This window comes from Nocardia sp. CC227C, assembly GCF_030767025.1.
Classification (GTDB): domain Bacteria; phylum Actinomycetota; class Actinomycetes; order Mycobacteriales; family Mycobacteriaceae; genus Nocardia.
Map to the genome: position 1 here is coordinate 57672 of NZ_JASITE010000020.1, position 57215 is coordinate 114886.

At 69.6% G+C, this 57215-nt stretch carries 53 protein-coding genes and 2 tRNA genes (2 of these 55 cut by a window edge); 30 read left to right on the forward strand and 25 right to left on the reverse strand.

The genetic code is table 11. From position 1 onward, the window contains the following. The 6 genes from QMO76_RS30550 to QMO76_RS30575 form a co-directional block, all read left to right on the forward strand. Positions 1-363 carry the 3' portion of an STAS domain-containing protein gene (locus QMO76_RS30550; protein ID WP_306364819.1) on the forward strand. It extends 534 nt beyond the left edge of the window, so 363 of the gene's 897 nt are visible here — the last part of the coding sequence; its start codon lies beyond the left edge, outside the window; its stop codon occupies positions 361-363. A gap of 13 nt (positions 364-376) precedes the next feature. Then, complete coding sequence (locus QMO76_RS30555; protein WP_029923541.1) at positions 377-766, forward strand: STAS domain-containing protein; 390 nt, start codon at positions 377-379, stop codon at positions 764-766. Then, on the forward strand, positions 756-1169 hold the full coding sequence (locus QMO76_RS30560; RefSeq protein WP_306364820.1) for an anti-sigma regulatory factor: 414 nt from the start codon (positions 756-758) through the stop codon (positions 1167-1169). The genes QMO76_RS30555 and QMO76_RS30560 overlap by 11 nt, the downstream gene beginning before the upstream one ends. Further along, a complete protein-coding gene (locus QMO76_RS30565) occupies positions 1162-1794 on the forward strand; it encodes a SpoIIE family protein phosphatase (RefSeq protein ID WP_306364821.1) in 633 nt (210 codons plus the stop codon). Before QMO76_RS30560 ends, QMO76_RS30565 begins: the two co-directional genes overlap by 8 nt. Beyond that, on the forward strand, positions 1791-4025 hold the full coding sequence (locus QMO76_RS30570; protein WP_306364822.1) for a SpoIIE family protein phosphatase: 2235 nt from the start codon (positions 1791-1793) through the stop codon (positions 4023-4025). The genes QMO76_RS30565 and QMO76_RS30570 overlap by 4 nt, the downstream gene beginning before the upstream one ends. Before the next feature lie 188 nt (positions 4026-4213). Further along, positions 4214-4549 (forward strand): STAS domain-containing protein, encoded by a 336-nt coding sequence (locus QMO76_RS30575; RefSeq protein ID WP_306364823.1) that lies wholly within the window; start codon positions 4214-4216, stop codon positions 4547-4549. 250 nt (positions 4550-4799) lie between these two features. Here the strand turns inward: QMO76_RS30575 and QMO76_RS30580 are convergent, their stop codons facing one another. Next, positions 4800-5837: an LLM class F420-dependent oxidoreductase gene (locus tag QMO76_RS30580; protein WP_306364824.1), complete on the reverse strand. Its 1038-nt coding sequence runs from the start codon at positions 5835-5837 to the stop codon at positions 4800-4802. 382 nt (positions 5838-6219) lie between these two features. Here QMO76_RS30580 and QMO76_RS30585 point away from each other — a divergent pair, with 382 nt between their 5' ends. Beyond that, positions 6220-6525 carry a hypothetical protein gene (locus QMO76_RS30585; RefSeq protein ID WP_306364825.1) on the forward strand — a complete coding sequence of 102 codons (306 nt, stop codon included), beginning with the start codon at positions 6220-6222 and terminating at the stop codon, positions 6523-6525. A 65-nt stretch (positions 6526-6590) separates the two neighbouring features. Here the strand turns inward: QMO76_RS30585 and QMO76_RS30590 are convergent, their stop codons facing one another. Beyond that, a complete protein-coding gene (locus QMO76_RS30590; RefSeq protein ID WP_306364826.1) occupies positions 6591-6989 on the reverse strand; it encodes a hypothetical protein in 399 nt (132 codons plus the stop codon). Positions 6990-7097: 108 nt separating this feature from the next. Here QMO76_RS30590 and QMO76_RS30595 point away from each other — a divergent pair, with 108 nt between their 5' ends. Continuing rightward, positions 7098-7412: a putative quinol monooxygenase gene (locus tag QMO76_RS30595; protein WP_306364827.1), complete on the forward strand. Its 315-nt coding sequence runs from the start codon at positions 7098-7100 to the stop codon at positions 7410-7412. Here QMO76_RS30595 and QMO76_RS30600 read toward each other — a convergent pair. Beyond that, on the reverse strand, positions 7405-8601 hold the full coding sequence (locus QMO76_RS30600; protein ID WP_306364873.1) for a helix-turn-helix domain-containing protein: 1197 nt from the start codon (positions 8599-8601) through the stop codon (positions 7405-7407). The genes QMO76_RS30595 and QMO76_RS30600 overlap by 8 nt on opposite strands. Before the next feature lie 414 nt (positions 8602-9015). On the opposite strand from QMO76_RS30600, the gene QMO76_RS30605 reads away from it, so the two are divergent. From QMO76_RS30605 to galE, 5 genes are all read left to right on the forward strand, one after another. Continuing rightward, positions 9016-9216: a hypothetical protein gene (locus tag QMO76_RS30605; protein ID WP_306364828.1), complete on the forward strand. Its 201-nt coding sequence runs from the start codon at positions 9016-9018 to the stop codon at positions 9214-9216. Between the two features lie 454 nt (positions 9217-9670). After that, complete coding sequence (locus QMO76_RS30610; RefSeq protein ID WP_306364829.1) at positions 9671-9913, forward strand: Clp protease N-terminal domain-containing protein; 243 nt, start codon at positions 9671-9673, stop codon at positions 9911-9913. A 37-nt stretch (positions 9914-9950) separates the two neighbouring features. Continuing rightward, entirely contained in the window at positions 9951-11237 is a 1287-nt protein-coding gene (locus QMO76_RS30615) for a phosphomethylpyrimidine synthase ThiC (RefSeq protein WP_306364830.1), read from the forward strand. Beyond that, the gene (locus QMO76_RS30620; protein ID WP_306364831.1) at positions 11221-12252 is read left to right on the forward strand and encodes a hypothetical protein; all 1032 of its coding nucleotides are present in this window, start codon (positions 11221-11223) and stop codon (positions 12250-12252) included. Before QMO76_RS30615 ends, QMO76_RS30620 begins: the two co-directional genes overlap by 17 nt. After that, complete coding sequence (gene galE, locus QMO76_RS30625; protein WP_306364832.1) at positions 12249-13235, forward strand: UDP-glucose 4-epimerase GalE; 987 nt, start codon at positions 12249-12251, stop codon at positions 13233-13235. Before QMO76_RS30620 ends, galE begins: the two co-directional genes overlap by 4 nt. Positions 13236-13478: 243 nt before the next feature. Here galE and QMO76_RS30630 read toward each other — a convergent pair whose 3' ends face one another. After that, positions 13479-14354, reverse strand: a complete 876-nt coding sequence (locus QMO76_RS30630; protein WP_306364833.1) for a glycosyltransferase family 2 protein — start codon at positions 14352-14354, stop codon at positions 13479-13481. A 433-nt stretch (positions 14355-14787) separates the two neighbouring features. Here QMO76_RS30630 and QMO76_RS30635 point away from each other — a divergent pair. Both QMO76_RS30635 and QMO76_RS30640 read left to right on the forward strand, forming a co-directional pair. Next, positions 14788-14863 (forward strand) — tRNA-Glu (locus QMO76_RS30635). Positions 14864-14868: 5 nt separating this feature from the next. Further along, positions 14869-14941, forward strand: a tRNA-Glu gene (locus QMO76_RS30640). 68 nt (positions 14942-15009) lie between these two features. Here the strand turns inward: QMO76_RS30640 and QMO76_RS30645 are convergent. The 3 genes from QMO76_RS30645 to QMO76_RS30655 form a co-directional block, all read right to left on the reverse strand. Next, positions 15010-15291 carry a Fic family protein gene (locus QMO76_RS30645; RefSeq protein ID WP_306364834.1) on the reverse strand — a complete coding sequence of 94 codons (282 nt, stop codon included), beginning with the start codon at positions 15289-15291 and terminating at the stop codon, positions 15010-15012. Positions 15292-15610: 319 nt separating this feature from the next. Beyond that, entirely contained in the window at positions 15611-15826 is a 216-nt protein-coding gene (locus tag QMO76_RS30650; RefSeq protein WP_306364835.1) for a hypothetical protein, read from the reverse strand. Positions 15827-15886: 60 nt separating this feature from the next. Next, positions 15887-16759 carry a LysR family transcriptional regulator gene (locus tag QMO76_RS30655; RefSeq protein ID WP_306364836.1) on the reverse strand — a complete coding sequence of 291 codons (873 nt, stop codon included), beginning with the start codon at positions 16757-16759 and terminating at the stop codon, positions 15887-15889. A 137-nt stretch (positions 16760-16896) separates the two neighbouring features. On the opposite strand from QMO76_RS30655, the gene QMO76_RS30660 reads away from it, so the two are divergent. The 3 genes from QMO76_RS30660 to QMO76_RS30670 all read left to right on the forward strand — a co-directional run bounded on the left by QMO76_RS30660 (position 16897) and on the right by QMO76_RS30670 (position 19334). Continuing rightward, entirely contained in the window at positions 16897-17571 is a 675-nt protein-coding gene (locus tag QMO76_RS30660; protein ID WP_306364837.1) for a type 1 glutamine amidotransferase domain-containing protein, read from the forward strand. Between the two features lie 156 nt (positions 17572-17727). Next, positions 17728-18378, forward strand: a complete 651-nt coding sequence (locus tag QMO76_RS30665) for a cyclodeaminase/cyclohydrolase family protein (RefSeq protein ID WP_306364838.1) — start codon at positions 17728-17730, stop codon at positions 18376-18378. Between the two features lie 206 nt (positions 18379-18584). After that, positions 18585-19334: a L,D-transpeptidase gene (locus tag QMO76_RS30670; RefSeq protein ID WP_306364839.1), complete on the forward strand. Its 750-nt coding sequence runs from the start codon at positions 18585-18587 to the stop codon at positions 19332-19334. Positions 19335-19403: 69 nt separating this feature from the next. Here the strand turns inward: QMO76_RS30670 and QMO76_RS30675 are convergent, their stop codons facing one another. Beyond that, the gene (locus QMO76_RS30675) at positions 19404-20252 is read right to left on the reverse strand and encodes a bifunctional 5,10-methylenetetrahydrofolate dehydrogenase/5,10-methenyltetrahydrofolate cyclohydrolase (protein WP_306364840.1); all 849 of its coding nucleotides are present in this window, start codon (positions 20250-20252) and stop codon (positions 19404-19406) included. 218 nt (positions 20253-20470) lie between these two features. On the opposite strand from QMO76_RS30675, the gene QMO76_RS30680 reads away from it, so the two are divergent. The 3 genes from QMO76_RS30680 to QMO76_RS30690 all read left to right on the forward strand — a co-directional run bounded on the left by QMO76_RS30680 (position 20471) and on the right by QMO76_RS30690 (position 23173). After that, positions 20471-21298, forward strand: a complete 828-nt coding sequence (locus QMO76_RS30680) for a YdcF family protein (RefSeq protein ID WP_306364841.1) — start codon at positions 20471-20473, stop codon at positions 21296-21298. 172 nt (positions 21299-21470) lie between these two features. Then, positions 21471-22487 carry a methyltransferase gene (locus QMO76_RS30685; protein ID WP_306364842.1) on the forward strand — a complete coding sequence of 339 codons (1017 nt, stop codon included), beginning with the start codon at positions 21471-21473 and terminating at the stop codon, positions 22485-22487. After that, on the forward strand, positions 22484-23173 hold the full coding sequence (locus QMO76_RS30690) for an HAD family hydrolase (protein ID WP_306364843.1): 690 nt from the start codon (positions 22484-22486) through the stop codon (positions 23171-23173). Before QMO76_RS30685 ends, QMO76_RS30690 begins: the two co-directional genes overlap by 4 nt. Before the next feature lie 219 nt (positions 23174-23392). Here the strand turns inward: QMO76_RS30690 and QMO76_RS30695 are convergent, their stop codons facing one another. Beyond that, on the reverse strand, positions 23393-24220 hold the full coding sequence (locus tag QMO76_RS30695; RefSeq protein WP_306364844.1) for an SDR family NAD(P)-dependent oxidoreductase: 828 nt from the start codon (positions 24218-24220) through the stop codon (positions 23393-23395). 31 nt (positions 24221-24251) lie between these two features. Then, on the reverse strand, positions 24252-25823 hold the full coding sequence (locus tag QMO76_RS30700; protein WP_306364845.1) for a succinic semialdehyde dehydrogenase: 1572 nt from the start codon (positions 25821-25823) through the stop codon (positions 24252-24254). Between the two features lie 129 nt (positions 25824-25952). On the opposite strand from QMO76_RS30700, the gene QMO76_RS30705 reads away from it, so the two are divergent. Beyond that, positions 25953-26633 (forward strand): TetR/AcrR family transcriptional regulator, encoded by a 681-nt coding sequence (locus tag QMO76_RS30705; RefSeq protein ID WP_306364846.1) that lies wholly within the window; start codon positions 25953-25955, stop codon positions 26631-26633. On the opposite strand, the gene QMO76_RS30710 is transcribed toward QMO76_RS30705, so the two are convergent. Next, positions 26630-28114 carry an NAD(P)/FAD-dependent oxidoreductase gene (locus tag QMO76_RS30710; protein WP_306364847.1) on the reverse strand — a complete coding sequence of 495 codons (1485 nt, stop codon included), beginning with the start codon at positions 28112-28114 and terminating at the stop codon, positions 26630-26632. The two genes, QMO76_RS30705 and QMO76_RS30710, sit on opposite strands and share 4 nt — an antisense overlap. 35 nt (positions 28115-28149) lie before the next feature. Next, a complete protein-coding gene (locus QMO76_RS30715) occupies positions 28150-28860 on the reverse strand; it encodes a TetR/AcrR family transcriptional regulator (protein ID WP_306364848.1) in 711 nt (236 codons plus the stop codon). Positions 28861-28950: 90 nt separating this feature from the next. On the opposite strand from QMO76_RS30715, the gene QMO76_RS30720 reads away from it, so the two are divergent. Next, a complete protein-coding gene (locus QMO76_RS30720; RefSeq protein WP_306364849.1) occupies positions 28951-30366 on the forward strand; it encodes an MFS transporter in 1416 nt (471 codons plus the stop codon). Between the two features lie 151 nt (positions 30367-30517). On the opposite strand, the gene QMO76_RS30725 is transcribed toward QMO76_RS30720, so the two are convergent. From QMO76_RS30725 to recC, 4 genes are all read right to left on the reverse strand, one after another. After that, positions 30518-31360 carry an alpha/beta fold hydrolase gene (locus QMO76_RS30725; RefSeq protein ID WP_306364850.1) on the reverse strand — a complete coding sequence of 281 codons (843 nt, stop codon included), beginning with the start codon at positions 31358-31360 and terminating at the stop codon, positions 30518-30520. 36 nt (positions 31361-31396) lie between these two features. Then, the gene (gene recD, locus QMO76_RS30730) at positions 31397-33274 is read right to left on the reverse strand and encodes an exodeoxyribonuclease V subunit alpha (RefSeq protein ID WP_306364851.1); all 1878 of its coding nucleotides are present in this window, start codon (positions 33272-33274) and stop codon (positions 31397-31399) included. Positions 33275-33400: 126 nt separating this feature from the next. Continuing rightward, positions 33401-36685, reverse strand: a complete 3285-nt coding sequence (locus tag QMO76_RS30735) for a UvrD-helicase domain-containing protein (RefSeq protein ID WP_306364874.1) — start codon at positions 36683-36685, stop codon at positions 33401-33403. 907 nt (positions 36686-37592) lie between these two features. Beyond that, positions 37593-41120: an exodeoxyribonuclease V subunit gamma gene (gene recC / locus QMO76_RS30740; RefSeq protein ID WP_306364852.1), complete on the reverse strand. Its 3528-nt coding sequence runs from the start codon at positions 41118-41120 to the stop codon at positions 37593-37595. Positions 41121-41320: 200 nt separating this feature from the next. Here recC and QMO76_RS30745 point away from each other — a divergent pair, with 200 nt between their 5' ends. Beyond that, positions 41321-41527 (forward strand): hypothetical protein, encoded by a 207-nt coding sequence (locus tag QMO76_RS30745; RefSeq protein WP_306364853.1) that lies wholly within the window; start codon positions 41321-41323, stop codon positions 41525-41527. Positions 41528-41625: 98 nt separating this feature from the next. Then, positions 41626-42531 (forward strand): tat pathway signal sequence, encoded by a 906-nt coding sequence (locus QMO76_RS30750; protein WP_372342123.1) that lies wholly within the window; start codon positions 41626-41628, stop codon positions 42529-42531. Between the two features lie 27 nt (positions 42532-42558). On the opposite strand, the gene QMO76_RS30755 is transcribed toward QMO76_RS30750, so the two are convergent. Next, a complete protein-coding gene (locus tag QMO76_RS30755) occupies positions 42559-44037 on the reverse strand; it encodes a cytochrome P450 (protein ID WP_306364854.1) in 1479 nt (492 codons plus the stop codon). Between the two features lie 160 nt (positions 44038-44197). Between QMO76_RS30755 and QMO76_RS30760 the strand changes: the two genes are divergently transcribed. The 3 genes from QMO76_RS30760 (at position 44198) to QMO76_RS30770 (ending at position 47685) form a co-directional block, all read left to right on the forward strand. Beyond that, complete coding sequence (locus QMO76_RS30760) at positions 44198-45640, forward strand: NAD(P)/FAD-dependent oxidoreductase (RefSeq protein ID WP_306364855.1); 1443 nt, start codon at positions 44198-44200, stop codon at positions 45638-45640. Between the two features lie 228 nt (positions 45641-45868). After that, the gene (locus tag QMO76_RS30765) at positions 45869-46723 is read left to right on the forward strand and encodes a hypothetical protein (protein WP_306364856.1); all 855 of its coding nucleotides are present in this window, start codon (positions 45869-45871) and stop codon (positions 46721-46723) included. A gap of 185 nt (positions 46724-46908) precedes the next feature. Further along, positions 46909-47685, forward strand: a complete 777-nt coding sequence (locus QMO76_RS30770) for a hypothetical protein (RefSeq protein WP_306364857.1) — start codon at positions 46909-46911, stop codon at positions 47683-47685. Positions 47686-48068: 383 nt separating this feature from the next. Here QMO76_RS30770 and QMO76_RS30775 read toward each other — a convergent pair whose 3' ends face one another. The 5 genes from QMO76_RS30775 to QMO76_RS30795 form a co-directional block, all read right to left on the reverse strand. Then, positions 48069-48776: an urease accessory protein UreD gene (locus tag QMO76_RS30775; protein WP_306364858.1), complete on the reverse strand. Its 708-nt coding sequence runs from the start codon at positions 48774-48776 to the stop codon at positions 48069-48071. Positions 48777-48907: 131 nt separating this feature from the next. Beyond that, complete coding sequence (gene ureG / locus QMO76_RS30780; RefSeq protein WP_306364859.1) at positions 48908-49621, reverse strand: urease accessory protein UreG; 714 nt, start codon at positions 49619-49621, stop codon at positions 48908-48910. A 43-nt stretch (positions 49622-49664) separates the two neighbouring features. Then, positions 49665-50297 (reverse strand): urease accessory protein UreF, encoded by a 633-nt coding sequence (locus QMO76_RS30785; protein WP_306364860.1) that lies wholly within the window; start codon positions 50295-50297, stop codon positions 49665-49667. Positions 50298-50365: 68 nt separating this feature from the next. Beyond that, entirely contained in the window at positions 50366-51238 is an 873-nt protein-coding gene (locus tag QMO76_RS30790; protein ID WP_306364861.1) for an SDR family NAD(P)-dependent oxidoreductase, read from the reverse strand. 153 nt (positions 51239-51391) lie between these two features. Next, the gene (locus tag QMO76_RS30795; RefSeq protein ID WP_306364862.1) at positions 51392-52897 is read right to left on the reverse strand and encodes an MFS transporter; all 1506 of its coding nucleotides are present in this window, start codon (positions 52895-52897) and stop codon (positions 51392-51394) included. 118 nt (positions 52898-53015) lie between these two features. On the opposite strand from QMO76_RS30795, the gene QMO76_RS30800 reads away from it, so the two are divergent. Both QMO76_RS30800 and QMO76_RS30805 read left to right on the forward strand, forming a co-directional pair. Further along, on the forward strand, positions 53016-53681 hold the full coding sequence (locus QMO76_RS30800; RefSeq protein WP_306364863.1) for a TetR/AcrR family transcriptional regulator: 666 nt from the start codon (positions 53016-53018) through the stop codon (positions 53679-53681). Between the two features lie 452 nt (positions 53682-54133). After that, positions 54134-54544, forward strand: a complete 411-nt coding sequence (locus tag QMO76_RS30805) for a YchJ family protein (RefSeq protein WP_306364864.1) — start codon at positions 54134-54136, stop codon at positions 54542-54544. A gap of 4 nt (positions 54545-54548) precedes the next feature. Here the strand turns inward: QMO76_RS30805 and QMO76_RS30810 are convergent, their stop codons facing one another. The 3 genes in view from QMO76_RS30810 to QMO76_RS30820 are tightly spaced (at most 46 nt apart) and all read right to left on the reverse strand, a layout consistent with a single transcriptional unit that may run on beyond the window. Beyond that, positions 54549-55217 carry an O-methyltransferase gene (locus QMO76_RS30810; protein ID WP_306364865.1) on the reverse strand — a complete coding sequence of 223 codons (669 nt, stop codon included), beginning with the start codon at positions 55215-55217 and terminating at the stop codon, positions 54549-54551. Between the two features lie 46 nt (positions 55218-55263). Further along, positions 55264-57003 (reverse strand): urease subunit alpha, encoded by a 1740-nt coding sequence (locus QMO76_RS30815; protein ID WP_306364866.1) that lies wholly within the window; start codon positions 57001-57003, stop codon positions 55264-55266. Then, positions 57000-57215, reverse strand: the 3' portion of a protein-coding gene (locus QMO76_RS30820; protein WP_306364876.1) for an urease subunit beta. 96 nt of this gene lie beyond the right edge of the window; the window shows 216 of its 312 coding nt (coding positions 97-312); the start codon falls outside the window, past its right edge; its stop codon occupies positions 57000-57002. The genes QMO76_RS30815 and QMO76_RS30820 overlap by 4 nt, the downstream gene beginning before the upstream one ends.

A 57215-nucleotide genomic window follows, 5' to 3' on the forward strand; every position in this document is an offset into this window, starting at 1 on the left:
CTGCTCATCCTCCCGATCATCGGCGTGCTGGACTCGCAGCGCGCCCGGCAGCTGACCGAACAGCTATTGCGGGCGATACGCGCCAATCGCGCCAAGGTGGTCGTCATCGACATCACCGGTGTGCCCGCGATCGACTCGACCGTGGCCAACCATTTGGTGCAGACCGTCGACGCCTCGGGCCTGATGGGTGCCAATGTCATCATCACCGGCCTGTCCTCGGAGATCGCCCTGACCCTCGTCACCATCGGCCTGGATCTGTCCAAGATGAACGCCGTCGGCGACCTGCAGGGTGGTATCGAGGAAGCGGAGCGGCTGCTCGGCTACGAGGTGTCGCGCGTCACCGCCGACCGCGACGGAAGGTAGACCGGGCCCGCTCATGCCGGTACCCATTCTGAAACAGGGGACCTACCTCATCGCGTCGGTGCAGTCCGCCCTCACCGACGCCGACACCGAGCGCTTGCAGGACGACCTGATGAAGTACGTCAGCAAGTACCGAGCGCAGGGAATCATCGTCGATGTCACGGCAATCGACGTGATGGACTCCTTCGCGGCCAGATCGCTGCGTACCATCGCCCACATGACCAAGCTGCGGGGTGCGGAGACGGTCATCGTCGGTTTGCAGCCCGAAGTCGCGTTCGCCATGGTTCAGCTCGGACTCACCTTCGAGGACATGCACACCGCCCTCGATCTGGAGGAGGGTTTGGCCTGGTTGAACATCAAACTCGATACCCGCCGCCAGCGAGACGGTCGTGATCGTGGCCGCTGACTACGTGGTGATCGCGGTGAAAGAGTCCAACGACATCGTCACCGCACGGCAGGCCGGGCGGGAACTCGCGCTGGAGCACGGGTTCTCGCTCACCGACATCACCATGATCTCCACCGCCATCTCGGAGGTAGCCCGCAATATCACGAGTTACGCAGGCAGCGGGGAGATCCGGCTGTCGGTGACCGACAAGGAAGGCCGCCGGGCACTGGTGGTACAGGCACAGGATCAAGGCCCGGGCATCCTCGACATCCCGCGGGCCCTGGAGGACGGCTACTCCACCGGCCGCGGCCTCGGGCTCGGATTGCCGGGCGCACGACGACTCATGGACAAGCTGATCATCGAGTCCACCCCCGGCCACGGCACGCTCGTGGAGATGTGGAAGTGGGTGCCCACCGGTGCATGACGACGGATTCATCGGTGCGGTGGAATGGGCGGTCGCCGGACGGGCGCTACCCGGGCAGCGAGTCTCCGGCGATCGGTCGGTGATACTCGACGCGGGCGGCGATTCGGTGCTGTTCGCGGTGATGGACGGACTCGGGCACGGCGCGGCCGCGGCCGACGCGGCCGACCGGGCGGCCCAGGTGCTGTCGGAGAATCGGGCCGAACCCCTGGACGTGCTGATGCTGCTGTGTCATCGCGCCATGGCCGACACCCGCGGCGCGGCGGTCTCGCTGGCGCTGCTCGACTCCGGTGAGAAGGTGCAGTGGCTCGGGGTCGGCAATGTCGAATCCCGCATTGTCGCCGCGGCTCCCGGCAAACCGGCGGTGCGGGCGGCGGCGCTGCTGGTCGGCGGGATCGTCGGCTATCTGCTGCCGCCGAATCTGCAGGCGCAGACGGTGGCCGTGCGGCCCGGTGACCTGCTGCTCATGTCCACCGACGGCATCGTGCCCGATTACGCCGACGGCATCGACCTGGCCAAGCCGACCGCCGAGATCACCGCGGAGATTCTGGCCGAGCACGCCAAGGACACCGACGACGCGCTCGTTCTCGCCGCGCGGCACCGCGGGCACACGGGGCCGACGCCGTGAGTGCGGTGCTGGCCGCCTTCCGCGCGGCGTACACCGGCGCGCTCCGCCAGCACCTGCGCGCACCCAATCAGACCACCCTCAACGAGGGCTACGAATTGGGCCGGCGCGCCCTGGTGGAGGGTGTCAGCATCCTCGACCTCACCGAACATCACTTCCGCATCCTGGAGGACGAGGGGCTGCTGCCCGCCGCGCACGACGAACGTGCCGACGCCGCACTGGAATTCCTGCTCCAGACCATGGCGGCGCTGGATGTGGCCACCCGCGGCTTCCTGGACGGGGCGCGCCGCTACGAGGCGGAACGTTCCCGCGCCGAGGATCTCGCCGGTCGCGACGCCTTCCGCACCGCCCTGGTGGAGTCGCTCCAGGACGGCTTCTTCGTGGTGGACTCGAATGGCACGCTGGTGGAGGTGAATTCGGCCTTCGGCGCGCTGACCGGTTACGGCCCCGACGGCGCACCGTATCCGCTGCCGCATCCGTGGTCGGTGCCGGACGGGCCGCGCTATCCGGACCTGGGCACCGACGCGGCCCGGTTCGTCATGCCGGTGCGACATCGCGACGGGCGGCGGCTGTGGCTGGCGGTGAGCACCTCGTCACTGGTCAAACCCGAAGACGGGGAACGGATCTTCGTCGGCACCATTCGCGATGTCACCGCCGAGCACGATGCGCAGGCCCGCGATCAGGCGGTGTCGCGGCTGGCCACCGCGGTGGGCGCGGCCACCAGTGTGGTGGAGGTACTCACGGTCGGGCTGGAGGAGCTGCGGCATACCGTCGGCGCGGAGTCGGCGGTGGTGTCGGTGTGGCCGTACCGCCATACCGGGCCGGAACTGTATGTCTCCGAGGACAATCCGCGCACCGGCGAATCCCGTCAGGTATTGGACGCACGGGCGCGGGCGCTGCTGGACCGGGCCCGGCTGCGGCCGGGGCGCAGCATGTTCGCGATTCCGGAGGGCGCGTCCAGCTCCGAGGGGATCGTCGCGCCGCTGGGTGAGACCGGGGATTCGGCGCTGTGGCTGCGCTTCGCCGCACCGCGTGCCATCAGCCCGGGTGACTGGGCGCTGTTCTCGCTGCTGGTCGGGCATCTGAGTCTGGCGGTGCAGCGGGCGCGCAACTTCGATCAGGCGCGTTCCACCTCGCTGACGCTACAACGGGCCATGCTCGGCCCCATCGAGCTGCCGCCGCGCTTCTCCGTGCACTACGAACCGGCGTTGCCGCCCTTGGAGATCGGCGGCGACTGGTACGACGTCGTGCGCCTCGAGGACGGCACCATGGGCGTGGTGGTCGGCGACTGTGTCGGGCGTGGGCTCTCGGCGGCCGTGGTGATGGGTCAATTGCGCACCGCCGCACGGGCATTGCTGCTGCGCGGGGCCGGACCGGCGCAACTGCTGGCCGAACTGGACACCGTGGCCGCGCGTATTCCGGGGGCCATGTGCACCACGGTGTGCGCGGCCATCCTGGATCCGGTGCGCGGCCTGGTGCGCTACTCCAGTGCCGGACATATGCCGCCGGTGCTCGCCGAACCGGGCAGTCGAGGCCGCCTACTGGAAGGCGGCCGGTCGGTACCGTTGGCCACCTTCGATCCGCCGCGCCGACCCGAGGCCACCACGCCGATGGCCCCGGGATCCACCCTGGTGCTGTTCACCGACGGGCTGGTCGAACAGCGCGGCGTCGATATCGACGAACGGTTCGTGGAACTGGCCGACGAACTGTCCGGGGTTGCCGGGCAGATGCCGCGCGAAGTGGCCGATTCGGTGCTGTCACGATTGCGCCCCGCCGGGGGGTACGACGACGACGTCGCCATGGTGGTCTACCGGCAGCCACCGGCGCCGCTGCGCCTGGATTTCCCCGCCGCTCCCGGTGAACTGGCCGCGATGCGGCGTAGGCTCGAGGCGTGGCTGGATTCGGCGGCGGTTCCACAGGAGATCGCCACCGACATCATCGCCGCCGCCAACGAGGCGTGCAGCAACAGCATCGAACACGCCTACCTGGGTGGGCGCCCGGCACGGGTGGAACTGCTCGCCGAATCGGGGATGGACACCGTCACCATCGATGTCTGCGACACCGGCGTGTGGCGGCCGCTGCCCGCCGATCCCGGACACCGCGGGCGCGGTATCGCCATGATGCAGGCGCTCACCGACAAACTCGATATCGACCACGGCGGGCCGGGTACCCGGGTCCGGATGGTGGTGCGGCTGCCCGCGGTGTCGTTCTCCGCGGCGGCGAGTCGCCTATGAGCGGCACGATTGCGCCACCACACCGCGGTGTATCCGCCGAAATGCCGCGGTAGCTGGGTATTTCCCCACGAGCCCGGCTACCGATCCGATACCGATGTGGCCGACGATGCAGCGGGAAAGGACCGTTCATGGCAGATTGTTCTGATGTGACCAACACTTCCGGAGACGCGTATCCCCTCGCCGACACGATGACCACCACGGTCTCGGTGCGCGACGAAGCGACCGTGCTCACCGTGGCCGGCGAGGTCGATCTGGCTACCGCCCCCGCGCTCGAGAACGCCATCGATGCGACGCTGGGCGGCAAACCCGCGGCGCTCGTGATCGATCTGACCGAGGTCAGCTTCCTCGCCTCGGCGGGGATGGCGGCCCTGGTGGCCGCCCATCAGCGCGCCGGTGAAACCCGGATCGCCGTCGTGGCCGACGGTCCCGCCACCGGCCGCCAGCTCAAGATGACCAACCTGGACCAGGTCTTCGCCCTGTTCCCCACGCTCGACGAAGCCCTGGCTTCGCTCCGACCCAACTGACCGGACGGGTCCGCCGGGCCGCACCGCCCCCGGATGCCCCCGTCGGCACCGCGGTCCACTCGTCCCGGCGGGCGGAGGTACCACCGATCGCCCGCCCTTCCCGGGAACGACGCCCCGTCATGCCGACGACCGCGCGGCACACGCGAATCGGTGGCCGCTGGCGACGACAACGACCGGTGTCAGCTCGTGAAACGACCGTGCGCCCGCCAACTGGCGGGCGCACGGTCGTTATTCGTCGGGCGTGCGGCGCTCAGACCAGATCGCGCAGCTGTTCGATGAGCTTCACCCGCTCGGCGGGCGTACCCGCCATGGGGACCACATTGAGCACGGTGACGCCCGCCTCGCGGAAGGCCGCGATCCGCTCCTTCACGAATCCGGCCGACCCGATCAGGCTCACATCGCGCACCAGGTCGTCGGGGACCACCTTGACGGCCTCTTCCTTCTTCCCCGCGAGGTAGAGCTCCTGGATGCGGTCGGCTTCCGCGCCGTACCCGTACTTGGTGGCGAGGCTGTGGTAGAAGTTCTTCCCCTTCGCGCCCATACCGCCGATGTAGAGCGCCAGATGCGGCTTCACCCATTCCCGCAGCGGCTCCACGTCGTCACCGATGGCCAGCGCCGGACCGGCGTACACATCCAGCTTGCCCAGCTCCGGATCCCGTTTGGCGAGACCGGCTTTCACCGCGTCGCCCCACACCGCGTCGGCCTTCTCGGGCAGGAAGAAGATCGGCTGCCACCCCTCCGCCATTTCCGCGGCCAGCTCCACGTTCTTCGGCCCGAGCGCCGCCAGCAGCACCGGAATGCGTTCGCGCACCGGATGATTGATCAGCTTCAGCGGCTTGCCCAGCCCGGTCCCCCGCCCCTCGGGCAGCGGAACCGTGTAGTACTTCCCCTGGTACTCCAGCCGCTCCCGCCGCCACACCTTCCGGCAGATCTCGAGCACCTCCCGCGTCCGCCCGATCGGCGCGTCATAGGGCACCCCGTGGAATCCCTCGATCACCTGCGGCCCCGAAGCCCCCAACCCGAGCACATACCGCCCGTCCGACACATAGTCGAGCCCCGCCGCCGTCATAGCCGTCAACGTGGGCGTCCGGGTGTACAGCTGCAGAATCCCCGACGCCAACTGCACCCGCTCGGTCTTCGCCGCCAGATACCCCAGCGCGCTCACGGCGTCGAACGAGTACGCCTCCGGCACGAAGACCACATCGAGCCCGGCCCGCTCCAGATCAGCGACCTCAGCCGCCACCTCCTTGAAACCGTCGGTGTAATTGATCGACAGTCCGATACGCATGTATCGGACGATACCGATCCGGCTACCCGCCTCGCGCGGCGGCTCGCTGTAGGCGCCTGCGACCGCCACCGGCTCGGCACCGGGAGATGGGTCGCAGACCTCGCAACTGGTAACACCGAATACACCGGCGGAACGAAACGAGCAGGTCACCACTTTCCAACGCTTCCCCGCAGAGCGCCGCGCCGACGTCAAGCGAACCCGCCCACCCGCAAGCACATCGGTGCTCGCCACGCCGACGCACCGTTGATTTCCATCCGGAGATCTGAGAACGCCTGCTCGACGACCGCTATGCGACAGCATCGGATGTCGACGGATCGAAGATCGGGATACACTTACCGACGATTTCGCCACGATGGCGGCGCAGCCGAGAGAGGTGTTCGTAGTGCGTGACAGCGAGCGCATCGTCGGTGAGCTGCGAACGCGAGCTCAGCGAGGAGATACTCCAGCCGAAGTCGGCACCTGGTTGTTAGAAGAGCTCGGGTCGATCCCGAACATCCAGCTCGCCAGCTATCTGTTCCATGCCTTCGAAATCTCCCTGATGTCGCTCAAAGAGTCGTCCAACTGGGTGGGCCTCGGACACGGCGGAACGATGACAGATGGCGAACTGAACCAGCTGATAGGTCCTCTGGTTCCTCGTTCCGCCGACCGTGAACTGACGCAAAACCCGGACGGCTCCTGGAGTGTGTGACGGTCGGTCGATCGCGCTGGGCACGCCCTCTATCCAACGGCGAGTCGAGGAGGTAACACCCCGACTTAACCGCTGCGCGTCATGGGATTCGACCCGGTCGATCTCCTGACACGCCTGGTGGGCACTATCCGCACCGAGAGCACCGAGTAGCCGCGATGAACAGCGCCTCCATCACGCGAGCACGCACCGCCGGTCCCCGCACAGTCGTTGTCATCGGACAAGGCTTCGTGGCCCTGCCGGCGGCGATCTTCGGCGTACCGGTATTCGGGGTCCATCCGGCCGCTGCGGCGCATCAACCGCATGCGTGTGGTGATCGGCAGCCCGTGGAAGTCGGCGTCGCACCATGCGTGTGGGCATTTCGCCTGGTTCACGCTGAAGTCGTAGCCAGACGGTTCTTTCGTCAACTGCCAGTCGACGAGCGCGTCGATTTCGTCGACTATGTCGCGGCTGCCGGATTCACTCACACATTGATTGTCTCGCGCTGGTCAAAGACGAAATACGCCTACAACCCCTTCAGAAGATCGCGCACGAGAAATCGGACCTACTAGCCAATCAGGCGGTACCCTCGGCGAATGTTCGCTCTTGTTGTCAGGTTCAATCTGCACGCTGAGGCGACTGCCGCCTTCGATGAGCTCGTCGCCGAAACGGTCAAGGGCATCATCGAACACGAACCCGGAACCCTTGTCTACGCGACCCACACGGTCGAGGGCGAGCCCTTGGCACGAGTCTTCTACGAGGTCTACGCGGACCGCGCCGCCTTCGAAGAGCATGAACGTCAGCCACACACCAAGCACTTCCTCAGCAAGCGTGAGGAGTTCGTCGACTCGTTCCGCGTCGAGTTCCTCTCCCCCGCCTCGGACAAAGGACTCCCGCGCTCGGCTAGCTGATCCCGCACCATGCCGCGAACCCGCGCAGCGTCTCGGTACTTCTCGCATCGGCCAATCCGAGAACTCGCAGAGTTTCGTGAACCATGGGGTGGTAGCGAGTCTGCGACGGCGCAATCCTGCGGGCCGTCTGGAGGGAATCGAACGCCGCCCGGCGGTCGCCGTGCAGTAGCCACGCTCGGGCCATGTCGATGTGGTGGTGCCCTGACCTCTCACGCGGCGTCGTCGGCGGAATGGTGACTCCGCGCGCCCGAGTCAATGCCTCTGTGCCGTCCATCATCTCGACAGCCAGGGCAACATTCCAGATCCCCACGTTGGTTGGTCCGAACGACAGGATCGGATCGCTGTCCGTGCCGATCCGGTAGGCGGTTTCACGCGCCTCGGACAAATGTGAGTCGGCCAGATCTCGCGCGCCCGAGCGGGCCGCAGCAAGACCAGACTGCAAGTGCAGCCCTCCCCAGGCCACCAAATCGTGATTCACACCAGCACCCAGGCGCGGTTCGATGTCGGTGCGGCACCGCTCCAGGAACACTAGCGCTGCGTTCCAATCGCCAGCGGCGGTGAGCAATGCGGCACGGTGGAACTGACTCGTCGCCGTCCATAATGGACTACCGCACTCCCGTGCAGCCCAAGTCATCCGATCGATCGCGATGGCAGCCAGATCCGTATAGCCGAGCTTGTGGGCAAGGCTATGGGAGCCGTAATACAGCTCGCACAGCAGACTCAGCGCGTTGTCGCGTTCCGTTCCGGACGATCGGTGAACAGCTGCGCGCAACTCTGTCAGCAATGCAGGCAGTACGACTGCCAACTTCGGGGCGGCAGCAGCACGCCGGAACCCTCGAACCTCCCGCACCCGGTCGGATAGTGCCGCTAGCGGGCGCACCTCTATGTTCGGAGCATCGATGTCATAGGCGGCAAGCTCGCTACGAACCAGCGCAACCGCGGCATGGATTTCCCGATCTACATGCGTCTTCGCCGGTAAAGGCTGTCCGCACAGTTCCGCGCTGCTAGTACCCAGAGCCTTCGCACACGAAGCGATCACCGCCGACGTTGCCCCGCGCCTACCCTGTTCCACCTTCGAGATGAGCGATTCGGACACATCGGCCCGACGCGCCAACTCACCCTGGCTCCAGCCACGCAACTTCCGTGCCTGCGCTACGCGCTCCCCTATGCCGGTCGGCTCGTTCGCCATCACCCCTCGATTCCATCGCATCCCCCAACTCCAGACTGGCACAAAGTGTGCCAGTTCCGGTGCCAGATCCATCGCACGCTTAGCGCAGCCCCGGTGCCGGGATGGCGACAACCCATCGCAATACCAGCAGCCGCCCCGAAGAGGCGTCAAGTCCCCGGCACCGGGTGCTATCCACCAGTGCTGCGTGCTGAGGAGACGGAGAAGGCCAGTGGAAGTAACCGACATCCCACGGGATGCTAACGCTGTCACAGTCCGGCAGATGCTCAGTTGTTCCAGCCCAGAATGGGCACAACGACATCCCCACAGAGCGATGCAAGTCCACATCGACTGCCGCGTCGGCGAGTGCATCACCAAATCTGTTGCCTACATGACTCTGGTGGGTCAGGGAAAACTCATGCCAGCAGCGTGGCCCCTGTGAACGAGAAATCCGCCCACGGCCGGGACGGCGGCCCGATCTCCTTTCATCACCGCGACGACGGCATCTGGCCCGTCGGCGAGGACGGCTGGCCCGTCACCGCTGACGAACTCGACGAACTCGAACGTGGAACGCGGGACGCGCTCGCCCTCCTTGCTTTACCAGCGATCATCGACGTCACCCCCGAGGACGTCCGGTGATCGAACCCGGACCTGTAACCCGCTCCACCATGCACCCCGTCGGCACCGCTTGGTGGCGGATCGTCGATGGCATCGCCACCGTGGTCGCTGCACAGAGCGCAGCACGAGACCTACCCATGCCGCATGAAAAAGACCGACTTGGGAAAGTGCTTCACTCTGTTCCCGGCCCAGAAGGAACTGTGGTGGAAGGTGCTGGAGGAGCGGGAAAGATGCACCCCGACGGCCGAGCACGATGCGGACGGATCTCCGGCACCTAAACCACACACTGCGTGATACCCGCTCCCGCACTCCGCAGGCGAGCAGCCGGCAGACGACAGGTCGCTCCAGAACACGTCCTACTGGCGTTCCTTTGGGCTAAGCCATGTGCGCCATCGACAGAAGCTCCACACAACACCCGCGGCTGGCGCCGACTCCCCCACCCCGAATGCGACACCCACGAAAGGAACCCCGCTCAATGACCAACGAGGACAACACCTCCGAGATCTCGGCCCCCAACCCGGAACTGCAACACCTGTTCCAGGCAGCCGTCGAACTCGCCGCCGCCGCAGGCACACGCCTCGTCGGACCCGAACATCTCCTCCTCGTCTGGCACAACCGACCCACCACATTCCCCGCGAACCAGCTGCGCGCCATGGGATTCGACCCCGTCGCCGTCCTCGACCACCTCACCACCGCCGTCTCCGATATGACGCCCTAACCCCGACGCCACACCACGCTCCCCAGAAAGGCAGAAGATGTCTCTGAGCACAGACGAACAGTTCCTCACAGCGTGCGCCACCGAGAACATCGACCCCATCGACGCCGAAAAACGCATCCAGGCTGGAACGCTCGTCTTCCCCCGATGCTCGACCAGCCGCCACAGCAGCGCGTTCACGCCCACCCTGATCGGGTCCGGCACCCGCGCGAAGGTCACCGCATTGATCGGGCTCGGACCCCGCGACACCGACCGGGACGCGATCACGCAGACAATGAACGTCATCCTCGCGGCCCGCCCCGACGCGATCATGGACCTCACCACCAATCCCGCCGGGGTCGCGCTGCGCCACGAACTCAAAGACATCGTCAACGTCCCCCTGGCCGCATGCCTGACCTACGACCTGTTCACCAACCCCCGTAAACGGCTGTCGCGCACCGAATTCCTCGACCGCTTCGAGAACGGTCTCGCCGGCGGGCTACTCGACTTCGTCCTCATCCATATCGGCATGACACCAGCCCTCGCCGACCGTATGACACGCTCCGACCGCGTCATGCCGACCACATCGCGAGGCGGTGGCCTCATCGCCCGCTACATGCGGCTACACCACTGCGAAAACCCGCTCGTCGAATACCTCGACGGCATCATCGACATCTGCCGCCGCACCGGCGTCACCCTCGATCTCGGAGACATCTTCCGGCCCGGCTGCGCCCACGACGCCGGCGACGACCTGAAGTGGGCCGAAATCCAACTGCAAGCCGAGCTGCGCAAGGAAATCCTCCGAGGCGGAGTGCAAGTGTTGTGCGAAACCGGCGGACACATGCCCCTGCACCGCATCCCGGAACTCGTCCCCGCCTACAAATCCGCGCTCGGTGGCGCACCCCTGTGGCTCGCCGGCCCCATGGTGCTCGACAACGCCGTCACCCTCGACGACACCGTCAACACCCTCGGCATCGCCACCGCCGGCGCCTGCGGCGGTGACATGTTCGCCTCCATCACCCACAACGAGCACTACGCCATGCCCACCGCAGCCGATACCGCCACAGCCCTGCGCATGGCACACGTCGCGATCACCGCCCTCGAGGTCGCCCGCGGCAACGACTCCGAGATCGCCCGGCAGCACCGCATGAGCGTCGCCCGCCGCGCCAACGCCTGGACCGTCCAAGCCGACGAAGCGCTCTACCCCGACCTCGCCAACCAGGTGTTCATCCAACACGGCCTCAAAGAAGGAGCCCCCTGCACCATCTGCGGCCAATTCTGCCCCCACGTCATCACACCGAAGAAGGCCCCGAACAGCACGGAGACCAGCGATGCCCGTCAACAATGAAGCCCTGGCCCGCCGCATCACCCGATGCCACCCACAAACCGCTGCCATCGCCCAGATCGGCCGTCGCGTCGCCGACGAACTGCTCAACCTCGGAGCGATGGTCCCCGCCGACGACTGGCTGATCATCGGCGGATCATTGGCCCGCGGCGAACCGACCTTCGTCCGCCACGGCGACGACCTGATCCTCGCCAGCGACATCGACTGCATGTATGTGCACTACGGCGATGAACCATCGATGCCCGTCGCCGACCTCGTCACCGTCGCCGAGAAGACATTCCCGCACGTCGACATGATGACCATGCCGGTCGCCGACTATCGCGCACTGGGCACACTGCTCGGATTCGACGTGAAGAACATCGGCCTGTCCATCACCGACCGCGGGCTCCCTTCACACGACACCGTCCATCTCGACATGCCCCGCGACGCCTACGAAAACCTCCTCTACTACACGCAAGCGTGGTTCTGGTCACGATGCACGGGCCGCTGGCTCACCGCCCCTGATGCCGACTTCCACCACACCGTCAGCCGATTGTGCGTGAAAGTCCTGCGGTCGACGGCCATGCTCGACGGCGCCTACTGCCACCACGACCTGCACACGATGCCGCCGAGCGTGGCCGACCGAATGCGCACCGAACTCGCCTGGCGCGCCAACCCCGCCAAACCGCCCATGAACCCCGGCCGGTTCTGGACCTACCTCGCCGATGCCTTCGACCGGTTCGACACCGCCTACGGCTGCGTCCACGCCGACGCCGTCACCGGCACCCGCTACTCACGCAGCCTCCACGGACACATCGTCGCCGGCCACCACCAACGCGTGCACCGACTCGCCCGGCACCTCGCCTACACGTGGCTGGCCTCACCCGACCCCCAGCAGTTGGCTAATGTCATGCGCCAAGTGTGGGACTCTGTCACCGGCTGGACCGGAACCACTCCGCGCGAGGGACCGGAAGACTACTTCGCGGCCCACCAGCGTGAAATCCACAACCATCTACTCGAGATGAAAGTGCGCACATGAAACTGCTGGCTACCGGGGGTGCAGGCTACGTCGGCGCGACCGTGACACGACTGCTGCTCGACGCCGGACACCAGGTCACCGTGGTCGATGACCTCTCCCGCAACGACGCCACCCAAATCCCCACAGGTGCCGACTTCGTGCAGCTGCGAGTCCACGACATCGCGCAAGTCCTCACCCCCGGTGCCGGCTACGACGCCGTCCTCCACTTCGCCGGACTCATCGCCGCCGGTGAATCCATGGCACACCCAGAATGGCACTGGGACAACAACACCCGCGCCTCCCTCGCTCTCCTCGACGCGATGAGCGAGGCAGGCGTCGACAAACTCGTGTTCTCCTCCACCGCCGCCGTCTACGGAGAACCCACCGAACTCCCACTCACCGAGACAGCACCCACCGATCCGGTCAACACCTACGGCGACACCAAACTCGCCATCGACCGCGCCATCACCTCTTTCACCCGCGCCACCAACCTCGGTGCCATCAGCTTGCGCTACTTCAACGTCGCAGGCGCCCACCACTGCGCGGACGGCACTTGGATCGGCGAACGCCACACCCCCGAAACCCACATCATCCCGCTCGCATTGGCCGCGGCAGCCGATGGTCGCAAATTCCAACTGTTCGGCGACGACTACCCCACCGCCGACGGCACCTGCATCCGCGACTACATCCACATCACCGACCTCGCCCACGCCCACCTGCTCGCACTCGACGCCGTCACAGCCAGTGAGCATCAGATCTTCAATCTGGGCAACGGAGTCGGGTTCTCCAACCTCCAGGTCATCGACGCCATCCGCGAGGTCACCGGTCTTCCCCTCGACCTGGAGATCGCGCCCCGCAGATCTGGCGACCCCGCCACATTGTTCGCGTCATCAGCTCGCGCACAGGATGTGCTCGGCTGGCAGCCGGAGAAGCCCGATATCCGCGATATCGTCGCCGACGCGTGGGCGTTCCACCAAGTTCAGTCCACATCGAATCGGGACTGACTTTCTGTGCCAACCTGACGCTGCGACCGGCGAAAATCGACCTTCGGCCCTCCTCAACGGCTTGCACGGTCGGCTACGTTGCGCGAAAGCCACCTCTGGTTCCTCGTTCCGCCGACCGTGAACTGACGCAAAACCCGGGATACCGAGGCACTGCCGTGGACATCGGCGTTTACGGCCGGTCGGGCCGGGTACCCAACTCCTCGACGACCTGCGCGCTGGTATCGGATTGGACGAGCAACCGTCCTAGCCGCGTCCCAGGCGCTGAACGACCGCAGTCCGCGCCACCGCCAGCACACCGCGAACGATCAAGCCGACTGCCACCAGCGGAGCGAACACCAGCCACGGTGACCCCTGGTGGTAGTCGCAGTAGAAGCGCAGGGCGCTGCGATGGTGACTGCGTACCTTCCGGAACGGTGCGCTACGCATGCTCCCGCCCTCACGGTGGCGGATTTCCACACTCGGATCGAGAACGACCCGCCAGTCGGCGCGGTGCATGTCCAGCGCCATCTTCGTTTCCTCGAAGTAGAGGAAATAGCGGTCATCGAAACCGCCCACCGCGTCGAACGCCTCCCGGCGAAAGAGCATGCAGCAGCCCGAGATCCAGTCCACATCACTGATTACGGTCACAGGCTCACCGAAGTAGCGCCGCGTGGCAGGGTTGTCGGGCCACACCCCGCCGAGGAGCGCGTGAGCGATACCGACCAGCAATGACGGAAAGCGGCGCCCACTCGGATACGGGGTTCCGTCCAATCGCGCGATACGCGGTCCGATCATGCCGATGCGATCGTCAGCCTTGGCAGTCTCGACCAGTGCGGCGATCGACCCGGGAGCGAGTTTCGTGTCGGGGTTCGCGACGAGAATCCACTCCGCGGTCGTGACGGCAGCGCCCTGGTTGATGGCTGCGGCTAAGCCGACGTTGCGGCTGTTGCGAATCACCGTGCCGCCGAACTTCTCGACGAGATCAGCGCTGTTGTCGCTGGAGACGTTGTCGACGCCGATGATGTCCAGCTCATAGGGGGTGACAGCGGCGTTGATGGTATCCAGGAAGGGCGGCAGGTCTTCTGCGCTCTGGTAGGTGACGAGGATCAGGCCGACGGTCTTGTCGTCGCGGCGAGGCATGACGGGGAACATATCAGCCGGACGCGTTCCGCTATACCGGAACTCCCCACGCCCTCTGACATCAGCGTCGGCTCTGACTTTCCGTGCAATCTCCGCGGCCTGACCAGCAGGAATCGACCTTCGGCCCTCCGCAACACGTCTCGCCCGGGTTACGGAAGTGGACCCGGCAGCCATCCGGACGGTTGGCGAACCAGGTTTCGTGTATCCGCACGTCGGAAAATCAGTTGCGGCGCTTCAGTGCTCCTGCGAATCTAGTTGCACCGCAAGCCGAAACGGCGGCGGTGATGGAAGGTTCCGGCCAGTGGAGGCCAGCCGGTTTCGAAAGCCGGAGGCGGGCATCGAGTCCCGGGGGTTCGGTTCTCTCCGCCTGTGCGAGCGCAGTCCGGCGCATGTCGGCTGCGTCGTTGCGGTGTCGATCGTTCGGCCGGACCATGGCGTAGTTGCTCTGTCGGTATGGGCAGCCTGACTTTCAATCAGGACCCTCGTCGGTTCGACTCCGATCTACGTCACCGATGACTTCGTGCTGTGCTGGTTCGGCACCCTGACTCTCACTCAGGGCGACGTGGGTTCGATTCCCACCGAGGTCACGAAGCCTCCGTAGCTCAGTGGGCAGCAGCAGCCGCCTTCCCGCACGTGATCGGGCGCGAAACCGGGTTCAAGACCCGTCGATCACGGCGTGAGCACCCCGGCGGAGGCGCCGCTGCGTCCTCTCGATCAGCGTAACCACCAGGTCAGCGAGTCCTAGAGCGCCTTCCGCGTCGTCCGCGGGCCGCTGTACCTGCGCGACCGGACCGACTTCGTCGAGCACGATACCGTCCCGGGCCAGCACGAACGCCAACGCCAGCAATGCCGATCGGGCGTTGCCGTCGGCGAATGGATGGAAGAAGCAGACATCCAGATAGACGCGGGCAGCGCGCGCCGCGGCCGCCGACCTCATGCGCCCAGTCGGTCAGATGCCGATCACCGGGGCTCCCCGAAGGTCGTGGCGGCACTACGGAAGCCGGCGGCAGCTGTCTCACGACTTCGGGAACGGAGTCCACGTCGAACCGATAGCGGCTCAGGTCCACGTCGTCCCATGTCAGCGCATATGGCATCAAGCCGTAATCCACACCGCGAGCATGGCACGCCGAGTCAGCTGACGCCAACGAGTTCCCAACTGCCCCAACAACGATGGCGCATCCGCCTACTTCCGGGGTCCGGCACGAGCCGGAAATCGCGCAGTGCACTCGTATCGGGTGTCCCGAGGTCAGCCTCGGTCAACCGCCCGGTAGGTCTTGATCGCGGTCGGCGGTGAACAAGAAGACGACCGAACCGACGGCGAAGACGGCACCGGCAACGGCGACCGTCAGAGCGACCGGAGCTCCGTCCTGCTGGCGCTGCACGGTGGCGAGTTCGTCTTGGTGGGTCGTGGTGGTGCCGGAGTTCGGGGAGACGCAGGTGTCGCCCGGCGACATCACTTGGTCGTCGCACATGGCGCGGCCGGCTCGGCGAACGCGCGTTGCGGAACGGTCACTCTCCCCATTTCGGGTTGGTCATGCCCAGCCGCCGGCGTGCAGGAGGAGGTGGCCGCGCACGGCGGTAATGGCGGGGTGCGCGGGACCGTTGCGGGTGGCGATGAACAGCGTGTTGATGGGCGGGATGTCCGGGTGGTGGAGTTGGTGGAGTCGGCCGTCCGCGAGTTCGCCGGCGCACAGGTAGGTGGGTAGCACGGTGATGCCCGCGCCGGCGGTGACGGCGGCGAGCACGCCGCGGAGGTCGGGGACGACGACGGCGGGCGTGCGGGTGAGTCGGGTGTCGAAAACGGTGTGCCAGTAGCGGCGCAGGATCGGCAGGTTCTCGGCGTAGGCGATCAGGGGTGCGTGGTCGATGTCGCCGAAGGTCCAGGAGGGGGCGGCGACGAGGGCGAATTCCTCATCGGTGAGTGCGTCGACGGACAGGCCGCGGCGGCGGGGGCGCAGGGTGGAGACGACCAGGTCCAGCCCGCCCGAGGACAGATCGGCCAACAGCTGGTCGGGTAGTCCCAGGGTGATTCGCAGCCGCAAGCCCTCCGTGACCAGTCCTGCCAGCGAGGGCAGCACGCGGGTGCAGACCAGTTCGGCGGGGCCACCGAGATGGACTGTGTGACCGAAGGTTTCACCGGGGCCGTGCAGTTCGTGGAGGACCGCTTGGGCGAGGTCGTCCAGGGCCGGGCCGATGCGCGCCGCGAGGTGGTCGGCGGCGGGAGTGGGTGTCATGCCGCGGGCGATGCGCTGGAACAGGGGCCGCTCCAGCTCGGCCTCGAGCGACTTGATGTGTGCGGTGACGGTGGGTTGGGCCAGGCCGAGCTGATCGGCGGCGGCGGAAACCGAACCGGCCCGGTAGACGGTGAGGAAGCTTCGGAACAGGTCGAGGGAGGCACCGCTCATGACTGCCTCATGTATCAGAATTTCGATATGGAAAGCAAGATTCACTATTGGTTTCCGATAGGTATGGGCGGGCAGTATCGATCGCGTCGCAGCGCAAGGGGTTGCGGCAGCAGTTCGAGACAAGGAGATCGACCGTCATGTCCAAGCGCATCCTCATCGCCCTGACCAGCCATGCGGCCCTGGGTGATACGGGCCGTTCGACCGGCTTCCACGTCGGCGAGGCCGCGGTCCCGTGGGAGGTGTTCACCGCCGCCGGATACACGGTGGATCTAGTCAGCGTCGCCGGTGGCAATCCGCCGCGCGACGGTACGGATCCCACCGACCCGGCGCAGCGCCGGTTCCTCACCGACACGGATATCGCCGCCCAGCTGGCGAACACCCCCACCCCGGATGCGGTGGACAGCGGCAGGTACGAGGCAGTCCTGTTCGCCGGTGGGCACGGGACCATGTGGGACTTCCCGGACAACCCCGCGCTGGCACGATTGGCGCGGGAGATCTACGAACGCGGCGGTGTGGTGGGTGCGGTCTGCCACGGACCGGCCGCCCTGGTCGGCGCCACGCTGTCGGATGGGTCGTACCTGGTAGCGGGCAAAAAGATCGCCGCGTTCACCAACGACGAGGAGGCCGCGGTCGGGCTGAGCGGGGTGGTGCCGTTCCTGCTGGCCGATCGCCTCACCGCCCAGGGCGCCACCCATCTCCCCGCCGAGAACTTCACCGCCCGGGTGGTCACCGACGATCGACTGGTGACCGGACAGAACCCGGCCTCGGCGCAGGGTGTCGCCGAAGCGATGCTGGATGTCCTCGCGCGATGAGACCACCGGGCGCGCGGCGGAACACAGCGGGCCGGCAGGAGGCCCCGTCGGCGGACTCGACGACGCCGGGCGCGCGCAGGCGACCAGGCCGGGGCCGGTAGCGTAGGGCGCGAAAGTTCGCTCACGGCACGACGACTCCCCGGGAGGGCACCGCTCATGACTCAGGACACCGCGCAGGACATCGCCTCGTTCGGTGGTTCGACACTGCAGGGGTACCTGGATCAGCTCGCCGCCAAGGTGCCCGCGCCCGGCGGTGGCGCTGTCGCGGCGCTGCATGCCGCGCAGGGGGCGGCGCTGGTGGCCATGGTGGCGCGGTACACGACCCGGGCGAAGGATGCCGAGCACCGGCCCGTCGTGGACCGGATCATCGGGGCCGCCGACTCCGCTCGGGTGCGTGCGCTGGAGCTGGCCGATGCCGACGCCGAGGCGTTCACCGCCGTCGGCAACGCCTACAAGCTGCCCAAGGACACCGAGGAGGAGCAGGCCGCGCGGACCGAGGCGATCACCGCGGCACTGCTGGGTGCGGCGCGGGTGCCCGCGGATGTGGTCGCGGTCGCGGACGAGATCATCTCCCTCGCCGCCGAGCTGCTGCCCATCGGCAATCCCAATGTGGTCACCGATATCGGTGCGGCCGCCGACTGCGCGCGGGCGGCCGCCGCCACCTCGCAGCTGAACATCGCCATCAATGTCGCCTCGCTGGGGGCGGGCGCGGGCAGCGAGTTCGAGCCGGTGCTCACGCAGATCGACGAGCTCACCGCTCGCGCCGACGCCGTGCACGACGACGTGGTCGCGGCCATTACCACATAGTCTCGAACATCCGTTCGTCGATACGGCCCGCGACCAGCGGCCACTCCTTTTCATCGCCCGGCGGTGCGCTAGTACCGCCGGGCGATCGCGTTAGAACACCACGCCGCCGGGTAGGTCACGAACAGAGAACTTTTCTCGCTGGTCTTGATCATGAAGCCATAGGCTGGTGATCCGAGAGCACACCATCCTCGAAAGGGGTGGAACCCATGCGGAAAGCGATTCGCTGTCTGTTCTTCGCGACCGTGGTCGCGGCGCTGACGGTCTTCGGGTCCGGGCTCGCCGCGGCGGCGATCATCCGGCCCACCGTCCCTGCGGTGCAGGCGATTTCACCGAGTGCGGGGGAAACGGTCGGTATCGCCGCACCCGTACGGGTGCAGTTCGCCGAACCGGTCGAGAACCGCACGCGCGCAGAGCAATCCGTGAGCATCCGGGCGGGAACCGAACTGGCGGGCAGTTTCTCGTGGCACAGTGACCGCGAACTGACCTGGACGCCCGAGGGATTCCTCCCGGCATCGACCCCCATCTCGGTGTCCGCGGGCACCGCGCGCACGGAATTCAACACCAATGCCGGGGTGACCGCCGAGGGCAACATGTCGAACCACACCTTCACGGTGAGTATCGGCGGCGTCCCGGTGCGCACCATCCCCGCCTCCTTCGGCAAGCCGGGCTGGGAGACTCCCGTCGGCACCTTCCCCGTGCTGGAGAAGCACCGGAACATCGTCTTCGATTCCCGCACCATCGGCATCCCGCTGAACTCGCCCGAGGGCTATCTGATCGACGGTGAGTACGCCGAGCGCCTGACCTGGAGCGGAGTCTTCGTCCATTCCGCCCCGTGGTCGGTGGATTCGCAGGGCTACGCGAATGTCAGCCACGGCTGCATCAACCTGCCACCGGCGGACGCCGCCTGGTACTACGAGAATGTGAGCGTGGGCGACCCGGTGTATCTGCACTGGTGACGCCACGTCACCGAGCCACACGGCGCGGAGTCACACCCGGCCCGGATCGGCGGGCCGGGTGTCGCGCGGTCAGCGGGCGTTCTCGGCGGCCTGCACCACGTGCCGCATGAGCAGCGCGGTGGTCACCGGACCGACGCCGCCGGGAACCGGGCTCAACGCGGCGGCCTTGCCGGTGACGGCCGCGGCGTCCACATCGCCGGTGATGGACCCGTCCTCGCCCTCATTGGTGCCCACGTCGATGACCACGGCGCCTTCGCGCACATGCTCGGCCTTGATCAGCCCGGCCCGTCCCACCGCCGCGACCACGACATCGGCGGCCGAGGTGACGCCCGGCAGATCGGTGGTGCGCGAATGGCACACCGTGACGGTGGCGTTCTCCGCCAGCAGCAGCTGCGCGAGCGGCTTGCCCACCACATTGGAGCGGCCCACCACCGCGACATGCTTGCCGGACAGCACGACGCCGTGATGCCTCGCCAGTTCCACCACGGCCTCGGAGGTGGCGGGCGGGAAGCCCGGCAGGCCGGTGGCGAGCAGGCCGAGTGACAGCGGACTGACGCCGTCCACGTCCTTGGCGGCGATGATGGCCGGGCTCACGTCGTCGAGGCCGACGCCCTTGGGCAGCGGGGTTTGCAGCATAATGGCGTCCACGCTCGGATCGGCCGAGAGTTCCACCAGCTTCGCGCGAATATCGGCCGCGGTGGCGTCTACCCCCAGTTCGATGTTCTCGCAGGCGATTCCATTGCGTTCGGCGGCGCGGTTGAGCGACTTCACGTACCAGGCGCTGGCCGGATCGTCATTGGCGACCACCAGCGCCAGGCGCGGTGCGGCGCCGTTGCCCGCGAGTGCGGCGGCGCGCTGCTTGGTGTCGGCATTGATGGCGGCGGCGAGTTCCTTGCCGGTCAGCGAAGTCGTATCCACGGGGATACAGCCTATCGCGCGGCCCGCGTTCCCCTCCGCGCGGAGATCCACACTCGGAATTTCGCTGTGGCAAATCCCCACCGGAGGCGCTGGGCAGTCGTATCGTGTCTCCATTCGGCCTCGAGCCAATAGTCAGCAAGCAGTGCGTGTGAGACCTCGTTCGTTCGCGGAAAGGTGTCGTTGCGGTGCAGACAGCAAGGCGTTTACCCTCCCTGGTCGTGGCCGCCGCGGCCGCGCTCACCATCTTCGGATCACCGGTGGCCATGGCCGATCCGGGTCCCCTCTACAACTCGGCACAGAGCAATTTCGTCAATGGCGACGACACGGCGGGCCTGGAGGATCTGCGCCGCCTGCTCGCCGAGGCCCCCGACGACGCCGAAGCGCTGGCGTTGCAGGCGGTCTGGTCTGACTACACCGGCGACCTCGTCACCCGCGAGGCGGCGCTGATGCGGCTCGGCACCCTGAATCCTCGCCTGGCCGACGGGGTGCGCACCATCTTCCGGGCGGTGGCCGCGGCCATCGGCACCCTGCCCAATCCGATCCCCGCCATCGCGGGGCCGCAGACCGGCATCGCGGTGCTCGGCTACGGCCTGCTGCCCGACGGCACCATGCGGCCCGAACTGGTGAACCGCATGCAGGCGGCCTGGTTGCAGGCCGTCGCCTCACCGCTCTCCCCGATCGTGGTGACCGGCGGCAATCCGCGCAACGGCATCACCGAGGCGGCCGCCATGGAACGCTGGCTGCTCGATCGCGGCATTCCCGGCAGCCGGATCATGGCCGAACACCGGGCCGGATCCACCGTCGGCAATGCGCTGAACGCGTCGAAGATGCTCCGTGACGCGGGCGCGACCAGCGCCATCGTGGTGACCTCCCCCAACCACATCCGCCGGGCGGTCGCCGACTTCATCGTGGCGGGCATCCCCGTGGTCGGGGCCACCACCTCCCTGGAGCAGCTCGTCTCCCAGCTCCCCCCGCCCAACCGCGCCGCCCAGCGCGGCATCTACCTCGACGCGACCCGCACGCTGCTGCTGCCCGCGCGGCGGTAGGCGCGCCGCCGCGGACAGGCCGATGATGTCCCCGGGTCCGGATCGACGAGCGGCCCGGCCCCCGTCAAGGCGGGCGATCCGGCAGGGCAGCCCACGTCGACGACGCAGTGCGATCCGGCGAACATGCTCGCCCCAGCGGGGCGTGGTCCGGTGAGGCGGCACAATGGGCGGAATGGTTGCCGTGGGTTTCGACGAGTTGGTGGCACGGTTGCGGGCGGCGGGGTGTGTTTTCGCCGACGATGAGGCGCAGCTGCTGCTCGGGGCCGCGGAGAATCCTGAACGGCTGGAAGCGCTGGTGGCCCGGCGGGTGTCGGGGGTGCCGCTGGAATATGTGCTGGGGTGGGTGGAGTTTCGGGGGCTGCGGGTGGCGGTGTCGGAGGGGGTCTTCGTGCCGCGGCAGCGGACCGGGTACTTGGTCGAGCGGGCCGTGAGCTCGGCGCGCGCGCGGATCGCCGGGAACGCGCAGGCCACCGGGGCGGCGGCGCAGGTCGCGCCAGTCGGGCAGGCCGGGCAGGCCGCGCAGACAGCGCAAGTCGCGCAGACGGCGCAAGTCGGGCACGCGGCGCGGGGCACAAGGGCGGCACAAGTCGCGCAGACGGCGCGGGCGTCGATGCCTGCGAGTTCGCACGTATCGCGGCCGTTCCCGGGCAGTCGGTCCGGGATCGTGGCGGTCGATATGTGTTGCGGGTCTGGGGCACTCGGGCTGGCGTTCGCGACAGAGCTTGCCGCCGAGGGCATTTCGGTGGCCTTGACGGCGTCGGATATCGACCCGGTGGCGGTGGCGTGTGCACGGCGCAACCTCGCCGCCTCGGGTGCCGCGGTGGTCGAAGGTGATCTGTTCGCCGCCCTGCCCCGGGACCTGGCCGGGCGGGTGGACGTACTGCTGGCGAATACCCCGTATGTGCCCTCCGAGGCTATTGCGGACATGCCGCCGGAGGCGCGCGACTACGAGCCCCCGGTGGCCCTCGACGGCGGCGCGGACGGGCTGGATATCTTCCGGCGGGTCGCGGCGGCGGCTCCCGAGTGGCTGGCACCGGGCGGGCATCTGCTGGTGGAGACCGGTGCCGCACAGGCCGGGACGGCCGTGGGCATCCTCACCGAACACGGTCTGACGCCACAGGTCGCGACAGACGAGGAACTGGGTGCGACCGTGGTGATCGGTTCGCTCGCCGGTAGCGTGGACGTGTGACGATTCGCGGCATTCTCTTCGATGTCGACGACACCCTCGTCGACTATTCGGCCACCGCGCGAGCCGGAATTCTCGCGCATCTGGCGGCGGAGGGGCTGCTGGACCGGTTCGCGTCCCCCGAGCACGCCGTGGCGCTGTGGAAGGAACTCGAGGAGCGGGAATACCCGCGTTACCTGGCCGGTGAGCTGACCTTCACCGGGCAGCAGGAGCTGCGGTCGGAGCTGCTGCTCGCCCACATCGGCGTGACCACCGACGACCCGCGCGCCTGGTTCGACCGCTATGTGGCGCTGCGCGACACCACCTGGGCCGCCTTCCCGGATGCCGAACCGCTGCTGACCGGGCTGAGCGGCCGCGTCGCGGTGGGCGTGGTGTCGAATTCCTCGCGGGCCCACCAGGTCGGCAAGCTGCGCGCGGTCGGCCTGCTCCCTCATTTCGGCGACGCCGTGCTGTGCTCGGCCGAATTCGGCACGCCCAAACCGCATCCCGATATCTTCCTGGCGGGCTGCGACCTGCTCGGCCTGCCGCCGGAGCAGGTCGCCTACGTCGGCGACCGCTGGGACGTGGACGGCCTCGGCGCACGCGACGCCGGGCTGCGCGCCCACTGGCTGAACCGCACGGCCACGAGCACGGCCGTGCGGGACGGCATCACGGTAATCCATTCGCTGACCGCCCTGTCCGCACTTTGAGAAGCCGTCCGCGACGCGCTGGATGTCGGGTGCGCCACCGGTACTCCGGCTGCCGGGCCTTCGGCGTCCGCGCCGCCGACAACGGCATCATGTCCCCACCGTCGGCACCTGCCCTGCCGCCGGGGGATCGCTCACCAGACGATCCGGCACGACCGGTGGCCCCAACCGCCGTGCGGCTGATCGACCCAGCCGAGGCCCTCCCGCCACACGGCCGAAAACCTACTTGCGACCGCGGAATTCGTCCATGGAGTGGTACACGCCCACCGTGTTGAGGTAGAAGTCGCGCACCTTCAGCGGTAGCAGTCCGGTGATGGCCCGGTTCAACCGCGAGGTCCACGGCATGACCACCAGCGCCGACCCCTTCTTCATCTCCGTCCAGGCGGTGTCGACCACCTTCTCCTGTTCGAGGATGGGGGTGAACCAGAATCCCTTGGCCCCGTCGAACATGCCGGTGTTGATGTAGGTCGGGCACACGGTGGTGACCTTCACGTGCTCGTTGCCGGACTGCTCGAGTTCCAGCCGCACCGAATCCGACCAGCCCAGTGCCGCCCACTTGGAGGCCGCGTACACGCTCATGCGCGGATTGGAGACCAGTCCGGCCGAGGAGGCGATGGTCATGACCCGCGACTGCGAGCCCTTGTTCGCCACCATGGCGGGCAGGAATTCCAGGGTCACGTACATGGGCGCGAGCGAGTTGATCGCCATGGTCTTGTCGATGTCGCCGCGGTTCTCGGTCTCCCAGAAGTAGCCGTTGCCGCGCACGATGCCCGCATTGTTGACCAGCACGTCGATATCGCCGACCTCGGTGCGCACCGACGCGCCCGCGTCCCGGATGGCCTGTTGGTCGGAGACGTCGACCACGTAATGGTGGATGCGGCTGCTGCCGAGCGCGACCAGTTCGGCGGCGGTCTCCTTGACCGCCTCCTCATTGACGTCCCACAGCACCACGTCGGCGGCGCGCTCCCGGACGGCCCGGACCGCGAAGGACTTGCCCAGTCCCATGGCGGCCCCCGTGACCAGGACCTTCTTGCCCGCTACGTCCTTCATATCCGTGTGTACCCCTGTCTCGAGTGGCAGATCACTTCTGCCGCAACGTCTTCATGGTGGTGAGGAACAGCGTCATGGTCTTGGCCCAGAGCCGCTCCGACATGCCGGGCAGTGGCGCGATGGGCAGTACGCGCTGCACCGCGATGGTCTGGGTGTCGACGTATTTCAGCAGGCCCTCGGGTCCGTGCCGCCGCCCGGTGCCGGAAATGCCCAGCCCACCCGAGGGTGCGGCCACCGATCCCCAGGCGGCGATGAAGCCCTCGTTCACATTCACCGATCCGGCGTTGATGCGCGCCGCCACGGCCCGGCCGCGATCGGTGTCCCGGCTCCACACACTGGCGTTGAGCCCGTAGGCGGAGTCATTGGCCTCCCGCACCGCCTCGTCGTCACTGCCGACACGGTAGACGGAGACGACCGGCCCGAAGGTCTCCTCGCGGTAGACGGTCATGCCCTCGCGCACGCCCTCGAGGATGGTGGGCTCGTAGAAGTACGGCCCCAGGTCCGGCCGCGCCCTGCCGCCCGCGCGCACCGTGGCCCCCTTGGCCACGGCATCGTCGACATGCGCTGCGACGGTGTCGATCTGGCGCTGGAAGGTGAGCGATCCGACCTCGTAGGTGAAGTCGAGTTCCTTGCCGAGGGTGAGTGCGCGGGTGTGCTCGGCGAATTCGGTGACGAAACGGTCGTACACGCTGTCGTGCACATAGACGCGCTCGATGGATTCGCACAGCTGCCCGGCCGAGGCGAAGCAGGCCCGCACCGCGATCTTGGCGGCGGCGGAGACGTCCGCGTCGTCCAGCACCAGCAGCGGATTCTTGCCGCCCAGTTCGAGCGAGTAGCCGATGAGCCGCTCCCCCGCCTGCCGGGCGACGGTGCGCCCGGTGGCGCTGGATCCGGTGTAGTCGACATAGTCGGCGCGGTCGATCACCTCACCGCCGATCTCCCGGCCGCGCCCCAGCACCGCCTGCCACAGGCCCTTGGGCAGCCCCGCGCGCTCGGCGATGTCGATGGCCCACAGCGCGGTGAGCGCGGTCTGATTGTCCGGCCGCGCGATGACGGCGTTTCCGGCGACCAGGGCGGGCAGCGCGTCGGAGGCGGCCAGTGCGAGGGGGTAGTTCCACGGCGAGATCACCGCGACCACGCCCTTGGGCCGGTTGCGCACCTCCACCTGGGTGAGCACCGGCATGACCCCGCGCGGGGTGCGCCGGGCGAGCAGTTTCCCGGCCTCGGCGGCGTAGTAGCGCGCGTTCACGGCCACATCGCTGACCTCGTCGAAGGCGTGCACCCGGGACTTGCCGGTCTCGGTCTGCACGATGTCGAGGATTACGTCCTGTTCGGCGAGCACCAGGTCGTGGATGCGGCGCAGCACGGCCACGCGGTCGGCGACCGGCGTGTGCGCCCACTCCCGCTGCGCCTCGCGGGCGGTCGCGAAGGCGGCGTCGATATCGGCGGTGGAGGACTGCGGCAGATCGGCGATCTTGACGCCGGTGGCGGGCGCGAACACCGCCACGGACGGCTTGCCGCCCGCCCGCGCATGGCCGAGCAAGCGCTGTACCAGGTCGAAGGGAAGCGCCTCGGCGGCGGCGAGCTGCGGGGCAGTCGTCATTGGTCGCCCTCTCGTGGGTGGATCGCGGGCGCACCCGCTATTCGATGAACACCAGTGTTACGTGAACACTGGTGTTAGATTAATGTGCGTGACACACCTCATGTCAAGCGCTACGCGGGGGTTTGTGAGATGACCCAGCCCTCCACGGCCGCTCCTCGGCGGGGACGGCCGCCGCAAACAGAGGAGCAGGCCGATCAGGTGCGCGCCCGCATCGTGCTGGCCACCTCCGAGGTGTTCGCCGAGCACGGTTCGCGCGGGCTCAATGTCGCCCGCATCATCGAGAAGGCCGGGTTGGCGCGGCCCACCTTCTATCGCTATTTCGCCAATGCCACCGAACCGCTGCACGCCCTGCTCACCATCTCCAACGACGATCTGGTCGGCGGTGTGCGGGCGGCGCTGGAGCGCAGCGCGGAGCCGGTGCAGCTGGGCATCAATATGATCGAGGCGTATCTGTACTGGGCCGACGGCCACGGCACCATGCTCGCCCCGCTGTTCGCCGAACTGCACGATCCGGGGTCACCGGTCTCGTCCTATCGCGAGAGTGCGCTGAGCGACATCCGCGCCCTGGTGCGCGCGAAGTTCGCCGAGATCGGCCGCCCGGCCCCCAGCGATCTGAATCTCGATGCCGCCCTGCAGATCTGCGAATTCGTGGTCTACCGGATCTCGGCCAACGCCCCGCACGGCGAACCCGGCCCGGAGGCCATCGCCGAGGCGCGGCTCACCATGATCCGCGGCGTGCTGGTGACGTTGGGCCGCCGCGAGGACGTCGAGTACGCCCTCACCGTCCCCGGCATCTTCGATCCGGCCTAACCCGCGGCGCGTGCCGGTGCGTCGCGGCGGGCGGATTCGAAGACCATGGCATCGTCGGTGATCCGGCCGTAGCGCAGTCTCGGCAGGTCGCGCAGATAGTTCATGGTCAGCTTCCAGGGTGCGCGGTCACCCTGTTTGGGCAGGTATTCCAGCGCGCGCAGCACGTAGCCGGGTTCGAAGTCCAGGAAGGGCGCGGTGCCGACGGCGGGGTCGCGGACCGGGGTGGCCTTGGCGTAGCCGTGCGCGTCCATATGCTTGAGCAGCCGAACCACGTACTCGCACACCAGATCCGCCTTCAGCGTCCAGGAGGCGTTGGTGTAGCCGAGCACATAGGCGAAGTTGGGGACGCCGGAGAGCATCATGGCCTTGTAGGCCATGGTGTCGGGCAGGGATACCGGCCGCCCGTCCACCACCAGGTCGATGTCGCCGAACACCAGCAGGTTCAACCCCGTCGCGGTGATGACGACATCGGCGTCGAGATCCGCGCCCGACCCGAGCCGGAGCCCGGTCTCGGTGAAGGTGTCGACGGTGTCGGTGACCATCGTCAACTGCCCCTTGCGGATGGCGCGGAAGAAATCACCGCCCGGCGCCAGGCACAGCCGCTGATCCCACGGGTTGTAGCGCGGGGTGAAGTGGGTGTCGATGTCGTAGCCCGCGGGCAGCCACTTCTCCTGCAAACCCCGGATCCAGGCCCGCATGCGTTCCGGATAGCGTTGGCACAGCTGGTAGATGGCGGTGCTGAAGACGACGTTCTTGGCGCGGGCCAGCCCGTAGGCGGTGCGCGCGGGCAGCCAGCGCCGCAGGCGCGCGGCCGTGGGGTCGCGCTCGGGCAGCGACAGGATGTAGGAGGGCGACCGCTGCAACAGGGTGACGTGCGCGCCCCGCCGGGCCAGCGCCGGGCCGAGGGTGACCGCGGTCGCGCCGGATCCGATGATGACCACCCGCCGGTCCGCGACCTCGAGGTCCTCGGGCCACTGCTGCGGATGCACGATCGGTCCGGGGAAGCGGTCGGTGCCCGCGAATTCCGGGGTGTAGCCCGCGTCGTAGCGGTAGTACCCGGAACAGCTGAACAGGAAATTCGCGGTGACGGTGCGGGTTTCGCCGTCGTGGTCCGCGGTGACCGTCCACCGCGCGTCCGCCGAGGACCATTCGGCGCGAATCACCCGGTGCCGGTAGCGGATGCGCTCGTCGATGCCGTTCTCCGCGGCGGTCTCGCGGACGTAGGACAGAATCGAGTCGCCGTCGGCGATGGCCTTGTCTCCCAGCCAGGGCCGGAAGCGGTAGCCGAGGGTGAACATATCCGAATCGGAGCGAATACCCGGGTAGCGGAACAGGTCCCAGGTGCCGCCGCTGGCCTCGCGGGCCTCCAGGATGAGGTAGCTGCGGGCCGGGAAAGCCCGTTGCAGATGGTAGGCGGCACCGATTCCGGACAGTCCGGCTCCCACTATGAGCACGTCGACGTGCTCCGGCGCATCACTCATCGTTCCCGTCCTCGCTGCTTCCGCCCAACCCGGCATCAGTGCCGGTCGGTGCCCTGCGCACCCGACTCCAGGGTATCGATGCCGGCCAGCAGGCCGTCCACGAACCGCGCTATCGCCGCATCGCAGGGCAGCATTTCGCGCACCGCGCTCCACCGCGGCAGGATGTCGCGCACCTCGGGGAAGTCGGCCAGGTCGTCCGCGCTCACGAAATCGGTCCACCGGGGCGGCCGGGCGTCCGCCGGCGCGGCCGCCCGTTCGGCGTCCGCGCGACGCATGAGCAGCTCACCGAGCACGAAGCGCCACAGCGCGGCGTACATGTACGCGGCGTACTCCGGGCTGGCACCCAGCCTCCTTGCGTTCCTGATGAATTCGTCCAGGATCCACAGCGCCGCGCGGCCGAAGGATTCCCCGCCCACCAGCAGTTCGGCCACCCAGGGCAGCTCCTGGAGCATATCGATGAGATAGCCGATGAGCGCGATCAGGCGCTCGCGCGGATCATCCGGCAGCCGGGGCGCGGGCAGTTCCTCGGCGCGGGCGCTGAGTACGGCGATGAACAGCTGCGCCTGCGCCGGGAAGTGGTGGTAGACGGCCGCGGTGCTGACGCCGAGCTCATCGGCGAGTTTGCGCATGCTGAAGGCGTCCCGCCCGCCCGCGGCGAGCATCCGCGTGGTCGCGGCGATGACGTCCTCCCGGCTCACGCGCACGGGCCGGCCCCGCCGCCGGGGTGTGGTCGCACTGTCGGCCATGGCTCCCATTCTGCGAAATCACCCTCTCGACACCGTCGTCAGGCCATGCTAACCATATTAAACACGCGTTATTTAATTATGGAGGTTGCCGTGACCGATCGCTCCGACGGTCGGGTGGGCTGGACGCTCGCCGTCGTCTTCACCGTCATGTTCCTGGTGTCCCTGGATCTGTCGATCGTCAATGTGGCACTGCCGGACATCGACTCCGACCTGCACTTCACCGGCTCCGGACTGAGCTGGGTGATCAACGCCTACCTGCTCACCTTCGCGGGCCTCATGCTGTTGGGCGGACGGCTGGCCGACCTGGTGAGCCGCCGCATCCTGCTGCTGGGCAGCCTGGCGGTCTTCGCCCTCGCCAGCGCCTGGGGCGGGCTCGCCCAGCAGGCCGGGGAACTGCTCGCCGCCCGCGCGGTCCAGGGCGTGGCCGCGGCGGTCCTCGCGCCGATGTCACTGGCCCTGGTCACCTCCGAATTCGCCGAGGGCCCGGCGCGTTCCAAGGCCATGGCGGTCTGGGGCGGCGCGGGCGCGGCCGGCGGCGCGGCCGGTGTGGTGCTGAGCGGACTGCTCACCGAATACGTCGGCTGGCGGGCGGTCATGTGGGTGAACGTGCTCTTCGCGGCGCTGGCCGCGGCCGCGGTGCTGCGCGCCGTCGCCCACCGCACCGTGACGCGCCGGGCGGGCCTGGATCTGCCGGGCGCGGTGCTGGTCACCGCGGGTGTGACCGCGCTGGTGGTGGCGGTGATCTCGACCGAGGAGCACGGCTGGACCTCGGCACGCACCCTCGGCTGGGCGGTGGCCGGAGTGCTCGCCCTGGCCGCCTTCGCGGTGGTGGAGGCGCGCAGCGCCGATCCCCTGGTGCCGCTGGGCTTCCTGCGCCGTCGCTCGCTCGTCGGGGCCACCGTCTTCGGTTTCATGCTGGCCTCGGCGCAGTTCGCGAGCTTCTACTTCGTATCACTGCTCATGCAGCGGGTGCTCGGCTACTCGCCGGTGGCGACCGGACTGGCGTTCGTGCCCTTCTGTGTCGGCGTGGGCATCGGCCTGCGGGCCGCCATGCTCACCGCGCCGAAGTACGGCCCGCGCCCGGTGCTGTTGATCGGCGGCCTGCTGGGCGCGGCGGGCCTGTTGTGGTTCGGATTCGCCACTCCGACATCGGGTTTCCTGGTCGCGATCCTGGGCCCGTCGATGGTGGCGAGCATCGGCGTCGGCGCGGCCACGGTGGCGATGGGAACCGCGGCCGCCAGCGGCGTGCCCGCCGAGCAGTCCGGGCTGGCCTCCGGAATCCTCAACAGCACACGGCAGCTCGGCGGCTCGCTGGGGCTGGCGGTGCTGGCCACCACGGCCGCGACCGTCACCGGCGATAGTGGCGCGCCCGAGGCGCTCGCGGACGGGTACACCACCGCCCTGCGGCTGGCGGCGGCGCTGCTCGCGGTCGGGGCGGTGGCCGCCGCGCTCATCCTGCGCGCACCGGCCCGGCAGCCCGCACCCGCTGCCGCACCCGCGCCGTAGCCGCGGGTGCCGCACCCGCGCCGTAGCCGCGGCAGCACGGCGAACATGGTCCGCGGCAGCGGCGGCGCACAGTCCGCGCCAGCGGCGGCGCACACGGTCCGCGGCAGCACGGCGGCAGAGCCCGCGGCGCGCCGCCGCCGTCGCCGGATACCTATGGCGTATCGAGGAATTCGGCGACGGTGGCGGCGACCAGGGCGGGATCGTTCTTGTCGATGCCGAAGTGGTCCAGACCGCGGAAGGTGTAGCGCACGCAGTGCGGGATGACCGCCGCGAGTCGGTCGCGGTCGGCGTCGTCGCGAGCGAGCCGGTCGCGGTCGCCGTCCATGAGCAGCACCTCCGCCGTGATGTCGCGATAGTGCGGATAGGTGTCGTCCAGGCGGATGACCTCGCGGTGCTCGCGCAGGTTCTCCCACAGCAGACTCGAGACGATGTCGCGCTCAGGGGCTTTCATGGCCAGCGGCATGGCGCGTTCCAGCATCCACTTCGGGACGCGGCGGATGCCCTCGGGGCCGACGGCGCGCAGGTACTGCACGAACGCCTTCCAGGGCTTGTCCTGCCGCAGATACTTCTCATAGGCCGGAATCCAGTTCGAGGGCATCGAACCGTCCACGGACACACCGGGTTCGTACACCGCGACCTTCCGAATCTCCGGATCCCGCGCCGCCTCCAGGGCGATGAGGCCGCCGTAACCGTGCCCGACCAGCAGTGTCGCGCCGGTCTTGTCGCGCAGCGCGCGCAGATCCTCGAGTTCGGTGTCGATGCTGTAGTCCTCCCCCTGGGGGCCGCTGTCGCCGCGGCCGCGCCGCTCCATGATGTGGACGGTGAATCGCTCCCCCAGGGTGCGGGCGAAGCGGGCGAACCCCGCGGCCACCGACAGCGCCCCCGGAATCACGATCACGCCCGGGCCGCGCCCGGTGGTGTGAAAGGCGATCGGCGTGCCGTCGGCGGCGATGATCGTCTCGCTGGTTCCCTCGAATTCGGCAGGCATTCCCATATCCCCCAGTCTGCTCCAAACGGACGAATCAGCGGTCTAGTTCACTCGCAGTCCGCTGGCGCGCAGTACTCGGCGGTCGATTCCGGAGCGGATGGACTCCTCGGTGCCGATGATCCGCACCCGTTGACGCGCGCGGGTGATGGCCGTGTACAGCAATTCCCTGGTGAGCAGCGTGGATTCGGGTCCGGGCAGCACCACGGAGACGGTGTCGTACTGGCTGCCCTGGCTGCGGTGGATGGTCATGGCGTACACGGTGGTGACGCCCGGGAACTGGGTCGGATGCACCAGATACGGTTCGGTGCCGCGTTGCAGGGCGGCGCGCAGGGTGCCGTCGGGGGCGCGGACGATCACGCCGGTGTCGCCGTTGTAGATGCGGGCCTCGTGGTCGTTGGCGGTGACCAGCAGTGGCTGACCCGGATACCACTGTCCCGCACCGGGATCGGAGGCGATGCCGGCGGCGGTGACCCAGCCGGCGGCGAGCCGGTCCCAACGCTCCACGCCGTACGGGCCCTGCCGGTGCGCGCACAGCAGGCGATGCGATTCCAGGGCGGTGAGGGCGGCGGCGGCATCGCCGCGCAGCGCCGCGTCGGTGGCCTCGCCGGAGGCGCGCAGCACGTCCTCACGCACCTCGGCGATGTCCTCGGGGGCGTGCAGGGACAGTTCGTGGCCGCCGTCGGCCAGCAGGGCGAGCGCGGCCTCGGCGTCACCCGCGCGCACGGCCACGGCCAGTTCGGCGATGCGGCCGCCGAAGCGGCGGCCCCGGGTGAGCCGGACGATACCGCCGCGCAGGCGTTCCCGCTCCCGCCCGGACAGCGCGTCCGGATGGGCGGTGGTGGCGGACAGGTCCGCGCCGAGGATCCGGTCCAGCGCCGGATTCGCCTGTCCCGGTACGGGTCCGGCGACCAGGTCGGCCAGCACCGCGCCCGCGTCCACCGAGGCCAGCTGATCGGGGTCGCCGACCAGCACGAGGCGCGCGTCCGGGCGGACGGCGGGCAGCAGATGGCTCATCATGGTCAGCGACACCATGGACGTCTCGTCCACCACGATCACGTCGTAGGGCAGCCGGTTGAACTCGTTGTGCCGGAAGCGGGACGCGCCGCCGCGCTGCCAGCCCAGCAGGCGGTGCAGGGTGGCGGCGGTGAGTTCCGGCAGCCCGATATCCCCGGCCTGCTCCCGCACCGACTCCTGTAGGCGCGCGGCGGCCTTGCCGGTCGGCGCGGCCAGGGCGATGCGCAGGGCGGGCGCGTCCGGGACCGCCTGCTGATGCGCCACCAGCAGCGCCAGCACCCGGGCGATGGTGTGCGTTTTGCCGGTGCCGGGGCCACCGGCGACGACGGTGGTCCACTGGGTGGCGGCCAGGGCCGCCGCCAGCCGCTGCCGGTCGGGCGGCTCGCCCGGCCCGGCCTGATCGGGGAAGAGCCGATCCAGTTCGCGCCGGACCAGTTCCGCGTCCACCATCGGGTGGGTGGCGGCACGTTCGGTCAGCACCCGGCGGATGGTCTGTTCCTGCTGGTGGTAGCGGCTCAGATAGAGCAGCGGTCCGGCGGGCGTGTCGATCAGGCGCAGCGGGGTGAGCGGTCCGGCCGGGCTGCCGCACACCAGCGGGCTCACCCGCAGCGCCGCGATGACGGCGTCCACGTCGGGCCAGGGGAGGGTGGCGGGGTCGATCGCCGACTCCTCGGTGCCCTCGGCGTCCACGCCGATCTCGTGCATGCGGCGCAGTTCCAGACAGACCGAACCGGAGCGCACGGCGCGCACGGTGAGGGCGATCGCGAACAGCACCAGCGGTGATTCCTCCCGCCCCAGCCGCCCCAGCCGCACGGCCACGTGCACGTCGGCGGCGGACAGCACGCCCGCCTCGTTGAAGGTGCGCAGCGGTCCGGTGCCACGCTGCGCCACCGCGATCGACGTCATCGCCCGGTCACCCCCTTCTCCTCGCCCGCTGTTCTCGACAGATGGCCCGTGCGGCCACACCGGTCGGGCGCGAACGAGCGGCCCGCCGCGCACCGAATCGCCGTGTGCATGGCGCGATCACCACCGTCATACCCGTCCTCCGCCCGTCTCGCCCGCCAGCAGGCCGGACAGTTCGACCACCAGCGCGGCGGGCGGCTCCCAGTCGAAAACGCCCGCACCGTCCGGGGTGTCGGGGCCGACCATGCCGCGCACGAACAGGTACCGGATGCCGCCGAGGTGGCGCGCCGGGTCGTAGTCGGGCAGCCGCCAGCGCAGATAGCGGTGCAGGGCAACGGAATACAGAATCGCCTGGAGCGGGTAGTGGGAGCGCATCATCTCGGCGGCCATGTGCTCGTGGGTGTAGTGGGCCACGGTGAGGTCGCCGGTGCCCAGACGGTTGGTCTTGTAGTCGACGACGACGAAGCGCGGGCCGGGAATGCGCAGTACGGCGTCGATGCTGCCGGTGAGGTAGCCGCGCAGCGGGGTGTCGTCGAGGTCGGCGAGCTGGTCGGCGTAGTCGGCCAGGGGATCGTCCGGCGGCAGGTGGCGGCGCAGCAGGGTGGCGATCCGGGGCACGGTCACCCGCTCGCGGGCCGGTGTGTCGCCCCCGGCGAGGGGCAGTTCGAAATCGAGTTCGCTGAGTCGGTCGCGGGTGGGAATGTCGGCGAGGCAGCCGAAGCCGATCGGGGTGCGCATGACGGCCAGCAGCGCCCGCGACAGCACCTCGGGATCGGCGTCGAACATCTGCTCGGCCACGGCGTGCGCGGTGCGGTCGCGGATCTCGGCGGCGAGGTCGGGGGCGTCGGTGTCGACGTACTCCAGCACCTCGTGCACGAGGGTGCCGAATTCCGCGCCGTAGGGCAGTTCGTTCATGAGCGAGGGCGCGTTCATGTACGAGGGCGCGGCCACGGGGGCCGCTTCGTCGGCGAGCGGGCTCGGCACGTCGGGTTCGTCGGCGATGCCGCGGCCGTCCGGGGTGTCGGTGGCGGGTGCGTGGTCGTGGGCACCGGCGGTGAGCGCGGAGTACGACGTGCGCCGCCAGTCGTGGTCGAGCACCCGGTCGAAGCGGGCGGCGGCGAGGTCGCCGACCGCGCCGCCGGAGGTCGCGGTCGCCAGTCGAGCCGCCCGCGCCCGGTCCACCGGTTCCACCGTGATCACGCCGTCGGCGGCGGTGGCGGCCCAGGTGGTGATCCGGTCCAGGGCGATGTGGTCGGCGGGCACCGCCACCTTGTCGGCGACCTCGCCGCCGCCGGGTTCGCGGCCGAACAGCATGCGGTGCAGCGGTCCGGTGGCAGTGTTGTAGCTGGGCGCCCACCAGGCCACCACCTGCGCTCCGGCGCGGGTGAGCGCGACATAGAGCAGCCGCAGCTCCTCCCCCGCCGCCTCGGCCTCGGCGCGCAGTTTGCGCTGGGCGTGGCCGGGGGCGTCGGGGCCGCCGACATCGAGCACGCGGCGGTCCTGCTCGTCGTGGAACAGCAGGGCCGCGTTCTTGGGCAGCATCATCGAGTCCCACGCGAAAGGCAGGTAGACGACCGGGAATTCGAGGCCCTTGCTGGCGTGTACGGTGGCGATCTGCACCGAGCGGGCGTCGCGGTCCAGGCGGCGGCTGCGGCCGGTCACCGCACCCGAGGCGGGGTCGCGCACCCGGTCGGCGAGCCAGCGGGCCAGCGCGGTGAGGCCCAGGGATTCACGCAGCGCAGTCTCGTCGAGCAGCTGGGCGATCTGCCGCAGGTCGGTGAGCTGGCGTTCACCGCCGTCGAGGGAGAGCAGACGCGGTGCGAGTTCCCGTTCGGCGGAGAGCTTTTCGAAGACGGCCGCGAATCCGGCGCGGGTGAACAGGCGGGCGCAGTCACGCAGCTGGGCGCTCAGCTGACCGACGAGATCGGCTCCGCCGCTGTCGATCTCGGCGGCGGACAGCCCGAACAGCGCGGTGCCCGCGGCCAGTCGGACGCGGTCGGCGCGGTGCGGCTGCTCCAGGGCGCGCAGCACCCACAGCCAGTCCATGGCCGATTCGGTGCCGAAAACGCTGGCCCCGCCGGTGAGTACGGAGGGCACCCCGGCCTTCTCCAGTGCGGCGCGCACCAGGTTCAGCTGGGTGTGGGTGCGCACCAGCACGGCGATATCGCCCGCGTCCACCGGGCGCGCACCCGCGGCGGTGGCGAGGGTGACCCCGGATTCGAGCAGGCGCACGATATCGGCCGCCACATCGGTCGCGACGCGTTCGCGCTGGCGGCCGACGGCGGGGAAACCGGATTTGTTGAGCGGTCCGGCGCCGCTGCGCGGGAAACAGCGCAGCCGCAGCGGGGTGATGGTCTCGGCCGGGCCGGACAGCCGGGTCCACGGGCGGGTGGCCGCGACCGGGTGCACGCGAATCTCCCGATGCCCCAGCGCCGCTCCGCTCTGGACGTGTGCGAGGGCTTCGAGCAGTCCGGCGTCGCTGCGCCAGTTGACGGTGAGTTCGCGGCGGCTGTCGGCGACGGAGACGGCGGTCAGGTAGCTGAGCACTTCCGCACCCCGGAAGGCGTAGATGGCCTGCTTCGGGTCACCGACCAGGACGAGGGTGGCGTGGCCGTGGAAGGCGCGACGCAGGATGTCCCACTGGAGTGGGTCGGTGTCCTGGAATTCGTCCACCAGCGCCACCCGGAACCGGTCGCGGACGCGGCGGCAGGCCCGCTCCCCGTGCTCCGGGTCGGCCAGCACCCGGTGCAGCAGCACCAGCAGGTCGTCGAAGTCCCGGATGCCCGAAAGCTGTTTGCGGCGCGCCACTTCCGCCCGCACCGCCTCGGCGAAGGCCACCCGTTCGGCCGCCGGGTCGCCGTCGTACTCGGCCCGCGGCACCAGGATCGACTGCCGGTCCCCCACCGCGGCGGTCGCCAGCTCGTGCGCCTCCGACGGGGAGAACGGCGCGCCGTCGCGCGCGTACCGGCTCACGTACAGGTCGTCGGCCACGGTGGCGACGACATCCTCGATGCTCTCCACCAGCCGGGCCCCCGGATCCCGCTCCCCCGCCAGCCCCAGCTCGTCGAGCATGCGCTGGCAGAAGCTGTGTGTGGTGGCGATCGACCCGGCGTCGAAATCCGACAGCGCCGCCAGCAGCCGTTCCCGCCGCAGTGCCACCTCCGCCGCATCCGCCTGCGCCAGCAGGGCAACCAGCTCATCGCGGGACTCCCGGGCCCCCTCCGGATCGGCCAACCCGGTCGCCACCTCCACGAACCGGTTCCGCGTCCGCTCCCGCAATTCCTGGGTGGCCGCCCGGCTGAACGTCACCAGCAGCAGTTGCGAGATATCCACCCCCGCCTCGGCCACATACCGCACCGCCAGCCCCACGATGGCGTACGTCTTCCCGGTGCCCGCGCTCGCCTCCAGCACCATGGTCCCGGCGGGCAGCGGCCCCAGCAGATCGAACCGCGACTCGGCCCGACCCCGCGGCACGGGCGTCCCGCCGTTCCCCGCCGTCTCGTGCCCGGATCCCCGCTGTGGGGCGACCATCGGCGGCATGGTCGACCGACTCTCCGGCGCGGTGTCACGCTCACGCGGCACGGCGATGTGCCGCTGCTGCGCCTCGGGGGGTGCGACCGGGTCGCGCCGGGACCGGTCCCCCGCGCCCTCGGAAACCGGCTCCGCACCAGAATCCACCGTGGCGACTGATGTTTCGCCACTCTCGGCGCTGCTTGGCTCGGGTCGAGCGGAGACGTTCGCGACCGCCGCTCCCGCGCCCGATGCGTCTCGCTCAACGTCCGCGACCGGCCGCCGCCGAACCTGCGGCGCGGCCGCCCGGTCGGGACGCGCATCCTCGGTATCGCGGTCGACCTGCGCCCCTCGGGACGAAACGTTCTCGGCCGGGGGGACCGGATCACCCGAATCCCGACGGCCGGTGCGCTGCGACCGGCGGTTTGATCCGCGCTCGGTCGGTGCGGGGTGCGCGGGCGGCTCGACCGGAGCGGCCGCGCGCGAACCGTGGCGGTCCACGGCGTGTTCGGTGCGCCCGCCAGGCAAGGTTTCGGTGGCGGCGGAATCCGATCCGGGCGCGGTATCGCGCCGGTCCGACGCGGGGTCGGACCGCGCGGTGCGCACCTGACCACCGCTGTCGTCCGCACCGGCCGCGACGTTCCGGTGCAGGTCGTCGAGGGGCAGGGGGAGCACGTCCACGGCGGTGTCCGTGCTCGGGGGCTCGGGGTCGCGGGGTGGGCGGGGGCGGCGGCGGGCCGGGGTGGGCTCGTCCGCCGCCGTTTCGGTGAGGGAGAAGAGTTCGTCGCTCATCCGTGCTTCGCGGTCGTCGTCATGGTCTCCCCTGATTCTCGTTGGCGAGCAACGGATTCCACAGCATTCGGGCCAGTTCGCCGAAGCGTGTCGGCTCGTCGCCCCCGAGTTCGGCCGGGGGACGGGTCAGGTCCGGGAAGCGCAGTGCCGGACCCCACACCTGGCGGAGGTAGCGGTCGGTGCGTTCACCGTACGCGCTGTCGAAATCCTGTTCCGCGGAGAGGGTGGCGTCGTCCACGGACGCGCCCTTGCAGCGACGGTCGGCGTAGACGGCGCTGGCCGACGGGGCGATGGGCAGGGGTTCGGTGAGTCCGGCGTCGCGCAGGTGCACGAGTTGGCGCAGGATGGCGCGGGCGGTGGCGGCATCGGGAGCGGTGAGGGTGGACTGCCAGACCGGATTGCGGAACTGGCCGCGGCCCAGGGTGAGGGCGCGCCAGCTCTGGTGTGAACCGCTGGCGGCCAGGGCCAGCAGCCGCACCCAGGCGGCCAGCCGGTGTTTGGGGGCGAGCCGGGAGTAGGTGGCGCGCAACAGCGCGTCGTCGTGCACGTCGGCGACCGTGCCGGTGAGGCGGCGGCCGTCGCCGAGGTCCACCGCCACGTCGACGGTGCGACCCGGTATCTCGTGCAGGGGCCGGGCCACGCGCACCAGCTGGTCCACGGTGCCCTCGATCTCGTCGAGTACCGCCGCGCCCATGCGCGCGGGCGGCAGGGTGCCGCGCCGCCATTCGGCCGCGCGCAGCATATCGGCCTCCACGCCGTTGAGCCGCGCCGCCAGCATGCGTTCGCCCATGGACCATTTGGTGAGGCCGTCCAGGACGATGGGCAGCCGGTCGTCGATCTCCTCTTCCTCTTCGGGCACGCGGATGCCGAGCCGCTGCCACAGGAAGGCCCGCACCGGATGTTCGGCGAAGGCCACCAGATCGGTGAGTTCCACATCGCCGGGTGACGCGGATGCCAAAGGCGCGGCGAGGAATACCGGCCGCGGGCGCTGCGGTCGCCGCGCGGCCACCGCGCCCGCGAGGGCGATCGGATCGAAGCTGAACGGGTCGTCGGCGCGGAAGTTGGCCGCGTCGAAGGGTTGCAGCGGATGCCGCCGCACGATCCGCGCCATGGCCTCGCGTCCGACGTGGGCGCGCACGGTGTCGAGCACCTCGGCGAGCGGGATGGCGGGCGGCCGGTGCGCCCCGGTGACCGGATCGGATCCGGTGTGCAGCAGGACGAGCCGCTCCCCCGCCGCCATGATGGCGTCCAGCAACAGCTGCCGGTCCTCGCTGCGCGGATCGCGGTCGCCGGGGCAGCGATGCCGGGCCAGCACATCATCGCCGTCGATGCCGCCCGCGCGCGGGAACACCTCGTCGTCGAGTCCGAGCAGCACCACCACCCGGTGCGGCACCGACCGCATGGGCACCATGGTGCACACGGTCAGCTCGCCGGTGCGGAAGTTGGCGCGCGAGGCACGCCCCGCCAGCCGGGTCGCCAGCAGTGCCGCGATATCGGGCAGCCGCAACGGCACATCGCCGGCGTGCTCGAGGGCGGCGGCCAGTTCGCGGCGCGCCTGCACACCCGTCCACGCCTGACCGCGGGCCACATCGGTGAGCAGATCCAGCGCGCGCCCCAGCACCGCGGCCCATTCCCCGGCCGGGCGCGGCGCGCCCGCCGGTTCGGCGAGGGTGGGTCCGCGCAGATCGCGCAGGCAGACCGCGAGCCGGTCCACGAATTCCGCGAACCGCCCCGCCAGGTCGATATCACCGGAGTCCACGTCGTCGAGCGGCAGCGCCAGATCCAGCCAGTCGGCCCCGGATTCGCCCGCGGCCACGCCGAGCAGAATGCGGTCCACGGCGGCGTTGAGCGTGTTCTGCGCGAAATCGCCGAGTCCGAACGCCTGCCGCTGCCGCTGCCCGATACCCCAGCGCGCCCCGGTCTCGGCGGCCCACTCGCGCAGCCGTTCCAGATCGTCGTCGTCGAATCCGCAGCGCAGCCGCACCGGTTCGGCCGCGGCGAGATCCAGTACCTCGGTGACGGTCACCCGCCCGTCGGCCAATTCCAGCAGCGTGCCGATCACACCGAGCAGCGGATTCACCGCACGCTGCGCCCGGTCCGCCAGTCGCACCCGCAGTGCGTGTCCGGGATGCCCGGGTTCGGCGGCGTCGAGGGACCACTGCCCGAAGGCCGCCCGCACCAGCGGCGCATAGCTTTCCACATCCGGGCACATGACCACGACATCGCGCGGTTGCAGCGTGTGGTCCGCGGCGAGGATGTGCAGCAGGCAGTCCCGCAGCACCTCCACCTGCCGCGCCGGACCGTGGCAGGCGTGCACGCCGACGGACCCGTCCCCGGCCAGCTCGGGCTCGACGTCGACCGGCCAGCGGTCCTCCCGAATCGCCGCCTGCACCGCCGACAGCAGGGTGCGTCCGGACGCCTCGGCACCGGCCCCGTCCAGGTCGATATCGGCTGCCGCCTGCGCGATCGCGCCCCCGGCGGCCGCCCCGCCCCGCGCCGGTGCCCCCGGCGGCAGTACGACGGGCGGATGGTAGGTGTCGGTGTGGTCGTAGGCGTGCAGGCGCTGCTGCAGTTCGCGCACGTCGCGACCCAGCGCCGCGAGCAGCGGATGCCGCACGCGCACAAGTGAATCGGACATCTCACCCGAAGGCGACAATCCATCCGGTCGGTCCGCTCGATCCGGAACCGGGCGCAGCGCCCCGGCAGCCTCATCCGCCCCATCAGATTCCGACCGGTCGGCGGAATCCGCCTGCGCGCCCACACCATTCGACGCCAGTTCCGTCCACAATGCCGGACTCGGGTGCACCAGCCACAGATGCACCTCCCGCCCCGCGGACAGCGCCGACAGCACCTCCAGCTGATCGGTGGTCAACCGCGTCACGCCGAACAGCGAGATCCGCCGCGGCAGTGACACCGCCCCGGGTTCCGCGCGCAGGCGAGCGCACGCGGCGGCCAAGCGCTCGGCCGGGCTCGGCACGCCGACGGCCTCCCGCAGCGCGCGCCACAGCCGCGGCTGCCAGCGCAGGTCCTCGGGCAGCTCGCGCCCGGTCCCGTCGGTGTCGGCACCGGCCGCCCACGCGGTGATCATTCCGGGGCGCTGGGTGCCGTACCCGTCGAACAGGTCCGCGATCCGCGCGGCGGTCGCGTAGCGCCGCCCCACCTGATGCCCGGCGGCGTCGCCCCGCCCGAGATGCCGGGACAGCACACCGCACCACGGCTCCCCCAGCACCGTGTCGAGCACGGGCAGCAGCGTCCACACCAGCCGTTCGGGAGCCCACGGGTCCGTCTCGGGGGTCAACCCGGTCGCCTCCGCCAGCACCGCGCCCACCAGGCTCGCCGGATCGGGGAATTCGATGTTCGCGGCGATGCCGTCACCGTGGGTCGCCCCGCCGAGCACCGTGGCCAGCCGCTGGATCACCCAGCGCTCGATCCCCTTGGCCGGTACCGCGACGACCTCGGCGGCGAACGGGTCGTCAAGGGGCCTGGCCAGCAGCTGGGCGAGCACGTCGACGAGCGTGTCCGCTCGCTCGGCCCGGTGAATGTGCACGAGCTGTGTTTATACAGTCGGCGAACCGGATGCAAACACCGGGTGCCGCGCGCCCCGGGGTGACACGCGCCACACGCCCCGGATTTGCCCGGGCGCGTCACACGGGAATCCGCAATCGATGTGCGACAGTGCTTTGCGGGGAGGGCATTTCGGGGAGGTAGGCAGTAGCGCAGTAGGTACGGAAAGGCTGGTTCGCGTCGATGTCCGCCACGGTGGTTCCCCTCGTACCCAGAAGCGGGTTCACGGTTCGTCGCGTCGGTGACCGCTGGGAGTTGATCAACTCGCGCCACTACGGCCGCGACATCGTCCTGCGGACCTGGCCACGCGAACACCACTCCGAGGCGTTCGAACACTGCTACCGCCTCAACGGCCGCAGCGTCGAGGAGCTCGAGGCCGCCTTCCGCTGACCGCGAAACGCCCACCAAAGCCACTGCGGGCATGTGCGTTTCGCCAGCACGCACACGAATTATCCGCAAGACGTGCAGACCGGACGCTTCACTGTCTATTGTGGTCCATCGTGCGTTCTCCGAAGCCTCGGCGCAACCGTGTGGCCGCCTCCGCCGCCGTCCTCACCGCCGCCGCCCTGATCCCCACCGCGCCCGCACTGCTGCCGGACGGGATGGGACCGTCCTTACCGGCGGCCGCCGCGCAGTGCATGGCCGGCTTCGACTGCGATATGTCCAGCCGCATCGCGGCGGTGGACGACTACCTCCGGGGCCGACCGGGATCGGTCGGATACGTGGTGCGCGACCGGGTTACCGGCGGCATCTACCGAAACGCCAACGCCGAGACCATGTTCTGGACGGCCTCCACCATCAAACTGGCGATGGCCGAGGATCTGCTCAACCGCGCCCGGGTCGGCGCGATCAACCTCGACGCCGGTGACCGCGGCCTGCTGGAATCCATGCTGGCAACCTCCAACGACACCGCCGCCGACATCCTCTGGAACAAGTACGCGGGCGTGGACCGCATGGCCTTCCAGAACGCCTTCCGCGCCAACGGCATGGGCGGGCTGGTGCCCATGCCGCCCACCAGCTCCATGGCGCAGACCAAGCTGTTCCCCGACTGGGGCTTCCAGCAGTGCACCCCGTCCGATCTCGACCGGCTCATGGACAGCGTGCTGACCGGCATGCATCCCGATGACCGGAACTATCTCGTCGACCGCATGCGCCGGGTGGACACCAACCAGCACTGGGGCGTGTGGGGTGCGGGCGCGGCCATGCGCCCCGGCCTGAAGAACGGCTGGTCGCAGGAGCAGGGCGGCTGGGTGGTCAACTCGGTCGGCTTCGCCGGACCCGGCGAGCGCTACACCCTGGCGATCATGAACTCGCTCGGCGGCGCGGGCGGGTACGCCGAGGGCGCGGAGACCACCACCCGCGTCGCGGAGATCCTGTTCAAGGGCCGGGGCTGAGCCCACCCCACACCGCGCGCCGCTCCATCAGTCCGCGCCCGGACCGGAGCGGCGGCGCAGCAGGGTCGGCGCGCCGTCGCGCGGGAACGGGAGGGTGGAGAAACCCCACGGCATGAGGTAGTCGCCGGGGACCGTCCACTCGTAGTCGCGGGCCAGCGCCGCGATGATGGTCTTCACCTCGAGGATCCCGAAGTGCATGCCGATGCACTTGTGCGCGCCCGCGCCGAAGGGCAGCCAGGCCAGCCGGTGCGCGCGATCCTCCCGGCGGTGTTCGGCGAACCGCTCCGGATCGAAAAGTTCGGGACGCGTCCAGAATTCGGGCAGCAGGTGGTTGACGCCGTGTGCGATGTCCACCTGGGTGCCCGCGGGGACGAAATGTCCGGCGATCTCGGTGTCGCGGGCGGCCCGGCGCACCAGGCCGGGCACCGGCGGCAGCAGCCGCAGGCTCTCGCGAATCACCAGGTCCAGATCCCGCAGCCGGTCCAGATCGGCGATGGTGGGCGGCGCGCCGTCGAGTTCGGCGTGCAGGGCCAGGGCCTCGGCGCGCACCCGACGCTGCCACTCCGGATGCCGCCCCAGGTAGTAGGCGGTCGCGGTGACGGTGGTCGTGGTGGTGTCGTGCGCCGCCATGATCAGGAAGATCATGTGGTTCACCACGTCCGCGTCGCTGAACACCGCGCCGTCCTCGGTGCGTGCCCGGCACAGCGCGGAGAAGAAGTCCGGTCCCGGTGCGCGCCGCTTGGCGGGAATCATGCGGGTGAAGTACTGCTCCAACACCTTCCGGCCGCGCAGGCCCGCATACCAGTTGCCGCCCGGCACCGGGAACCGCAGCAGCGCCAGCGCGGCGTGGGTGCAGCGCAGGAACGCCCGGCCCAGCCGTTCGCGTTCGGCGTGGGAGTCGACCGCCATGAACACGTCGGTGGCGATGCGCAGGGTGAGTTCCTTGAAGGCCGGGTACAGCGGCAGCCGCCGTTCCCCGTCGGGAACCCAGCGGGCGACGGCGGCGTCCACCACCGCGGTCAGTTCGGTGAGATGCTCCTGCAACCGGTCGCGGGTGAACGCCTGCTGCATGATGCGGCGATGGAACATGTGCTCGTCGAAGGACAGCAGCAGCAGTCCGCGGTGGAAGAACGGGCCGATGAACCAGTCCCAGCCGGAACCGAAGTCCTGGCGGCGGCGGCCCAGCACCTCGTCGATGGCCTCGGGTCCGGCCACCAGCACCCGACGCGCGCCCAGCGCACTGTTGAACGAGACCGGCCCGTACTCGCGATAGCGGCCCATCATCTCGGCCGGGCCCCAGCGCAGATACTGCAGACTCCGCCCGAGATACGGCAGCCCGGCATCGCCGCGCACCGCCCGCAGCCCGCTGTCCGGGGGCGGTGCGGCCAGTTCCCGCGCCCGCTCGGGCAGGCGGCGCAGCAGCCGATCGACCACCGCGGTATCGGGAATCTCGAGCAGGGACAGGTTCTCCGCCTCGGCGCTGACACGACCGGCCACGGCGACCATGGCATTCCTCCCTGAGCGACTGCCCATATTGTATTTTCGAGGCGGCTGTGGCGTCGGTCGTTTCCCGATGCGTCCTGATTGGTCGGCTCAGCTCACGCCGTACTACCGTTGGGCGTGAATGTGTCGTAGCAAAACCGTCTTCTCCAGGGAGCAGGACTAGATGAGCACCGATTCTGAAGTGAAGCGCCACCGCGTGGCGGTGATCGGGTCCGGGTTCGGTGGGTTGTTCGCCTGCAAGCACCTGAAGAACGCGGACGTCGACATCACCCTGATCTCCAAGACCTCGACTCACCTGTTCCAGCCGCTGCTGTACCAGGTGGCCACCGGCATCCTCTCCGTCGGCGAGATCGCGCCCGCCACCCGCATGGTGCTGCGCAAGCAGAAGAACGTGCAGGTCATCATGGGCGACGTGCACGATATCGACCTGGAGAACAATATCGTCACCTCGCGACTGCTGAACCAGGACCACCAGACCCCGTTCGACAGCCTCATCGTGGCCACCGGCGCGCAGCAGTCGTACTTCGGCAACGACCACTTCGCCACCTACGCGCCCGGTATGAAGACCATCGACGACGCCCTCGAACTGCGCGCCCGCATTCTGGGCAGCTTCGAGGAGGCCGAACTCGCGCCCACCCAGGAGATGCGCGACCGCTTCATGACCTTCGTGGTGGTCGGCGCGGGACCCACCGGCGTCGAATTGGCCGGGCAGATCGCCGAACTCGCCGACCGCACCCTCGAGGGCACCTTCCGCAATATCGATCCCCGCGACGCGCGCGTGATCCTGGTCGAGGGCGCGGACGCGGTGCTCAAGCCGATGGGCCCCAACCTCGGCGGCAAGGCACACCGGCGGCTCGCCCGGATGGGCGTGGAGATCCAGCTCAACGCCATGGTCACCAATGTGGACGCGCGCGGCGTCACCATCAAGGACGCCGACGGCAGCGAGCGGCGCATCGAATCCGCGTGCAAGGTCTGGTCGGCCGGTGTGCAGGCCAGCGCACTGGGCCGCCAGCTCGCCGAACGCTCCGACGGCACCGAGGTGGACCGGGCCGGCCGCGTGGTCGTGGAACCGGACCTCACCATCAAGGGGCACCCGAACGTCTTCGTGGTCGGCGACCTGATGTCCGTGCCGGGTGTGCCCGGCCAGGCGCAGGGCGCGATCCAGGGCGGCACCTACGCGGCCAAGGCCATCAAGGCCGGGCTGAAGGGCGAAACCCCTGAGCAGCGCAAGCCGTTCAAGTACTTCGACAAGGGCTCCATGGCCACCGTGTCGCGTTTCAGCGCGGTCTGCCAGGTCGGCAAGCTGGAATTCGGCGGCTTCATCGCCTGGCTGGCCTGGCTGGCGCTGCATCTGTGGTACCTGGTCGGCTTCCGCAGCCGGTTCGTCACCGTCTTCGAATGGTTCGTCTCCTTCCTGGGCCGTCATCGCGGCCAGATGGCCGCCACCGAACAGTGGGTGTTCGCGCGGCTCGCCCTGGAGGCGGTCAATGCCGGGGACGTGGACGCGCGCGATGCGGTCAGGCCCCTCGACGAAACACCCACCGGTAATGGCAAATCCGTAGCGAACGAACCGACCACGCCCTCCGGCGACCGCAGGGTGGGGTAGCCCCTAACGTCGACCGGGGCAATGTCCGGACCAATCCGGCACATAGGCCAGATCCGAATGTTCGACAGCCATGAACATTCGTGAGAAAGGTCATTCATGGGCAAACGCCAACAGGTTGATCGTCTTTCGCCCCGGCGGCGGCTGAGTTCACTCGCCGTCGTCGGGGCGCTTCCGTTCAGCGTCGCACTCGCCGGCACGGCCTCGGCCGATCCGGTGCATCCCGAGGACATGTCCGTCCCGCCGGCCACGGCCACCGAGGAGATTCCGCAGACCGATATGGTGCTGCACTCCCCGCTGGGACCGCTGCGGGTGCCTATCCCACCGGAGCTCGCCGACGGCGTGCGCGGCTGGCTCGACACCACCGCGGCGGCAGCCGCCCCGGCCGCGGAAACCGAGGCCACGGCAACGGTTTCGGAGGGAACCCGGGCCGTCGCCGACGGACCCGCCACCCGGGTGAGCCGCAACTCCTCCGTCGGCGTGCGCGATATCCCCGGCGGATCGCTCGCGGCGGTCGACCCGGAGCAGCTGCGCATGCCCGATCCGGCCAGCGCGCCGGCGGTCGCGCCCATCGCCGCGCCCGAGGGCAAGCTGCGCTTCGGTGATACACAGGTCGACGTGCCCGGATGGCTGTCGCCCGAACAGGCCGACCAGGTCAATACGCTCTCGGCCACCGCCGAGGCGGAGCTGGCCCGCACGCTGGACTCGGCCGGGTTCGAGCCGAGCCGGTCCGATCGCATCGCCGCGCAGACCATCGGCACCGCCGCCGTCGGCGCGGCCGTCGGCGTGGCGGTGGCGGCTCCGGCCGAGGCCGCCGGGCTGGTCATGGGTGGATTCATCGGGGCCATGGTCGGCACGCCGTTCGCCCCGGCGGGCTGGGTGGTGGGTCCGGCCGTCGGCGCGACCGCGGGCGTCACCCTGGTCGCGGTCCCCGCGGCCACGGTCGGCGCGGCCGTCGGCGCGGCGGTCGGCGCGGCCAATGGCTACCTGGCCCCGGCGACCGACGTTCCGGCCGAGCTTCCGGCCGCCGAGTCGGTGGCGTCGGTGGCGTCGGTGGCGTCGACGGAGTCGGCAACGATTCAGTAAGGGTCGTTTTGCCCGGAGGCCGAATCCTGTAGCAGGGATTCGGCCTTCGCTCACACTCCACATCTTCCAATGGGCAATCTTTCAGCAACGCAATCGATCTCGAAGTCGTCCGATTCGGCGACCAATCCAGGTGACGGCCGGGTCCGAATGTCGGGCGTCGATTGTTCCCCGATGAAAGGTCGTCTATGGCCGCAGGCAAGCACAGAGCCCTCACCCCGCATCGCAATCGAGTCGGCAATGTGGTGGCGGCGGGCGCTGTTCCGCTAGTTCTCGCGATCGTCGGTTCCGGCCAGGCCAATGCCACCCCGGTCGAGTCGGCCCCGGTGACGCATCACGACGACGCGCCGCAGCAGTGGCCGCCGGCCGATGCGCCCAATGTCGCGCCGTACGAGGGCCTGAACATCCCCGACGACACCCACAGTTCGCTGCAATGGTCGCGGCCGGCTCCCGACAAGAGCTACCTGGCTCCCGTCGGCGTGCTGCATCCGCCTGTTCCGGTGGCACCGGTGCCGCCGATCGCCCCGCCGCCCGGCAAGTTCCGGTTCGGCGACGTGACGGTCGACGCGCCGAACTGGATCGACAAGGAACAGGCGATCCAGATCAACGACAATGCCGCGCAGGTCGAGGCGAATCTCGCCACCTTCCTCGACTCCGTCGGCATGGAGCGCAGCCGCTCCGACCGGATCGCCGGTCAGACGATCGGCACCGCCGCTGTCGGCGCGCTCGCCGGAGCCGCCACCGCGGCCCCGTTCGCGCTCACCTCCGCGGCCGTCGGCGGTGCGGTCGGCCTGGTCACCGGCCTGGCCTTCGTCCCCGTCGGCCTGGTCGCCGGACCGGTGCTCGGTGCGGCCGCGGGCGCCGCGGTCATCACCGTGCCCGCCGCGGCGGTCGGTGCGGCGGCGGGTGCCGTGGTCGGTGCGGTGAACTCCTTCAACGCCCCGCCGCGCGTCGTCGGCGACTGAGTCGGCCGCTCCGCAGTGCCGGGTGCGGCGGGAACCGGGGGTGAGGTCCGGTTCCCGCCACACCCGGATACCCGCACCAGGCGTCCGATCCCGAAGGGAGCGACCATGTTCCGCGCCCAGCCCCTGCGCGTCAGCGCCGACTGGCTGTTCGCCCTGCTGTCCATCGACGGCTTCTCCGGAGCCATGCGCCCCTGACCGGTTGCGCCCATGCGGATTCCGGCCGGTGTGCACCGCACGATAGCGCGCGAAACGTGAGACCCCGTGTGCCGGACGACCGCTGGCCGGTCGCGCCGCTGCTCGCGCGACCGCCATCGCGCCGATCCGCGGGCGCGATGAGACCGACGCCGTATTGCCGCCGCCCGGCCAGGTCGAGTGATCCGAGGTCAGGCGGTCGTGGCCGCTGCCCTACTCGCCCCGAATGCGGCAGCGCCGGGCGGCGGTGCCGTGGCGAGCCTGAATCCCGTTCGGGTGAACAGGGTTCCGCCCGCGGCCAGTGGCAGCAGTGCGGCATCGAGACCGGTGGTGCTCACCGTCCGGTCGTCCGGGTAGGTGAGCACGCTCTCCAACGCGCGCGGGCCCGACAGCGCGTCATCGGTCACCGTGTCCGCACCCAGATCCAGGCGGTGCCGCAGCAGCGGCAGGTCGCCGACATCCGCGTGCAGGTCGCCGCTCCAGTAGCCGTGATCCTCCCCGGTCCGGCCGATCCGCACCCGCTCGCGCAGCCGCAGTCGCGCACCCTCCGCCAGCCGCACGGTCGTCGTCGTCACATGCTCCGCGCCACCGGCCACCACCGTGGGTTCCGGGTCGACATCCAGCTCGCCTCCGGCCCCGACCTCGAAGTGCCAGCGCGCCACCGACTTCGGCGTATGCCGTCCGGGCAGCGCGATGGTCGCCGCCACCGACCGCACCGCCAGCCGCGCCCCCGCCCCCACCCGGATCACGATATCGAGTTCGTCCCCGCCCAGCGGCGTGGCGGCCGTGCCGATCAGATGCACGGTATCCGCCCCGGTCCGCCGCCCGGCCAATCCCCCTATCGCCTCGATGGTCGGCAATCTCCCGGCGATCGCGACGATCCGCACCTCAGTCCGCACGACGCACCCGCCCCGCGATCGCGACCATCCGCACCTCGGTCCGCACGGCGCACCCGCCCGCCGCAATCCGCCCGCGCGGAATGCCCCTGGCAGTGGCTACCCGCTGGGACATGCCGCTCACCCGCCGCGCGTCAGTGCGCGTGCGAGGCACCGGCTGCCGCATCCTGTTCCGCGGCCAGGCGGAGCTGTTCGCGCACCCAGCTCAGGACCGGGGTGGCGGCCGGGTCCTCGGTGAGCGAGGTAAACACGAACGGGCGGCCCTCGCGGACCTTCGTCGAATCGCGGTCCATGACCGAGAGATCCGCGCCGACCATGGGCGCGAGGTCGGTCTTGTTGATGACCAGCAGGTCGGAGTACGTCACGCCGGGACCGCCCTTGCGCGGCACCTTGTCGCCGCCCGCCACGTCGACCACGAAGATCTGCGCGTCGATGAGCCCGGAGGAGAAGGTGGCGGTCAAGTTGTCGCCGCCCGACTCCACCAGGACCAGGTCCAGCGGCGGATTGGCCTCGATGAGATCGTCGATGGCGTCCAGGTTGGCGGTGATGTCGTCACGGATGGCGGTGTGCGGGCAGCCGCCCGTCTGCACCGCGGTGATCCGCTCGTCCGGCAGCACGGCGTGCCGCCGCAGGAAGTCCGCGTCCTCGGTGGTGTAGATGTCGTTGGTCAGCACCGCCAGCGACAGCTCCTCGCGCAGCTGCCGGCACAGGGCCGCCACCAACGCCGTCTTCCCCGACCCCACCGGTCCGCCGATCCCGATCCGCACCGGCTCCCCGGGCGTGCGCTCCCGCCGGGGGCGGTCGTGGCCGTGATCGTGCGGTTCTCCATCGATGAAATGAGGTGGCATGGGTCCATCCTTGCCGATGCGTGTAAACCCGGTGTTACCTGACTCAGGACGCGAACAGCGGCATATCCCGCTCCAGATGTCGTTCGGCCAGCACATCCTGCAGCGGGTCGGACAGCGCCGCCAGGCCGACGACGGCTTCCCGGGCCGTGCGGTCGCACACCTCCGACAGCCGCACGGTGCAGGCCGCCACCGCTGCCGGGTCCAGGGCCAGCAGCCGCTGTGCCGCGGTCGCGGCCCCGGTCATGGTGGTGTAGACGACCACACCGGCGATCTCCTCCGGCGTGGCACCGGACACCCGGGCGACGACGCCGAAGACCGTGGACAGATGCGGCCGGGTACCGAGGCCGGACCAATCCGCCTGCGGCCACACCTGTTTCGCCAGGCGCAGCAGTCCGCGCCCCTGCGCCCGCGAGGCGGTGCGGGCCGCCGGGGACGGGGTGCGGGCATCGGCCTCGGCCTCGGCGCGGGCGGGTTCCAGGGTTCCGGCGCGCACGGCGGCGGCCAGGGATGCCGTCACCAGCCCGGAGGTGCGAATCCGGCGGCGCAGGTACAGCTCCACCGACCGCACGTCGCGCACCAGGCCGGAGCTCACGGCCTCCTCCACCCCGCCGGAGTGCACGTGCCCGCCGATCGGCAATCGCGAATCCGCCAGGTTCAGCAGGATCGCGAGGCTCATGACGGCCGCTCCGGAGTACGCATGGCCCGATCCTAGGACAGCTCGCGGGCGCGTCCCCGGCCCGGCCGTCACCGACGGCGGAAGCCCCGGCTCATGAGACGGTGCGCGGGGCCCCGGGCCAGATCGCTCCACGCCTGCACCGGTCCGGTCCACCACGGCGTGATCTCGTACGGCCGCTCCGCGACGGCGTGGCAGACCAGATCGGCGGCCTCGTCGGCGGTGAGGCCGGGAATGCCGGAGAAGTCGGTCGGCGCGCTCATCCGGGTGTGCACGAGCGGCATGTAGACGGTGGTCGTGGTGACCTTGTCGGCCGCGATCTCGGTGGCGACGGAACGCAACCAGCTGTCGAAGGCGGATTTGGAGGCGTAGTAGGCCGACCACTGCGGGGCGGGCGGCACCCGCAGCCCCCAGGTGGAGATATTGACGATGTGGCCGCGGCGGCGTTCCCGCATATCCGGCAGCAGGGTGAGCAGCAGCCGCACCGGACCCAGATAGTTGATGTCCATGGTCCGGGTGAAGTCGTGGAACCGGTCGTAGGACCGGTCGATCGGGCGGCGAATCGACTTGCCCGCATTGTTGATCACCACGTCGATATGCCCGTGCTCGGCGAGCAGCCCCTCACCCAGCCGCCGCACCGCATCCATATCGGTGAGGTCGGTCGGATAGGTGAACGCCGTCCCGCCCGCCGCGCGGATGTCGTCGGCCACCAGGTCCAGATCCGCCGCGGTCCGCGCCACCAGCAGCACGGTCGCCCCGGCCGCCGCCAGTTTGCGCGCACTCGCCTTGCCGATGCCGTGCGAGGCCCCGGTGATCAGCACGACGCGGCCCGCGACCGCCTCGCGCAGCGATTTCTCCCGGGGGCGCGAGGTCGGGTACAGCAGGCGGGTCGCCACCCGCTCCGAGAGCGGGCGGCCATTGCCGGTGGGCGCGGTCTCGTTCACAGCATCGAATGTATTGCGGTGCGCGCCGGTTCGCTGCCGTTGCCGCCGAATACGCGGTGCCGGTGGTGCGACCGACAGCGTGGATCGACCGCATCACCGTGCGACCGGCATGCCGACGGCTCGCCGCGACCGTGCGGACCGTTCGGCCGCCGATCAGTGCGCGACGGTCCCGGGTTCGGCCAGTTCGACGTCCCGGGTCTTGGCGAAGGCGGCGATCAGCGCCATGGCGATGAGCAGCGCCGCACCCGTGGTAGTGGCGACATGCATGCCGTTGACGAATGCCTCCCGCGCCGAGTGGATGAGCGCGGCGTCCGCACCGGCGCGGGTGATGGTCTCGCCGAGGGTCGGCGCGAAATCGCCGCCGTTGCGGAACACCAGGGCCGCCAGCGAACCCAGCAGCGCCAACCCCAGACCGTTGCCGAGTTCGAAGCTGGTCTCCGAGATGCCGACCGCCGATCCGGCCCGCTCCGGCGGCACCGACGACACCGCCACCTCCGACACCAGCGTGAACATGGTGCCCAGGCCCAGACCGGCCACCACGGTGCCCGCGATGTACCAGCCCACGCCACCGTCCACCCCGACGCCGAAGAGCATGAGATTGCCCAGCGCCGCCGCGCTCGAACTGAGCACGAAGGTGGTGCGCACGCCCAGGCGGCGACCGATCGCTCCGCCGGTCATGGAGGTCGTGAACACCACCACGGCCATCGGAATGCCCAGCAGCGCCGACTGCAAGGCGTCGCGGCCGGTGACCGATTGCAGGTACATGCTGGTCAGGTAGCTCATACCGGCCAGGGCCAGCATGCCGACGGTGCTGGAGCCGATGGCCACCGCGAACAGGCCGCGCCGGAACAGGCCGAGGTCCAGCAGCGGTTCGTCCAGCGTGCGCTGTCGCCGGATGAACACCGTCAGCACCAGCACGCCGATCGCGCCCGCGATCATGGCCTCGGCGTCGACGCCCTCGGCGGCCATGTGTTTGACCGCGTAGATCAGCGGCAGGATGCCGCCGATGGACAGCGCCACGCTGGGCAGATCCAGCGGCCCGCGCCCGGCCGAGCGGTGCTCGGGCAGCAGGATGGGTCCGAAGACGAGCAGCACCAGCACCACCGGGGCATTGATCAGGAAGACCGAACCCCACCAGAAGTGGTGCAGCAGGACGCCGCCGATGATCGGCCCCACGGCCGAACCGCCCGCGAAGAACGCCGTCCACACGCCGATGGCGGTCGCACGATCCCGGGCGCTGGTGAACAGGCTGGAGATGAGCGCCAGGCTGGACGGCAGCAGGGTGGCCCCGCCGATGCCCATGAGCGCCCGCGCCGCGATGAGCACCTCGGCGCTCGGCGCGACCGCCGCCACCGCCGAGGCGACGCCGAAGATGGCCGCGCCCACGAGCAGGATATTGCGGCGTCCGATGCGGTCGCCGAGATTGCCCATGGTGATGAGCAGGCCCGCGATCATGAAGCCGTAGATGTCGAGGATCCACAGCTGTTCGGTCGCCGAGGGGTCCATATGCGCGGTGAGCGTCGGCATGGCCAGGTACAGCACCGACATATCCATCGACACCAGCAGCACGGGCAGGATGAGCACGCCCAGTCCGAGCCAGGCTCGCGGGGGCGCGGACGTGCGTCGCGGCGTGTTCGAGTGCGCGATGGTCCCGGTCATTCCCTATCCTTCGGTGCTTGCTGCGTGGAGTGGTTCACGGAGTGCGTGCGTACGGCGTACGCGAGAGCCGGGGTACAGTGTACGCACGCCGGTAGGGGAAAGGAAAGCGAGTTATCCCATGACCGAGGCCAAGCTGACGCGAGCCGCCATTGTCGACACCGCCATCACGCTGGCCGACAAGTCCGGACTGGAAGCGCTGTCCATGCGCCGCATCGCCGACCGCATGGGGGCGGGCGCGATGTCGCTGTATCGGCACATCCCCAACAAGGACGTACTGCTGTCGGATATGACCGACGAGGTGGCGCGGCGCAATCCGTACCCGGACCCGGCCGGACAGGACTGGACCTGGCGGGAGCGGGTGCGCATCGCCGCGGAGGTGGACTGGCGGCTCTACCAGGAACATCCGTGGGTGCTGTTCACCTTCGCCGTACCGCGCTACAACTTCGGGCCGCACAGCCTCACCTGCCTGTCCTGGCTGGTCGAGGGCTTCCGCGAACTCGACGTCGACATCCGCGAGGCCACCCGCATGTCGCTGTCGGTCTGGAGCTACATCGCCGGCGTCGCACTCCAGCAGGTGAGTTCGAATCTGCTGGCGAGCAAGGAGACCGATCCGGACCAGAAGTCCGGCCTGGCCGCCCTGCTGGACGGCACCCCGCGCTGGGAGACCCCGCCCGGCCTGGCCGACCTGCACGGCACCGGCGCGACCGATCTGCTGGATCCGGTCCTCATGCTCGACGCCGGACTCGCCGCCCTCTGCGACGGCTTCGCCGCCGCGCACCGCTGAACCGCGCCGCCCACCCGGGGCCACCGCACCGGACGCACTCGAACCGTCCGTCGCCCCGGTGGCCGCCGCGCGGCGCGCCGCCGAATTGCCCACCCGCCGGACTTCCCCGCACCGCCGCACGCCCGTGACCGGGACGGCGGCGCGGGCCGTGGGGCATGTGTCGCGGTGTGCGGGTCGCCGGGCGTCAGTCCTGCACGCCATGCCGGATTCGCACCGAATGCACGTATGCGTACCGTGCCGCCGCGCATCCGACGCACCCACGCACCGATCGCCCACGAAACGAACAGGGCGTCCGGAACCGGACGCACGCGAACCCGCGGCGGCGCGATCTCCGCGTGGTGAGCGTGGTGAGCGCCGCCATCCCGCGCGTTGTCAGCGATGTCCCCGCCCGGAACGCCTGCGGTGCGTCCCCCCGGTCGGCGGTCGACCGGGCAGCACGGAGAATGGGCGACATGTCGAAGCGTCGGAAGCATCCCGCCGTGCCCGCGGCATGTCCGTGCGGGTCGTCCGCGTCGTACGCGCAGTGCTGCGGACGATTACATCGCGGCGAGGGGCAGGCGGCGACGGCGGAGGCATTGATGCGGTCGCGGTTCAGCGCCTTCGCCGTCGGCGACGAGGCGTATCTGCTGCGCAGTTGGGCTCCCGAGACGCGACCGGCCGCCGTGGACTTCGATCCCGCCATGCGCTGGGAGGCACTGGAGATTCTGGGCGGCAGCGGCGGCGGGCCGTTCCACACCGCGGGCGCCGTCGAGTTCCGGGCGCACTACCGCGCGCACGGGCGGGCGGGAACGCTGCACGAGCACAGTCGCTTCCGCCGCGACGACGGTGCCTGGGTGTACGCGGACGGCGATATCACGCCGTAGGGCCTCAGCTCTCGTCGCCGCGCACGACCGCGTAGATGAATCCGTCCCAGCCCTTGCTGCCGACGGTCTGCAGCACGGTGGCGTCCAGGCGCGGTTCGGCGGCGCAGAATTCGATCACCTCGCGGCCGGCGCGAATGATCGGATCGGCCGAATCCGCCTCGGCCACGCCGCCGTCGCGCACCACATTGTCGACCATGATCACCGCGCCGGGCCGGGTCAGCCGCAGCGCCCAGCGCACATAGTTGGCATTGTTGACCTTGTCGGCGTCGATGAACACCAGGTCGAAGGGCTCGGGCCGCTCCTCCGCCAGCACCGGCAGATTGTCCAGGGCCGCGCCGATCCGGATATCGACCCGCTCCCCCACTCCGGCGCGGTCCAGATTCTCCCGCGCCACCCGCGCGTGCTCCGGGTCGTATTCGAAGGTCACCACCTGCCCGGACTTGCCGACCGCCCGCGCCAGCTGCACGGTGCTGTACCCGCCGAGCGTGCCGATCTCCAGCACCCGCCGCGCGCCGATGGACAGTGCGGTCAGGCGCAGGAACGCACCCTGGGGTGGGGAGACGTCGATGGGCGGAAGTCCGGCGGCCGCATTGGCCGCCAGCACATCCGAATCCCGGTCTCCCACCAGGGCGTCCACGAGATAGCGATCTACGTCGGTCCAGTCTGCGCTCATATCCGCAGTCTGCCACCGGAGCGGGCCCCGGCGCCGAACACGAACGCTAGAACAGGAAATAGCGCTGCGCCATCGGCAGTTCGACCGCGGGATCCTCCGCCCACACCTCGCCGTCGATGCGCACCGTGAACGTGTCCGGATCCACCTCGATGCGCGGCATGGCGTCGTTGTTGGGCAGATCCGCCTTGGTGCGGCGACGCACATTCGCGACGGGCACGAGCGTGCGGTTCACCCGCAGCCGGTCCGCGAGTCCGTCCTCGATGGCGGCCTCCGACACGAAATGCAGCGAGGTACCCGAGGCCACGGTCGGCGAGGCCCCGAACATGGGGCGCGGCAGCACCGGCTGCGGGGTCGGGATGGAGGCATTGGCGTCACCCATGGCGGCCCACGCGATGGCCCCGCCCTTGAGCACGGCGTGCGGGCGGACGCCGAAGAAGGCGGGCTCCCACAGCACCAGATCGGCCAGCTTGCCCACCTCCACGGACCCGATCTCGTGGTCGAGTCCGTGCGTGACCGCCGGGCAGATGGTGTACTTCGCGATATAGCGCCGCACCCGATTGTTGTCCGCGACCCCGTCGCCGGGCAGCGCGCCGCGCCGCTTCTTCATGACGTGCGCGGTCTGCCAGGTGCGCATGACCACCTCGCCGATGCGGCCCATGGCCTGCGCGTCACTGCCGATCATGGAGATCGCGCCCAGATCGTGCAACAGATCCTCGGCCGCGATGGTGGAGGGCCGGATCCGGCTCTCGGCGAAGGCCAGATCCTCCGGAATCGACGGGCTCAGGTGATGGCACACCATGAGCATGTCGAGATGTTCGTCGAGGGTGTTGACGGTGTGCGGCCGGGTCGGATTGGTCGAGGACGGCAGCACATTGAGATACGAGGCGACGGTGATGATGTCGGGCGCGTGCCCGCCGCCCGCACCCTCGGTGTGGTACGAGTGGATGGCCCGCCCGCCGATGGCGGCCAGGGTGTCCTCCACGAATCCGGCCTCGTTGAGCGTGTCCGAGTGCAGCGCCACCTGCACGCCCGAGGCGTCGGCCACGGTGAGGCAGGCGTCGATGGCGGCCGGGGTGGTGCCCCAGTCCTCGTGCAGTTTGAAACCGCCCGCGCCGCCGCGCAACTGCTCCCACATGGCCTCGGCGCGCACGGTATTGCCCTTGCCCAGCAGCAGGATGTTCACCGGCCAGGAGTCGGTGGCCTCCAGCATGCGGCCCAGATGCCACGCGCCCGGGGTGACGGTGGTGGCCTTGGAGCCCTCCGCCGGTCCGGTGCCGCCGCCCACCATGGTGGTGATGCCACTGGACATCGCCTCGTCCAGCAGCTGCGGGCAGATGAAGTGCACGTGGCAGTCGATGGCGCCCGCGGTGACGATGCGGCCGTTGCCCGCGATGATCTCGGTGGACGGGCCCACCACCAGATCGGGGTGCACCCCGCTCATGGTGTCGGGGTTGCCCGCCTTGCCGATGGCGCGGATGCGGCCGTCGCGGATCCCGATATCGGCCTTGATGATTCCCCAGTGGTCGACGATCACCGCGCCGGTGATGACGGTGTCCGGGGTGCCCTCGGCGCGGGTGGCGCGGGCCTGGCCCATGGATTCGCGCAGCACCTTGCCGCCGCCGAAGACGGCCTCGTCACCGGCGAGTCCCGGCCCGCCGCTGCGGTCCTCGGTGATCTCGATGAACAGGTCGGTATCGGCGAGGCGGATGCGGTCGCCGACGGTGGGCCCGAACAGTTCGGCATAGCGGGCCCTGGACAGTCGGGTACCGGAGAGTTCGTCCGTCATGAGTCCAGCTTTCCGGGTGGGGTGAGACTGATTCCGTGCACCTCGCGAGCGCCGCCCAGCGGCACCAGCGAAACCCGCTGGCCCAGACCGGGTTCGAACCGCACCGCGGTTCCGGCGGGGATGTCGAGGCGGCGGCCGTGCGCGGCCGCGCGATCGAACTCCAGCGCCGCGTTCGCCTGCGGGAAGTGCACATGCGATCCGACCTGCACCGG

Coding starts and splice junctions, on each gene's coding strand:
- QMO76_RS30715 (WP_306364848.1), bottom strand. CDS start 28,860: ATGGCCGACAGTGCGACCACACCCCGGCGGCGGGGCCGGCCCGTGCGC.
- QMO76_RS30810 (WP_306364865.1), bottom strand. CDS start 55,217: ATGAGCGCAGACTGGACCGACGTAGATCGCTATCTCGTGGACGCCCTG.
- recD (WP_306364851.1), bottom strand. CDS start 33,274: ATGACGTCGATCGCGGTGGCGCAGCGTGGCACCGGACCGCTGCGCACC.
- QMO76_RS30710 (WP_306364847.1), bottom strand. CDS start 28,114: ATGAGTGATGCGCCGGAGCACGTCGACGTGCTCATAGTGGGAGCCGGA.
- galE (WP_306364832.1), top strand. CDS start 12,249: ATGAAACTGCTGGCTACCGGGGGTGCAGGCTACGTCGGCGCGACCGTG.
- QMO76_RS30650 (WP_306364835.1), bottom strand. CDS start 15,826: ATGTGCGACGACCAAGTGATGTCGCCGGGCGACACCTGCGTCTCCCCG.
- QMO76_RS30800 (WP_306364863.1), top strand. CDS start 53,016: ATGACCGAGGCCAAGCTGACGCGAGCCGCCATTGTCGACACCGCCATC.
- QMO76_RS30575 (WP_306364823.1), top strand. CDS start 4,214: ATGACCACCACGGTCTCGGTGCGCGACGAAGCGACCGTGCTCACCGTG.
- QMO76_RS30595 (WP_306364827.1), top strand. CDS start 7,098: ATGTTCGCTCTTGTTGTCAGGTTCAATCTGCACGCTGAGGCGACTGCC.
- QMO76_RS30610 (WP_306364829.1), top strand. CDS start 9,671: ATGACCAACGAGGACAACACCTCCGAGATCTCGGCCCCCAACCCGGAA.
- QMO76_RS30660 (WP_306364837.1), top strand. CDS start 16,897: ATGTCCAAGCGCATCCTCATCGCCCTGACCAGCCATGCGGCCCTGGGT.
- QMO76_RS30630 (WP_306364833.1), bottom strand. CDS start 14,354: ATGCCTCGCCGCGACGACAAGACCGTCGGCCTGATCCTCGTCACCTAC.
- QMO76_RS30770 (WP_306364857.1), top strand. CDS start 46,909: ATGGCCGCAGGCAAGCACAGAGCCCTCACCCCGCATCGCAATCGAGTC.
- QMO76_RS30755 (WP_306364854.1), bottom strand. CDS start 44,037: ATGGTCGCCGTGGCCGGTCGTGTCAGCGCCGAGGCGGAGAACCTGTCC.
- ureG (WP_306364859.1), bottom strand. CDS start 49,621: ATGCCACCTCATTTCATCGATGGAGAACCGCACGATCACGGCCACGAC.
- QMO76_RS30725 (WP_306364850.1), bottom strand. CDS start 31,360: ATGGGAATGCCTGCCGAATTCGAGGGAACCAGCGAGACGATCATCGCC.
- QMO76_RS30760 (WP_306364855.1), top strand. CDS start 44,198: ATGAGCACCGATTCTGAAGTGAAGCGCCACCGCGTGGCGGTGATCGGG.
- QMO76_RS30655 (WP_306364836.1), bottom strand. CDS start 16,759: ATGAGCGGTGCCTCCCTCGACCTGTTCCGAAGCTTCCTCACCGTCTAC.
- QMO76_RS30620 (WP_306364831.1), top strand. CDS start 11,221: ATGCCCGTCAACAATGAAGCCCTGGCCCGCCGCATCACCCGATGCCAC.
- QMO76_RS30685 (WP_306364842.1), top strand. CDS start 21,471: ATGGTTGCCGTGGGTTTCGACGAGTTGGTGGCACGGTTGCGGGCGGCG.
- QMO76_RS30555 (WP_029923541.1), top strand. CDS start 377: ATGCCGGTACCCATTCTGAAACAGGGGACCTACCTCATCGCGTCGGTG.
- QMO76_RS30580 (WP_306364824.1), bottom strand. CDS start 5,837: ATGCGTATCGGACTGTCGATCAATTACACCGACGGTTTCAAGGAGGTG.
- QMO76_RS30670 (WP_306364839.1), top strand. CDS start 18,585: ATGCGGAAAGCGATTCGCTGTCTGTTCTTCGCGACCGTGGTCGCGGCG.
- QMO76_RS30765 (WP_306364856.1), top strand. CDS start 45,869: ATGTCCGTCCCGCCGGCCACGGCCACCGAGGAGATTCCGCAGACCGAT.
- QMO76_RS30735 (WP_306364874.1), bottom strand. CDS start 36,685: ATGGTGCTGGAGGCGAGCGCGGGCACCGGGAAGACGTACGCCATCGTG.
- QMO76_RS30600 (WP_306364873.1), bottom strand. CDS start 8,601: ATGGCGAACGAGCCGACCGGCATAGGGGAGCGCGTAGCGCAGGCACGG.
- QMO76_RS30805 (WP_306364864.1), top strand. CDS start 54,134: ATGTCGAAGCGTCGGAAGCATCCCGCCGTGCCCGCGGCATGTCCGTGC.
- QMO76_RS30615 (WP_306364830.1), top strand. CDS start 9,951: ATGTCTCTGAGCACAGACGAACAGTTCCTCACAGCGTGCGCCACCGAG.
- QMO76_RS30665 (WP_306364838.1), top strand. CDS start 17,728: ATGACTCAGGACACCGCGCAGGACATCGCCTCGTTCGGTGGTTCGACA.
- QMO76_RS30815 (WP_306364866.1), bottom strand. CDS start 57,003: ATGACGGACGAACTCTCCGGTACCCGACTGTCCAGGGCCCGCTATGCC.
- QMO76_RS30695 (WP_306364844.1), bottom strand. CDS start 24,220: ATGAAGGACGTAGCGGGCAAGAAGGTCCTGGTCACGGGGGCCGCCATG.
- QMO76_RS30645 (WP_306364834.1), bottom strand. CDS start 15,291: ATGAGGTCGGCGGCCGCGGCGCGCGCTGCCCGCGTCTATCTGGATGTC.
- QMO76_RS30785 (WP_306364860.1), bottom strand. CDS start 50,297: ATGAGCCTCGCGATCCTGCTGAACCTGGCGGATTCGCGATTGCCGATC.
- QMO76_RS30705 (WP_306364846.1), top strand. CDS start 25,953: ATGACCCAGCCCTCCACGGCCGCTCCTCGGCGGGGACGGCCGCCGCAA.
- QMO76_RS30795 (WP_306364862.1), bottom strand. CDS start 52,897: ATGACCGGGACCATCGCGCACTCGAACACGCCGCGACGCACGTCCGCG.
- QMO76_RS30745 (WP_306364853.1), top strand. CDS start 41,321: ATGTCCGCCACGGTGGTTCCCCTCGTACCCAGAAGCGGGTTCACGGTT.
- QMO76_RS30700 (WP_306364845.1), bottom strand. CDS start 25,823: ATGACGACTGCCCCGCAGCTCGCCGCCGCCGAGGCGCTTCCCTTCGAC.